Here is a 53,282-nt window from a genome sequence, read left to right on the forward strand (position 1 = left end):
TAGTCAATGCCTGGACATGGATACAAGAAACATTCAGTGCAGTAGCAGGCTGGTTTATCGAAAACGTCTGGACACCGCTAAGCGACACAGTCGTTACGGTAGCAACCACGATTTGGACAAGTCTAGTCAATGCCTGGACGTGGATACAAGAAACATTCAGTGCAGTAGCAGGCTGGTTTATCGAAAACGTCTGGACACCGCTAAGCAGCACAGTTGTTACAGTCGCTACTGGGATTTGGACAGCATTATCAAATGCGTGGAAAACCATTCAATCAATTTTTGGAGCAGTATCCTCTTGGTTTATGAACAATGTATGGAATCCGCTTGTAGAAACGGTTGGAACCATCAAAGATAGCATTGGTAAGAAGTTTGAAGAAGCGTATAAAGTGGTGACAGATATATGGAATGGATTATCCAAATGGTTTAAAGATAATATTCAGACACCGATCGTAAAAGTGGCTGGTGCCATAAGTGATGGTTTTTCTAAAGCATTTAACTGGGTTAAAAAGATTTTTGACAAAGCGGGCGATGGCATTAATTTTGTAGTAAAACATTTATTTGGAGATCCTGATAAAAAAGCCACAGGCGGCTATATCACCCAACCTACCTTATCATGGATTGGTGAAGCAGGTAACGAATTTGTCATTCCAACTCAAAATAACCGGGGACGCGGGAAGATGCTGCTTGCACAGGCTGCTTCTCATCTTGGAATGTCTGTTGTGCCAAGCAGCAGCGGAGCAGCAAGTCCAGTTTCTAGCTCTTCAGCTCCAATAACGCCTAATGCTCCAGCAGCTCCAAATACTTCTGCCGGTTCGATTGGTGGAACGGTTTCAATGAATGGAAACATCCAATCTGCCAGCATAGGCGAGCAATTTAATCATGATTTTGAACAAGGGCTGAATCAAAAGGTGGTTTCACTTGATCAATGGAAGCAAAAAAACATTCAGCAGCCATTTAATCAAATGACATCAGATTCAGGAAAGTACGGACAACAAACGGTATCGGCATTTGCTACTGGCCAGCAAATGACACCAACAGGAACTGACAGCTTTTTGCAAAGTCGTGTAAAAGCACCATACCAACAAGTGATGACAGCATCACCAACTTGGGGTTCTGGAACTGTTAGTGGCTTTGCAACAGGTCAAAATGCCACATCAATTGGCACAAGCCAATACGTAGACCAACACGTCAAACAACCATTCCTGCAAGCCAAACAAGAATCACCAGGATGGGGTTCAGGAATGATCGACGCCTTCAATAGCGGCATGCGTTCAAAAGCAAGTGAAGTCACACAAGCTGCCAAAGAAATGGCGAAGAAAGTGGAACAGGCGTTTAGAGAAGAACTAGACATTCATTCTCCTTCGCGTGTCATGATGAGTCTAGGGAAATTCGCATCGATCGGTGTCGTCAAAGGGCTCGATTCAGTTGATGTGAAAAAGTTTGCTGAAAATCAAGCGGGTTCATTAATCGGAGCGTTCAGCGGTATGGGTGCTTCAGGTCTTAGTGTTCAGCAATGGCTCATGGCAGCTCTGATGGCGACTGGCACATCGATGAGTTGGCTTCCAGGTCTTATGACAATCGCTCAGCACGAATCAAATGGTAACCCGAAAGCCATCAACTTGTGGGATTCCAACGCCAAGAAGGGAACGCCTTCTAAAGGGTTAATGCAAACCATTGGGCCGACCTTCCATTCCAATAAAGGCAAGGGCATGAATGATATTTGGAACCCAATTCATAATGCCGTAGCAGCCATTAACTACATTAAGGGCAGATATGGAACAGTCTTCAATACACCGGGATTACGGAGTATGAGAAGAGGCGGTCCTTATAAAGGCTACGCCAATGGCGGTCTGATTACTCAGGAGCAGGTAGCTAGAGTCGGTGAAGGAAACAAACGCGAATGGATTATTCCAGAAGAAAGAGGCATTCGCGGGAGATATTTATTGACGCAGGCAGCAAAGGCACTTGGGATGCAAGTCTATGATCCATCAAATGCATCTGCTCCTTTACCAGAATCACAGATGCAGCAAGTCACCTCAGCACAGCCAGCTGGGACTGCAACAACGTCAGGCAATAAACAAATCACCATCCAGTTCAATGGTGATCAGCATTTCCATAATGGACAGGATCAGCAATCGCTTGTCGAAAAAATTAGACAAATGCTTGTAGACGAACTGGAAGTAGAGCTTCAGACAGGAACGAAAGGGGTCGTGATCGATGGGTAAATCAGTGTATCAATTGTGGATTTCCCAAGGCAAGGAGAAGTTGCGATTCCCTGTGCTTCCATCCGAACTTGAGATTACAAATAACGTACAAAATGAAACAGTGAAGGTCTCCTCCTTTGGAGAACTGACTTTTATTGATGTACCATCGGCTAAACAAGTATCATTCACCTCATTATTTCCTAAGAAATATTCGCCAATTGCTGAATATAAAAGCATTCCATCACCAGAGAATGCAATAGCGAAAATTGAACGAATGATGCGTTCAAAGAAGTCTGTGCGACTGATTGTGACAGGGACTAAAATCAACATGACGTGCAGCATTGAGAGCTTCACACACAAGGAAGGGTCTTATGACATAGGGGATCGTGAATTTACGATCGAGTTAAAGGAATATAAAACCGCATCGCCTAGGAAAATCAAACGAAAGAAAAAAGCGAAACAAACCAAAAAGAAAAGACCCTCAAAAACACCACCAAAATTGTACACTGTCAAAAAAGGAGATACTCTTTGGGCCATTTCAGGCCGTTTTTATGGCGATAGTACAAAATGGCGGCGTATTTGGAATGCCAATAAAGCAGCGATGATCAAACGAAGTAAACGCAATATTAAACAGCCGGGACATTGGATTTTTCCAGGGCAAAAATTGAAAATACCACAATAGGGGGGCTGACATTGATTGAGCTTTTTGCCATCAGAAGCGGCACGATGTATGAGCTTGTCACAGAGAGTGTGACACTTCAGGGGCAAAGGTATCAGGCCCCTCGCTCTATTCAGGCGAACATTATCACAAAGCAAGGCAGTCAAACATATTACCGTGTCTCAGAAGGAGACACGGTTCTTTTTAAATGGAAAGGAAAAGAGCTGTTCAGAGGCATCGTGTTTTCTAGGACGCCTGTTGAAGGAAAGCTGACCTTTACCGCATACGATATGCTCCAATATTTAGTGAAAAACCAAGATGTATATGTTTTTTCAAATCAACGGGCAGATCAAATTTTGAGGCGGATCGGGGCAGACTTTCAAATTCCTATGACATCCATCGCAAATACAGGACATGTCATGAAGTCTCTCGTTTTTAAAAATGACACGAGTTTATATGACATCATTTTAAAAGCATTGAAAGAAACGAAGCGGCAAACCGGTAGAAATTATCAAATTTATTCTGCTAAAGGCAAGATGGGACTGAGAGCTTGGCCCGATCCAGAGGACGTGTGGGTCATTGAATCAGGCGTCAACCTCATCGGTTATCAGTACAGCACCTCCATTGAAGAGACAGCAACACGTGTGAAGATGCGCACGTCTGTAGACGAACAGGGGAAGAATAAGAAAAAAGGTAGCAAATCAGATATTGTGGTGATCGAACAGGACAAAGCGGGTCAGAGTCAGTACGGCATTTTACAGCATGTGGAGACGGTCACAGGTCAAATCAACCAGCCGCAGCTTCAAAAAAGAGCGAAAGTACGCCTAGCTGAAAAAAAAGGCGTCAAACAAGAAGTGAAAAGTATACAAGCACTCGGAATCCCTGAACTGCAAAGCGGTCTGCCAATCTATTTGAAAATCCCTGAAATCAACATCAAAAAAACCTACTGGATCGATCAAGACAAACACGAATTCAATGGAGTGAAGCACACCATGACAATTGACGTCGTTGAGAAAAATTCCATGCCAAAGGGTGATCAAGCATGAGATTAAGTGAAGCAATTAAACGACTCGCTGTCAATGCAGTAGATGCAGCTTCTCCAATTGATCTGGTGATTGGAGAGGTCACAATGGCTTCGCCTCTTCACATCCGATTAAATGAGAACAGTAAGCTGATCATTCCAGAAGAACTGCTCATTTGGCCCAAACGCTTAAATAAGGGTGAGGATGATGAGTTGAAAAAGGGAGACAGCATTATGGTACTTGCAATGGCAGGAGGGCAGTCCTTTTACATCATCGACAAATTGTAAGGGAGGTGATGAATGTGGCACTTTCACCAGAGGAAGAAATCGAGGAAACAGAAGAAGACGAAGAGGTAGAAACCTCGACGACGTATCGCATAGATTTTGAAAATGGTAGGCTGACAAATGAAGCCATTACAGGCATTGAAGCGATCCGTCAATTTATTTATATGACATTGCGAACAGAGCGCTATGCACATCCCATTTACAGTCACGACATTGGCACTGAAATTCAGGAGCTATTGACCGATACAGAAGCAACAGATGAATACAAAGAAATGGAGATTCCAAGATTGCTAGAAGAAGCATTGGTCGTTGATGAGCGGATTGATCATATTGAAGAGATAGAAGTCACGAAGCAAAATGATGCCTTTCAAGTCAAACTAGCCATTGTCACAGATGAAGGCACATTAGAAATAGAGGAGGTGATGGAGGGAGATGTTTGAGGAGCAAACGTATGAGACGTTGATGGAAAGAATGCTGGACAGGTTGCCAGATGACATAGATAAAAGAGAAAACAGCGTCATTTGGAATGCCTTGGCACCTGCTGCTGCTGAACTAGCTCAGTCGTATATTTGGCTTGATCAAGTATTTGAGCTTGTCTTTGCTGATACAGCACAGGGGGAATTTTTAGATCGACGAGCAGCAGAAGTGGGGATTGAAAGAAAGCCAGCCACCAAAGCGGTCTGGTCCGTAACCATTCAACCAGAGAACGTAAATATTCCAGCAGGATCAAGATTCTTTATTGAAGATGTTTATTTTCAATTTTCAAAGGACGGTACACTAGAATGCGAGACAACAGGTACAGTCGGCAATGGGCAATTAACAGGTCAGCCGCTGCTATCGCTTGATACCATTCCGAGTCTAGAGTCGATGATCATGAAGGAATTGGTGATACCAGGGCAAGAGGAAGAAGATGATGCGTCATTATACGATCGGTATTTAATACGCGCAAGGCGAGAGGCTGTCAGTGCCAACAGAGCACATTACAAAAAGTGGGCCGAGGAAGTGGTTGGTGTCGGCAGAGCGAAAGTATTCCCGCTATGGAATGGAGAGGGAACGGTCAAAATTGTCATCACAGATGGCAATCTAGATGTAGCATCTGAGCTTCTTGTCAAAAGGGTCCAGGAGTATATCGATCCTGTACCGGGAGAAGGAGAAGGGCAAGCTCCTATTGGTTCAAAAGCAACCGTGGAAAGCGCCAAGTGGCTGGATATTGACGTAGAAGTGTCCGTCGAACTTCAGATGGACTGGACACTTGAGGGTGCGCAAAAAGAAATAGAAGAAAAGGTCAAAGCACTGTTAAAATCAATCGCATTTGAAAAAAGTACGATTCGAATGTCCGCCTTAAATGATATTTTGTACCATTCAGAGAGTGTGTCTGATTATGCAAACGTCTTATTGAATGGGGAGTCAAAAAACTTAGTATTACAGGACATTGAGATACCACGTCTGAGGCAGGTGAAGGTTATTGAGCAAACTTGATGAAATGAAAAACTACTTGCCGCCTTATTTCACAGAGATTTATGATGTGGATCATTTACTAAAAACAGAGGCACCAGAGTTTGAACAATTGGACGAATCCATTTTTGATGTAACGGATCAGTTCTTCCCCTTAACAGCGACGTGGGGATTGAATCGGTGGGAAAGAATGCTCAAGGTGCAGCGAGAGTCAGATGATTCGATTGAGCTGCGCAGAGCGCGATTACTTAATATGATGTCGAACATTCCACCAATTACGTATCTGTCATTAGAGAAATCTGTGAATCGATTTCTTAAAAATCCGAGTGCGATCATCCGACTTACAACCAATCGTTATCATTTTGCATTGCGTGTCAACCTGGATGACCTGCAAAACACAAGATATATCGTCGAAATACTCGAAACGTTAAAGCCAGCACATTTGGCGTATACGTTCACCGCCATTCATCATACCGATGTTCATGAAACAAATGATCATCACCAGCGGCTCACACTGCGAAGCAGAGTGGGCTTTTTCGATCATATTCCAATTTTACTCAATGGTGAATTCATATTAAATGGAACGTTCTATCTCAGCGGGATACGAGGTACTACGGAGGTCCCTGCTCGCTTTCGGCATTCATTAAAGATGAGAATGCCGCTTCAACAAGAGAAAGAGACAGCATATCGTCTGAATTATGTTATGACTGGAGCATCGCATGAAACGAAGCAAGCAGCTACGCTGACTTTGCGCGCAAAGAACCAGCTTTCACATCAAACGAAAAAGAGGATGACGTTCCGCTTACCAGTACATGTTCAAAATGAACAAGGCGGCAGTTTACTGATCAAGGAGCATTACTGGATTCTCGATGGATCCGTTCCACTTGATGGATCAAAAATGCTGGCAGCAACTTCTAAAAAAATAGACCTATAAGGAGGATCACAATGGCTGATCAATTAACCGTAACCACACTATATGCACGTCAACAAATGGCAAAGGCACGAGCAGAAGGAACAAAACTCACAAAAGTCGTCAAAATGGCATTCGGAAATGGAGGAACAAAGGATGGAAAACCGATCTCTCTTGACGGAACCGAACAAGCACTCAAAAAAGAACTGATTCAAAAAAATATTGACTCTTTTACCTTCATGGAACCGGCAAAAATCCGCTACAGCTGCACCATTGCTGAAGGAGAACTAGCAGGCGAAGTCATCAATGAACTAGCCCTTGTCGACGAAGCCGGCAAATTCACCGCCATCCGCACCATGACAGACAAACAAAAAGACGGCGACATCGAATTTGTTTTTGAGATTGATGATATTTATTAATGGAGGGGAAAAGAAGTGGACATAAAATCACCTTTACCGTTTGAAACCTCTGACAAAGCCCATGCCAACTTATTTAACCGGATGGTCAACACACTTGTAGAGAATGACAATGCGCTCAGTCAACAAATAGCAGGGATAACGAATGAAAGCTTGTTTATTTTAACAGGCGACCAAGCCATTCAAGATGCATCAGTCAGCGGTGAGGAATATCCAATTGGCATTACGTTGATGGCTATTACTGAATCGAATGATACTGGATACCCTACAAGATATGGTTTTGTGAAGAACGAAAAAATAAACGAGTATCGTTTTGTACAATATTATTATGGCAATGGTAATGAAGCAGGTAGTTATTTTACTAGTACAGGTATTTGGTTTAGACAGTGGTATATTGCCTCTGGTTGGACCGAGTGGCACAAAATATCTGGTTTTCTTCATACGAATATTGGTACAACTGGTAAGCAGCTGTTAACCAAGGGAGAGTACCAAAAAGTCCTTTTTAATCGAAAAATAAAAGATAGTCATAACAATTTTGATATCAATAATAATCGCTTCATCTGCCCTGAAAATGGAATGTATTTAGTAAATGCAGGTGTTTATATTGAAAGCTTTCAACGATACGCGAACTTTGAATTATCGATCTATTTGAATGGAAAAAGATATAAAAATATTGCACAACAAAGGCAAAGTCCGGTAAGCCCATCTGATACGTTGAGCTTTAGTATGGGACTTTATGGTGCTGCAAATGTACCGGCTAATAAGGGAGACTATTTAGAAATGTACCTATATGTAGGGTATGACGGAGACGTTAGTCGTTATGTATCTGATAATTCAGGTTGGTACAACTATTTCGATATTACGGAAATAGGCGGACGAAATTTCCCGAGAGTGTAGGAGGATTCTGATGATTTTATATGAAGCCATTAAGTATAAATACCCCGAAGCGGACCCCCAAAAAGATTTTGAACTAAGAAATGATGGTGACGGTTCGTATATAAACGAGTGGCATTTAAATGTGCCAAAGCCAACGGCAGAAGAATTGAAAAAATGGTGGGAGGAATCCCAAGCCAACCCGAGGTATCAACCACCTCTTCCACTAGATTATCTAGCACAAGAAGTAGCCAAAGAAAAGCTGATGAGAAAACAACTTGAGCACCAATGTGATCTTCTAACAAACGAACTAAAAGCGCTGAAAAATGAGATCCTCTTCATTAAAGGAGGGAGTGAAACATGAATTATTGGGTCATGGCATTATATTTTCAATGGGTGACACCTGAGTTGGTCAAACAAGCCATTGAATTAGGGGATTGTTCAATGGAAGAGATGAAAGAGGGATATCACCAGCACATACTGACTTTAGAGCAATTAAAAGAAATTGACCCAAACTTTCTAAAAGAAGGAGTAGATCGAAATGGAGATAAAAAAACCAAAGTCATTTGAAGTTAGCGACAAAGCCCATGCTGATTTATTCAATGACATGGTAAAGGTTTTACTTGAGAATGATCAGGGGCTACTTGAGCAACTTTTAACTCATAAAAGTGATGTCAATTTACATTCCTCAGATGTGGAAAAGAAAAAGTGGAATGAATCACAAATTTATAAAATAACAGCAGATAACGGTATGCAGCTTATCAATGTCTCTGCTGATTCAAAAATATTTGATGCGATTAAGGATAAAGGGACATGTACATTTTATGCAGCTTCTGGAGTCGAAGATTCTCCATCACCGTCAAATATATCACTAAGAGGTATGCAAATAGTTGGCCAAAATAATATAGGAGCAGGCTTTGCAGTAGACATAGCGGGGAATGCATATAGTTTTTACTACAATTCTGGTCACACTACGATTACGTGGACACCTCTACCAAATTTATCAGATTTAAATAAATGGAATGGCAGCCAATTAATTAAAATTACAAATGACACGGGTGGTGTACGTGTATCTGTAGGAACTACAGAGAGTTTACTCGATAAAATTACACAGGCGGGAAAAACATTTGGCACATTTTATTCTCCAGCTGGTGTACAGGACAATCCTTCAGCTTTATCTGCACGCGGTTTTTATCACTTTACATCTGCGGACAGTAATAACAAGGGGACGTTTGGATGGGTGATTGCTGTAGATTATCGTAATAACGTCTTTACGAACTATCTTGATTTAAATTTAGGCTGGCAGGGCTGGCGTAGATTACTGACTGCTGCGGATGAAGAGGTGAAGTGGAACAAGGTAGAACTTCCGCAGCTCGATAATGGTTGGAAAATATATAATTCTGTCGATGGTATTCCCCACACCGTGCAATATAGTAAAGATGCATTAGGTGTGGTTGAAATTATTGGGTCAATTACCGGTGGTAAGGTTGGTTTTGACTCTGTTGCTTTTACCTTAAAAGAAGGATTTAGACCAATGCAATCGACTCACTTTATTGGAGTAGCGTCAAGCATAGGTAAGAGTAGTACACCACAAATTCATAGGACAGCAATCGGGACAGATGGAAAAGTTTGTGTCCAATATTGTTCTAATGATCTGAATCCTAATGAATTTATCACGTTTGGTTTCCGATTTAGAACGAAGTGAACTAGTTGCTTTTATCATAATATCGCTTAATAATAAAGTATTTTTGGAAGGAGAAACCGTTATAAAAACACCTCAACCTTTTAAGACGAGTGATAAAGCTCATGCAGATCTCTTTAACGATTTAGTGAAAATTTTGATTGAAAATGATCAGGAACTACTAGAACAATTCAACCTTCATACGGGAGATCCAATTCCTCACGTATCTGGTTCGGAAAAGAAAAAATGGAACGAATCACAGCTATATAAACTGACAAATGATAACGGGTCCCAATTGATTAATATCCCTGCTGGTGGCAGTATCTATGAGGGAATTAAAGCGCTAGGAGCTTGCTCATTTTATGCGCCAGGTGGTTCTGGAGTAGTCGATTCTCCAGCTATAGGAAATGCTGCATTAAGAGGCTTTCAGCTAGTAGGTCAAAATAATATCGGTGTAGGAATCGCAATCGACACTTCAGGTAATGCATTTTGTTTTTACTATCATGTGAATGACATTGCGATCAATTGGCTGCAAATGCCTACTCAAAACGAAAAAAACAAATGGGATGCAGGACAATTATCTAAAATTACTGCTGACGATGGAAAAGCTTTTGAAAGAATTAATGCGGATGATCCTAGTATTTTAGATAAGCTGATAAAATTGCCGGGAGTTCATTCATGGTACATTCATGAAGCACATCCAGATCTTCCGACAAGAAGTTCCATGAGGGCTTTGTCTGTTTTTAGTGAAAATACCTATGGATGGGTCATCGGTGCAAACAATACAGGAGATGTTTATATTAACCGTTCAACAACTGATGTAACGGGTACACAACAAGAGTGGAGCGGTTGGAAACGTCTCAATGACCATAACCTATTAAATTCAAAGGGATTAAGACTTTCAATGTCAATAGGAACTGATATTTTAACGCTGCCATCCGGCTTTTACTTTGCTGTAGGATCTAATATTGTAAATATGCCTGTCGATAATGATTCTTCTTGGTTTAATATCGATATCTTAGAAACTGTAAATGGTAGAAAGACCATTCATGTCTGCAGAAGTTACGACAACACTCATTGGTTCGGAACAGTCCATACTGATGGTGTTTTTAAAGGGTGGAAAAAACTAGTGACTGATGCTGATTTTGAAAATGTTAAGTGGCTAAATGTAACCTTAGGTAATGGTTCTTCTATTGGAGAAAGACCAGTTGAATATACTAGATGGGGAAATTTATTATTGTTGAGAGGTCACCTAAAAGCAAATAGAGAAGTTATCTGTGGAAGTATTCCAATTACAGGCTTACCAGATAAAGGCCTAGTAGTATCAGTTCCCGTATCAGGTACAACGGGTCATAGTAAATTACTTATATACAAAACAGGAGAGCTAAAGCTAACTGGTTTATTATCAGCAAATGATAGTGCGGTAACTGGCTACTATTTAGACACGGTCATCCCATTAAATTAAGGAAGTGATAGTATGATACAAGTCTATGAATACAATCATCGATACGAATTGGTCAGACCTATAGAAGTGTCTCAGGTGGATGACGAAGGAAATTATGTAGTGCCAGATCAATGTACAACAATTGCTCCACCTAATAATCCATCCTTCTATAAAGCAGCATTTGATGTAAAAAAACAACAATGGTATGAATCAGCGACCCAAGAGTATATAGACAGCTTAAAACCGGCCCCACTCCCGCCAAGTGATATCGAACTTTTAAAGAAACAAAATGCTTTGTTATCAAAACAATTAACGCAGCTATTAGCTATGCAAAAAGTAGGTGCTTCAGAATGATGTTTCCAACTGTAGCGGATATCAAACAATTCTGGGACTGGCAGTGTTACGGCCCAGAGGACATTGCATTTTATGTAAGCATTGGCTGGATCTCGGCAGAAGACTATCAAAATATAACTGGAGAAATATACAAAGCCTAATGGCTTTATTTTTTTGCCGGAAAGAAGGTGATTCAAATGGAAGTAGATGTCGTTCAAAACTTAATGACACAAGGCCCATTCGCCGTTCTTTTTTGCTGGATTCTGTTTTATGTTCTCAACACTACAAAAGAACGAGAAAACAAACTCAATGAGCAAATCGAGGCGCAAAATGATGTGTTAGCAAAGTTTAGTGAGAAGTATGACGTCGTGATCGACAAGCTCGATAAAATTGAACGGAATTTAAAATAGGAGGGAAACATCATGAAAACATTCGACAAAGGCACTGTGATTCGCACAGTGCTTCTTTTTATTGCGCTTATCAACCAAACGCTTGTCATGTTTGGACAAACAGTGCTGCCGATTAGCGAGGAGCAAGTGCAAACCGCAGGAGAGGCACTATATGTGGCAGGTTCCACAATTTTCACTATGGTCACTGCCGTGATCGCTTGGTTTAAAAATAATTATGTGACCTATAAAGGTCAATTGCAAAAAGATGCCCTGAAACAAAGAGGGTTAACAAAATAATTTTTGAAGGAGAAACAATATGGTGAAGATCATTCAAGCACTCATCCCAAAACAAAATCGCAACAGACCAGGAAACAGGATGAAGCCGCTCTATATTACGGTGCATAATACATCGAACACTGGACGGGGGGCTGATGCGGCAAATCATGCAGCATTTGTTGCTCGGGCAAGTACCGGGGTTAGCTGGCACTACACGGTCGATGATCAGGTCATTTATCAGCATTTACCTTTAAACGAAAATGGCTGGCACGCAGGAGATGGCAGGGGAACCGGCAATATGAAATCAATTGGAATTGAAATTTGTGAAAATGCAGGCGGTAACTTTGAACAAGCCGTTGAAAACGCCCAATGGCTCATTCGAAAACTGATGGGGGATTTAGGAATTCCTTTATCAAACGTGGTGCCGCATAAGCATTGGAGCGGGAAAGAGTGTCCGCGTAAGCTGTTAAATCGGTGGGATGGCTTCAAAGCTGGTATTGCATCAGCATCAAGTCAAATGACAACAGCTAAACCTGTGAAAGAAACATCTATCAAAACCATATCAACGAGATCAACATCTAAAACCAACAAGGTCAAAAAAACATACAGTTTGCCTGCAGGTATTTTAAAAGTGACGAAGCCTCTTACAAAAGGGTCAGCTGTAAAAGCTGTACAACAAGCCTTAGCATCGATTTATTTTTATCCTGATAAGGGAGCGATCAATAATGGAATCGATGGGTACTACGGACCCAAGACTGCGAATGCAGTGTCTCGATTTCAAATGATGCATGGGTTAACCCCAGATGGCATATATGGTCCAAAGACCAAAGAAACATTAAGAAAGGTCATAGAAAGTTAACACATATGGAATGAATCAACCCTTATTTATTATAAAAAAAGTAAAATAAAACCATTTTTGGTTTTATTTGTTGTATAATGGTAAAAATGAATGGAGGGGTTGTATGAACCGGATATGTGTAATGATGTCTCTTTGTTTCATTGTTATGTTCCATTTTAATATGGAAAAGGTTGCAGCTAAGACCATTTATCGAGAAGTAGAAGTTGATTTCCTCATGACGGAACAGGAAAAATATCTGTGGGTACCAGGAGGTCAAAATAATCCTGAACAATATCCATCTACTCATGGCTACCAATTTTCTATACTAAATGCAGAGGGTTGTACTTTAGAGGTGACACTCTTCAGAACATCCTTATCAGGAACGGATTTTCCGTCATCAGTCAAAGAGTATACAGGTAACCAATATGATCTAAGTGCAACAGACCGAATTTTATCAAGTGGGCGCTACATTTATAGACCCCATGGTATTAAACTGACCAAAAAAGAAGGCTGTGGGGATGTTGAGATAAAAGGAGTCTTTGGTTATCAAATTCAAGAACCAGACAAATAAGCTTTTATGAGTAAAATCAAATGAAAAAGCCTATCCATCATTGGATAGGCTTTTGATAATGGAGCATAGCGGGATCGAACCGCTGACCTCTACGCTGCCAGCGTAGCGCTCTCCCAGCTGAGCTAATGCCCCGGGATGTTTCAACAAATATTATTATATTTAATTCCCCCTTAGAATACAAGGGGGAAGGCTATTTTTTTATTTTTGATGAGAAATTTCTCAAATTTGTATTATGCATTATTTTTAACCTTGGGGACGACTTGGGGACGGAAATTTCCTATCTCTGTTTTTGTGTTTCTCAGATGTTTAGGATCAAACTTATTAAAGTGATTCGCTGCACTCTTTTTCATTTCATCTGTTACATGGCCATATATATCAGATGTTGTTCTGGCGCTAGCATGTCCAGCACGTCTTTGAATAGCACTTATGCTTTCACCAGCTTCCATCAATAAAGCGACCATAGTGTGACGCAAATCATGTAAACGGATATTTTTTATTTTATATTTTTGCGTGATTCGCTTCCATTGGGTAGTTGGTGTTGTGTAATAATAGGGCTTTCCAAACCCACTATGAAAAATGTATTGATGATCTCCACCCTCCCAGGCATCATTTAGCTTTTCCTTTTCTCTTTTCCACATATGATAAAACAGAGACAATTCATTCATATACCAATCTGGCATTTGCACAAATCGTTTTGAACTTTTGGACTTAGGTTCTTTCACATGTGGTTTGCCATCAACTGTCTTTGAAAGTGAACGATTAATTTTAAATCCACCAGCATCCCAATCTACATCTAAATGCCATTCGAGTGCAAGACCTTCACCGCGTCTCAATCCTCCTATCATCGCTGCTAAGAAATAAAGTCTCCATTTGATATCAACTTCTTCATATAGAACCTTAATACATTGAGCAGCTTCATCAGCTTCAAAATAGTTCATTTCCTTCTTCTCGTTGACCGGCAAGGGCAATCCCTTCATTGGATCAACCTTGATAATCTTCCATTCTTCAGCTGCGGTTTTAAAAACCACTTGTAGTAATTTAAAAATATCTAATATTGATCTTTCTCCTAATCCTCCTGGCTTACCATCTTTTCTTGCACCATCCTTTGATAAATCATCTAAAAAGTCTACGATATGTAAACTCTTTATTCGTTCTATCCTCATATGTCCAAAAACGGGGAGAATGTGATTTTTTAAGAGACTCCAATAAACATCCGATGTTGTCAAAGAATAAGGTTTTCCACTCTTTTGGTGGAGCTTTTTTTCTTTCCACTTATAGATGAAGGATTCAAAGGTTAGTTTTTCTGGTTCGATATATTCTCCAGAATTCACTTCCATCTTGAACTGATAGAGTTGATCCGAAAGGTATTCCTGCAATTTTCTTTTTGTTTTTAACAGTTTATGATCTTCTATACGAATAGTTTTATATTTCCTTAACCTTTTACCATTAGCATCATATCCGATTTCAACAACTAATCTAAAAGAATTGCTACCTCTTTTTTCAATGCTAGCCATATAAAACGCTCCTTGTCTGAGAAAAAGTTTTTTGATAATAAAGATTTAAACGGTGATTCGCAAATTCAGGAGTAACATTGAAAATGTTAGAAATTTTCAAGACAGCTAGTTCATGTTCTTTGGGTAAATCCAAATCCATTAACATGAATGTTGGAACGCAAAAATGATAAGCAAAATAATTTGCTTGTCTTTCTTGATAGATATTCCATAAAGTTTTGGTCAAATGAAAATTTGAGAATTGACTGGATTGTCTAACAATATGACAAAGTTCATGGGCGAAATCTTGCCATTGTTCTTCTTTAGATAGGTTTTTATTTAGAAAAATAGTGTACAGGTTGTTAATCTCAACATAATGACTTGTGTCATTAACATAAAATATCCAAATATCTAGGTCATTAGCTATTTTGTATTTGTCTAATTGATAAGATTCATTTATGCCAATATTACTAAGGAATGACTCAATCCAATCTTCTAGATGACTATTTATATATCTCAATGTTATTTAGCCCCTTTCTACAATGAGAATACAATCGGATAGAAAAGAAACGTATGTTCTGTTTTTGGATAAAAATAAAAGCCCAAAAAGGGCATTTATTATTTAGTTTTAAAGAATAGTTTACCTGTAGTGGATATACTTTTATAAGCTATTAAAAAGTCATCTTCTTTTTCTACTTGGTTCACTATATAACCATCAAGAGAGCCGCCATTATAAACTTCTCCCTTAAAGTCCTTTGGTGCTATAAAGCCCAGCTCCTGTGTGTAAGGAGATCCATCACTAGAAAAAAAATCGAAGTTAAGAATTGGGCTGAATAGAAGAGGTTCATCATCAGTTTCAGAATCTGTCATTTTCACTTTGACCTTAACAAGTGCCCATTCAAATCCTTTTTTCGGTTTATCGACTGAGCTATTAGTGTCATATAAAACATCAAATGCTTTATCGCCCCGAATAACCTCTTCTACGTTCATTTTTAATTCAGCAGTATATTCATTATCTGAAGTACTTATGTAATCTTCGAAATAAATTGGCTCTTTAATAGGTATTGGAGCGGTTCGTGTTCCATCTGCTTCTTTTTTAGTTTTCTTCTTAGCAGATGAATCTTTATTTGGTTCTTCCTGTTTATCGCTCTTTTCATTTGATTCATTTACTTTAGTACTTTGTGCACTACAAGCAGCTAAAGAAGTTGTTATTAACAAAATAAGTAAGTAAAAAAAAGTCTTTTTCAAAAAAGCGCCCCCTTTTAAGAAATAACATGAAGTGAAAGTAATTAAAGTGTCTTTATTTAATCACCATTGAAGTCATTTTGTTTATCCCCTGGTTTACGACCTTCCTGGAGTCTTAGTGCTCTTTCAATTCTTTCAATTCTCTTTTCTATATCTGTATCTCCATCACTTGCAGCAGTAGACGCGTTGCCTGATCTCAGAAGTTGTTCTGCCTCAAACCTATAATCTTTTCCGGTTAGTAAATAATCTGTTGATACTCCAAAAACCTCAGCGATTTTCACAATTTCAATATCAGTTAAAGGACGCGTTCCTTTTTCTATTCTGTTCATTACACTGACATTCATATTGATTTTTTGAGCCAACTCTTTTTGATTCCATTGTTTTTGTTCTCTTAATTTTATTATTCTTTCGCCTACAGCCAGCATCATTAATCACCAACTTTCTATATTAGCAATATAAATCTTAACATTTTTCCAATGTAGAAAAAAATAAATTGCTAAATTAGAAATAAAACGGTTGAAATTTCTCTTTTAGAAATGTATTATTGAATCAACGACAAGATTTCTAAAACAGAAATCGAGAGGAGGGAAATATGTTAGATTTAAAATTTGTCAAATCAAGACGTAATGGCAAACAAATTAATTTGCAACAAATGGCCAAAGCTCTAGGATTCAAAAATGCCTCAACATATATGAAATATGAGACTGGAGAATATGCCTTTAAAGCAAATCATCTCCCAATCTTGGCAAAAGAATTAGACTGTGACATTAAGGATTTCTTTCAGAATTAAATTTCTTAAATAGAAATTAAATTAATGATTAGGAGAGATAAAAATATGCCGGAAAAATCAACTATGAACGTTCAAGAAACAGCTGATTTTCTTGGAGTCCATCATGACACGGTTTACACAATGGTGAAAGAGCGGCAAATACCATTCTTTAGAGTTAGAAAAAGAATTTTCTTTAAAAGAGAAGTGCTTGAAGAATGGCAAATGTCACAAATGGAATCCAACTTTCAGCCAGTGATTGATTAAGAACTTACCACCTTAGAATACAGCGGATATAAGAGATTTGCTGTTCCGAATTGGAACATGTTCCAGATAGGAACATTAAGGGGGTGAGGAAGTTGAGGTTGGGTGTGGTGCTTCGCAAAGCAAGATTGCAGGCAGGCATTTCCCAAGAGAAGCTTGCGGAAATGCTTAGCCGCTCTCGAAGCTGCATATCGAAGATCGAAAATGATCAGAAGGTACTTGATGTACCTACATATGTACGGTGGATGGAAGCCACAAACGCAAAAGAAGCAATGATTGCTACATTATGCGGTATTGACCCACTGGCAGTCACACAGCAAATAACGGCTATCATGGCCCTATTCGGAGGATGAGTATGAAGAAACGAAATTCAATCTTTAAAAGCATTGATAACGATGGAATAACAAGAGAAATGATTTGCATCGAGGTTTTACAAGAAAATTTAATGGATGCATTAAAAAACAAAAATACAGCACAAGCACTAGAGATTCACAAAGACATTGAAAAATCCATAAAGCAAATTCAGCAATATGAAAAACAATCAACGGTGAAATTGTTGATGGCAGCCGCTAAAATCACGCCTGTTGAATATCCAAAAACATTAAAAAACAAATTGAAAGGGTTGATTTAAATGAAATACATGTTCACTGCAAGCAAGTTGATGAAGGCTAAGGAAGTAAAGGAAATGTGTAAGTTACGTGATAACGAGGATGTGAAGATCTCTAATTTTCAAACTGAAACCCGTTTAAAGTCTCAACTAGGTTTAGGACAAAGAAAAAAGCAGCAAGCTCCTACACTCACTGCTTAAATCGAATATCGAAATGATCGAATTTATTATATCGCTCTTTAAAGAGCACGACAAGTTTTATTCTTGTCGTCCGGCTTGCGGATGGCCGATGCGCACACACCCATCCATTCCAATTAAACACCATCCGCAGTCGGACGATGCGAATAAGCATCAATAAATCATAGGAGGAAGAAGTAATGAGAGAAAAACCTGTTATTCAACCTTTTTCAGAAAGACGTGGCGATCAAGTCCGTTTAGCGAAAGTTGGAGGAACAATTGTAATGGGATTTCATGAGGAACTCGCTTTCTACTTCCCTAATAAAGAGGCTTTTGAGGAATATAAAAAGCTCACTGCTGATGCAATCAGAAGAAAGGTAGGGGTAACAGCATGAACATTGAACATCCAATGATCACGCAAATAAATGCTACTGGTTATCCAAAAGGAATTGAAGTGGTTGATGTTGTAGGAACTGACTACTTCGGGGATGAGGTCTTCTCTAATGATGAATACGTCATTGATGAGAATGTTGGAGAAATGATCCTCTTAGACAATTTGAACCGCTATTTGAAGGAGAAACTTGACTTCAAATTTGTGAATACAAATTAAAAAGGTTCACTCCCACAAGTGAACCAATTACAAAAAAAGAAAATAAAAGTGTCAACCCCTATTATAGCAGGTTGGCACTGTAAATCAATGGAGGCTTGTTCATGACCAAAAATATCAGGTTGGCAGAACTCCATCTATCAAATTTCAAGGGTGTTAAATCATTCACCCTTGAAACAGGTGGAGAAAGCGCAAAGGTCTATGGTGATAACGCTACAGGCAAAACAACGTTGTTTGATGCTTTTATGTGGCTACTCTTTGATAAAGACAGCCAAAACAAAAAAGATTTTGAGATCAAGACGCTCTCAAAAGATAACAAAACGGTAAGTGGCATTGATCACGAAGTATCAGCTGTCCTACTGATCGATGGAAAGTCGGTTGAATTGAAAAAGGTCTATTCAGAGAAATGGACCAAGAAACGGGGATTAGCAAAGCAAGTCTTTTCTGGCCATACCACCAATTATCATGTGAATGGTGTACCAGTTAAGAAAAAAGAGTTTGCTGAGAAGGTCAATGAGATCATCTCTGAGGATATTTTCAAATTGATAACTTCTCCGTCTTATTTCAATGAACAAATGAAGTGGCAGGATCGTTTGGGCGTACTCATGGAGATCGGCGGAGCTGTGACTGATGAGGACGTAATAAAAAAGAACAGTTCTTTATCCGCTCTCCCTTCAATTTTAGATGAAAGAAGTCTTGATGAACAAAAGAGCATCCTTGCTGAAAAACGTAAAAAGATCAATAAGCTCTTAGAGCAATATCCTGTCAGAATCGATGAAATCAATCGTTCTATTGAAGATGTAACTACTCTTAACCAAGAGCAATTGAAAGAAGACTTAAAAGCAATACAGGCATCAATTGATGATATGGAGAAAGAAGCTCGCTCTATCAAAGCGGATGCAGGAGCAGATCGTAAGAAGCGTATGCTTCAGCTCGAAGGCGATCTGCAACAAATAAAAAATGACCACGACACAGAAAGATTCCAGGTAGTGAATGAAAAAAAAGAAGCCTACTACAAAGCGAAAAACAGTCTTTCTCAAATCAAGCATAACCTTGCCAGTTTAAAAACTAAAAAGGATCACCTAACATCCTTTTTGTCTCAAACAGACAATGAGCGTGTTGAGCTGCGAGAAGAATGGTCTAAAAAAAATGAAGAAACGTTTGAGGATCATCAAACAGATTGTCCGACATGTGGACAGGCATTGCCAGAAGAAAAAATTCAAGCTGCTATTGAGAAATTCAATTTGCAAAAAAGCGTCTCCCTTGAGCGCATAGTCGATAAGGGAAAGCAATTAGGAATTGAATATGACAATAAGCAAAATGAGTTATATGAGGTTGATGAGAAGATTCAGCTTTTGATCTTGGAAGAGAAATTTACGACAGCAGCCGTTGAAAAACTGAAAGAAGATATGGAGCAAGCTGAAGCTTCAATTGCTCCAATTACCAACAATCCAACGTATCAAGCAAAGATTGAGGAGATCGAGAAAATTAAAAGCGAGATCCAGTCTGATGAGCAGGAGACAAGCGGAACTGTTCAATCGATTAATGAACAGATCAAGGAAAAACAGCAGGAAATGACCTTGATCCGCAATGATCTGTCTCGCATCGATCAAGCTCAAAAAGCGCTAAATCGCATCGAGGAGCTGAAGGAAGAAGAACGGAAAATGGCTGATGAGTATAACGAGGTAGAACAACAAACTTTTCTCATTGAGGAGTTTATACGCACCAAGATGAACCTTATGGAAGAACGGATAAACAGTAAATTTAAGTATGCCAACTTCAAACTTTTTGAAGAACAAGTCAACGGCGGTTTAACAGAAACTTGTGAAACGCTGTATGAAGGTGTGCCTTACTCCAAAGGCCTAAACAATGCGGCGCGAATCAATGTCGGTTTAGACATCATTAATACTCTAAATGAGCATTATGGTATTTCTGCGCCGATCTTCGTTGATAACAGCGAGGCGGTCACGAATCTAATCGATGTGAATGCTCAAGTTATCAGCTTGATAGTTTCCAAACAAGACAAGCAGCTGCGAGTTGAAACTGATGACAACTTGCTGACTGTAGATTGTGAGGTGATCGCATGAGTGAAGTGGTAGAGGTGAAAGTTCTTTCAGGTATAGGTTGGGAAGATTGCAAACGTGAAAAACTTCTGATTGATGGTAAACAGGTCATGGACGTTCGTCCGCTTTCTGAATGTCCTGAAGATGCAATCTTGGAAAGAGACTTAAAAGGTCCATCGGATTTTGCTGAAATGCTAAAGACCTTTCTAAGAGAGCATCATGGCAAAAAGGTCAGATTTATATATGAGGAGGATACGGATGAGTAATCAGAATCAATTGGCACATATACAAAAAAACATTACTGATGATGTGAACAATAGTCTAGGCAGATTACAAGATGAAGGGTTAGTCCTGCCATCAAACTATAATGCTAGCAATGCATTAAAGAGTGCATTTTTTAAACTTCAAGAAGTGAAGGATAAATCAGGGAGGCCTGCTTTAGAAGTCTGCACCAGAGAATCTATTGCCAATTCCTTGCTAGATATGGTCGTTCAAGGTTTAAGCCCTGCAAAAACTCAATGTTATTTCATTGTGTACGGGAATAAATTGCAGATGAACCGCTCGTATTTTGGCACACAAGCAGTGCTGAAACGTTTGACCAATGTCAAGGATATATGGTCAAACGTGATATATGAAGGGGATGTCTTTGAATATGAGATTGATGGAGGGCAAGAAAAACTCATTAAACATGAAACGAAGCTTGAAAACCGAGATAAAGACATCATTGGAGCTTATGCAGTTGTAAAAACCATTGATGACATTGAGTTACTAACCCCGATGACAAAGAAAGAAATCGAAACTGCTTGGAGTCAATCGAAAACAAGTGGTGCGGTTCAGAAAAAGTTTCCGCAGGAAATGGCTCAAAGAACAGTTATTAATCGTGCTGCCAAAAGATATATAAACACAAGCGATGACAGCGATCTACTTGTACAAGCTATTAATAACTCGACTGAAAATGAGTATGACAACGAGCGGGTGGATGTTACTCCGGCGGATGAAGTGAAAAAAGAAATTAGCGAGAATGCTAATTCAGAAATTATTGATGTTGGTTTCAATGAACCTGAAGAAGATTCAGAACGATATCAAGAAACACCTGAAATAAAGCAGAGTGAAGAACCTGAGCCACAACCATCAAATGAACATGGTGAAAAGCCGTCTGCATTAAATGAGGAACCACCATTTTGATTGAAATAAACGCTGTCTCATCAAGTAGTAAGGGGAATTGCTATCGGGTGACTGATGGTAAAACCCCACTCCTTTTGGAGTGTGGTATCACCTTTAAAGTGATGCAACGTGCTTTTGATTTCAATATGAGCTTCGCTGGTTGCCTCATCACTCATGAGCATGGTGATCATTGCAAGGCTTTAAAAGATGTCCTACATGCAGGAATCGATTGTTATATGTCTCATGGAACGGCAAAAGCTCTTGGATTGGAAAAGCACCATCATAGAATCAATATTGTAAAAGCCCGACAGGCGTTTAGGATCGGCACATGGCTTATTATGCCCTTTGATGTTCAACACGACGTATCAGAGCCATATGGCTTCCTATTGGCTAACGAGGACGGAGACAAGCTCCTCTTTGCCACTGACACCTATTACATCAAATATAAGTTTCCTGGACTCACGCACATCATGGTTGAGTGCAATTACTCTGAATCGATCTTGGATGCAAATATTGAGAGTGGGAGCATTCACAAAAGCATGCGTAATCGCCTCATACAGTCGCATTTCAGCCTTGAGAATGTAAAGACATTCCTAGCGGCAAACGACTTGTCAAAAGTGCAGGAAATATGGTTGTTGCACCTATCTGACACAAACAGTGATGAGCGGTTGTTTAAAGAAGAAATAGCAAAACAAACAGGAAAGGTTGTCTATGTTCCATTATGAGCGAGCTTTTTAAAACAGCTTATCCCTATTGTTTTATTACGTTGGCGATGTCAGCCGCTCCGCAGATGCGGAAAAAGGTATTGATTATGTATATCAGGACCTACATGGCCAAGGAGGAACCGCATCTCGAATTGATCGACATCAAAGGTCATTACGCTATTTGTAGGCTCAAAGACAAACGCAAATAGTTGGAAAGGAGGAAGTCATTTGCGAGGTTGGATCAAATTACATCGGAAATTAAGAGGTAATCCTGTATTCAATAATCCTAACTTACTTAGGCTTTGGCTCATCTGTCTTACTGAGGCGAGCCATAAATCAAGACAACAAATGATAGGTAATCAGGTGGTGGAATTAGAGCCTGGTCAATTTGTAACTGGTCGCTTTGATTTGTTTGACATGTTCAATGATGGTTTGACTAAATCCGATAAAGCAAAATCAGAAAGAACGGTTTATAGATGGTTAGAAAAATTAGAAGAAATGAATTTTTTGTCCATCAAAAAGACCACCAAATATTCTCTTGTAACCATTAATAAATGGGCACTTTACCAACAGGATGATAAGTTGATTGACCATTCTAGTGACCATCAAATGTCCAACGAATGTCCATCAAATGACCATCAAATGTCCACAAACAAGAATGTTAAGAATTTAAGAATTAAAGAAGAGGAAGAAGAGAGATCGCCAAGAGGAAATGATTCTCCTTTCCAACAAATCGAAGACAAGTATCTATCTCGAAGAGGTGGAGGGTTGATGATCACTCCTAATGATGCACAGGCCATTGAGAGGATCATTCAGGAGCACATACCCATTGAAGACATATTGGTGTGGATCGACGAGATATTCGATCAATACCGACCAAGACATAGAGCGGATGGCATCAAATCTTTTTCTTACCTGGAGAAGGGCATTCTTGATCGATGGCATGCCAAAAATCAACCTAGCAACATATCTGAATTTAAACCTAAGAAACAACAAGACAACTTATCAGCATTAGCTCAATACGCCAAAGAAAAAGGCATTAAGTTTGGAGGAGGATGATTAGCATGAATAGCATGACCGAAGAACAAGCGATGGCTATCTTAACAAGGATAGCTGCTGCCTATCCTAGATTTGAACTCTCTACAGATGCGATCGGAAAAGAAAGAATCAAGATTTGGTTAGAGCATTTAACTGCACTGCCGTATGAGGCAGTTTCAAAAAAAGTTGATCAACATATTGCTGAAAAACGTTTCCCTCCTGCTATTGCGGAGATACAAGTACATCAACAAGAACCGAACGACTTCATAGAAAAGCAGAAAGAGTGGGAAAAGAATGCAAAATTTGCGAAACGTAGAGGCTGAACAGTTTTTGCTCGGCTGTATCATCCTTGAAGGCGATCTAATCAAGGAAACAGCCTTAGAGCCTAAGCATTTTGCTGAAGAGCGTCACAAGCAAATTTTTGCCGTGATGAGGGATGTGGACAAGCTAGGTAAGCCTGTTGAATTGGCCACTATCGCTGCATCTATGGGTGACACTTTAAATGCAGTTGGTGGATTTGAATACTTGACCAACCTAGCGTGCGCTGTACCATCTACTCATTCATTTGAAACCTATGAAACATTAATTTACGAGGCTTTTAGACTTAGAGATGTGCAGAGTGCTGCTTTAGCATTTGCCAGTTCTCCTACTGATGAGGGCATCACCGAGCTTTATCAAAAAACAATTGAAGCTCAAGAGGTTGGTGTAAAAGAGACTCGCACGAAAATGGATGTATTAACCGAGATTTTCATGAGCATGGAAGAAGATCATGGTGATCTAACTGGAGTGGACACAGGTCTTGCAGATCTTAATGCCATGACAGGTGGTTGGCAAAAAAGCGATTTGATTATCGTAGCTGCTCGTCCATCGATGGGGAAAACAGCATTTGCTCTCAACCTTGGTTATAATAACGCGCAAAATGGTGGAGTAACCGACATATTTTCACTAGAAATGTCAGATACACAATTGACTCACCGTATGTTAAGCAGCGTAGGGAGTATTGAAGGGACAAAGTGGAGGAATCCAAGGAAATATTTTAGTGAGGATGATTACGAGAGAGCAAACAAAGCTATGGGTGAATACGAAAAATTAGATATTTATATTCATGATCACCCCACTCAAACCGTCGCAGACATTCGCTCTAAAATCCGTAAGACAAAGAAAGATCATCCTGATCAAGATCATTTAGTCATCATTGATTATCTTCAGCTTATCACGCCGATTGGTAAAGCTGAGAGCAAAAATCATGAGGTTGGTGAGATCACGAGAGAACTTAAAAATATGGCTAGAAGTTTCAACGTTCCGATCATCTTGTTATCACAGCTTTCACGCGGTGTAGAAGCGCGAAATGATAAACGACCTATGATGTCTGATTTGCGAGATTCAGGAAGCATTGAGCAAGATGCTGATATTGTGACCTTTCTTTATCGTGATGATTACTACAACAAACAAAGCGAAGCTAAAAACATTGTTGAAATCATTTTTGCAAAACAACGGAATGGATCAACAGGAACAATAAACGCAGTATTCGTGAAAGAGTACGGGAAGTTTGTAAATTTATCGCGGCAAATGGAAGCCGCAATGTGAAATGAGGAATGAACATGTCAATCAATAGCAAACAGCGTAAACAGTTTTTGCTCAAAGAATTAAAGCGCATTGGATATAAACCAAGTGAGAATGAAAATCTCGAAAAACTATCACTCTATGATCTCGAAATGCTAGTCATTTCAGTCAAGGGTGAGCGAGGGAACAACATTGAAACTTACAATGCCAGGATGGAAATCGAGGAGGAAGCAGAATGATTAAATTGCAAATCAAGAACAGCAATACGGGCAAAGAAGTGAATTTTGAAGCAGAGAATTACACAGCTGAAGAGTGTGGTCGAATGATCATTCAATTAACCACATACATGCATGGTGGGCCTTTAAATAAAAACGGAGTACAAAGGATTCCACGTGACGCTCCGTCTCCTGTTAGAAGGACAGAAGAAGCAATTCATACTGATATCGTGAAAGGAAAAGAACTATGAGATTTGTCGGCATTGATCCTTCAACAAAAACAGGGTTTGTAATTCAAGATGCAAATGGGAATGTGATTCTTGACAAAGAAATAACCTCAGCAGTAAAAGGAGATCCGCAACGCTTTATGGACTTGGCCAGCCAAATAATAAATTTAATAGAGCCGAATGACTTTGTGTGTATTGAAGGGTTTTCTTACGGTTCTAAAGGAGCGTCAGTAGACATTCAATACGGCATTGGTTGGTTAATAAGGGCGAGGCTTATAAACAAAAAAATAGATTATGTTGACGTTCCTCCAACCACTTTGAAAAAGTTCGCAACAGGAAAAGGAAACGTTAAAAAAGATCAAATACCTGTACCTGTTTATAAACGTTGGGGATTTGAACATAAAAGTGACAACGTGATAGACGCATTCGTCTTGGCTCAAATAGCACGTTCATTAAAAACAAAAGTAGATTTAACAAAATATCAACAAGAAGCTTTGAAAAAAATTTCTTAATTACTAGGAGGAACAAAATATGTCTTTTATAAATTTTGATGGATTCGTAAAAAAGGTGAATCACAAGCCTAAAGGTGTCACCGAATTGGTTCTTGAAATTTCGACCAAAGAGCTGGGGAACGGCATTCAAAACCTTGCTGAAATGATTGATAACGATGTGCGTGTTGAAATTGAGAGCGATATTGTCCGCTATAACGTGCAGATTAACGCAAACACTGAACGACCAATTGTAAATTATCAAGTGGATCAGAGCGGCGTGGTTCACATAGCTGATCCTGAGCCGGAACAGTTAGAGGCTGAACTTGGTTTGCCTGAAGAAAAACCAAAAATTGAAGAAAAACCGATGGAGATTAAGCGTGAAGTGGTGGATCAATTCATCATTGAAGGCATGGCTCCAGAACAGGAAGGTTTCCCAGAGAATATGGCTGACATTGCGAAACGGCGAATTGAGGGTGAATCATACCGCAAGTTGGCCACAGAACTTGAGATGTCCTCCGGTGCAATCGTTGATCTGATCAATGACTACCGAGCAGCAGTTGCTCCGCTCGCTGAAACATGGTGGGACTGGAAGCAGGATCAAGCCAACGAAGCTGAACCGATGCAAACCAAGAATGAAGAGGCAGCTGAAGACGAAAAGGGTTCAGATGATAGCGTTCCAGATGAATACGATCTTCCTAAAGATGATCAAAAAGATGAGGAAGACGGGGCTGCATAAGGTGGCACGCAAACGCTCAAAACGGTGGTTCTTGCTTTATCGCGAAGAGGATGGACAGCGCGTCCACCTCTATGAACCACTTAAAAAATATGAACTGCAAAGTCGGATTAGGAAAGGATGGAGGATAGTCAGATGATTAATAAAATCAAATTCTTCTTCAAACACAAGCACTTCTTTTGCTTTAAATGTAGAAATATAGTTTCGATTGAGCGAGGCTATGAGTTGGAATTTTGCACGCGGGTTTTCAATGGTCCTTACTGCTCGAAATGCGGAAGGAGCTTCAGGAAATGAAACAGATCGTAAAAGGCGATTGGGTAGAAGTTGTAGGTCAAGATGATCGTGAAGGATTGTACGTTCTTGGGTATGTTCTTGAGACTACTGGAGGAAATCTCTTAATAAAGTCACGTTTCGGACGAATGGGTGTCTATCCTGAAGATTGGGCTAAAAACATGGATATAACGGTCACTGAAGCTGGCTTAAAGGATCTTATTAACTTGTCCTTAGACATAAAGGACAAACATCTATTTGAAATGTATACGCGTGATTTACAAGCTTTACAGAGCAAATAAAAAGAACCAAAGCACAAGGCTCCGGCTCTAATGAATCTCGACAATTCATTATAACATGGGAGGCCTTGTGCGCATGAATAATCCTTACAAACATATAGACTCTAACATCTCCATTGATAACTTTATGACCAAAGGAGAAGTGAAAGTCATTATCCTAGATGGCCATTCCGATGAAGTGTTCTTGGTGGAAGCACCTATTTACGGGAAAACGGAAATCACTACACGTGACGGCCAATTCACCAATTTGAATTACAGCAGTTCACACAAAATAAAATAGCAGGAGCTTCCTCCTGCAGGGAGGCAGTCAAAATGAAAGAAATCTGGTATTCAAAATCACCATTCGCTGAATTTTGTATCGTCAATACAGCGAGCGGATATGTTGCCTATTGGCGTTCTGATCTATTAACAGATGCAAAATGGAGCGAGTATGACACATATCAATCCTATCCAGCAGCACGTCGGAACCTTGGTAAAGTCGGTTGCGCCGGAAGTATGAAAAAGGTTGAGCGGCTGCCATGGGAAAGCGTGGCATGAGCTTACACAGAATATGTCTTACTGTTCTAGGAGGATCATATGGAGTTTAAACCATCTGAAAACATGTCATATGAAGGGCTTTGGAGGGCGCTAGATGACATCAAATGGCGGATAGGTGATGCGGTACTGTCTGGTGATCGTATCAACAGCCCTTATATCAAAACACAAAAGAAAAAAGCTGAAACAATTAAAGATGAGCTGCAGCGCCGATTTGATCAACAGGCCAAGCAAGCAGAATGAAAAAAGAGAGGATGATCATTATGGAACTGAGAAAAATTTTTTATTTAAACGTACAAGGCATAAGACTTTTGGGAGGGTGGGATCACTACCCTAGTGAGGACGAAATGCGAAACGCATTAATTAATATGTATGGCTCTTATACTCACTTAGGAGAACGGCCAATTATTTTTGAAGTCATGAAGCAAAACACGTTTTATCAAGGCGATATACAAGATTTGCAGGAGGGCTTCTGATATGAAAACTGTGCCAGCGATTGTATTTAAAAATAAACATACTGAACGCTACCTAAGCTATGGACCTGATTTTATGGATTTAACCGATCCTAATGGAGATGTAAAAGAAATTACAGATGCGTTGTGTCTCATTAGAAAAGATCGTGAGAAGCCAAGTGATCAAGATTTAACCGATTTTTACAACATGGTGTCTCAATACAATGCTCCTCTTGATATTAACGATCTCAAAAACTGTTACGATCCTGCTCATGTTGATTATACAATCGAAGAATTTGAAAGGATCAAGGAAAGACATGAGGAGGAGTATTGATGGCGAAGCATGAGTCAAACGGGCCTGTCATCTTCACTCTGCTGGCTATCATTGCAATCATCATGGTCGTTGGATTGATGCAATAAAAAACATCACTAGAAAGGAAAAGGAGGAATATATCCTGTGGAAATTCGAATTGAAAAAAGAAAAGAATCTGGTTCTTGTAATTATTGTGACAGAGCCACAGTGAACGGAAAATGGGTGCAATATCCTTACGATGAAGTAATTCATGTTAAAGGAAATCAAATCAGCACTCGCTTCTGTAAGGACTGTCTCAAAAGATTATCTGAGTTTAACCAATACGTTAAGCAGGAGGAAACGGTATGAGTGAATACAAAGAATTTCAAATAACTTTACCATCAGGCGAAATCATCAGACGAAACAGTGAAGGGCTGTATGGATCAAATAATATTGTAGTGGACAAAGACTATGTGATAGATACTTTAGTCCAAAGTCATCAAGAACAAGGTAAAGAAGAAATGAAGTTTTATGAGACGCACGAGCCTTATTATGCATTAATCAAAGCACGAAACACCAAAAACGCCACAGAAATTTATAATGATACCGTTGCTGATGATGTAGAGGGAGAGCTTGCAGAGAACATCAAAGAAGTAACAGGACTATATGCAGCAATCAGATACAGCAGAACAGTTGGTGAGGACGGAAAAACCATACCGTTTGAAGAAGTCCTTCAAGATTTAACAAATGAAGAAGAAATGACGCTGCTCATTGACGGAAGCTTGATATAAGAAAGGGGAATGAAGATGAGAAATACATTAGGAGACTTGAACAACCATTTATTTGCGCAGCTGGAGCGGTTGAGTGATGAAGACTTAAACGGTGAGGAACTTCAAGAAGAAATTGAACGTTCCAAAGCTGTCACTGATGTGGCCAATCGCATAATTTCTAATGGAGCACTAGTATTACAAGCGCAAAAATTTCATACAGAATACAAATCAAAAGATCTTGAGAAACCGAAAATGCTGGAGGGATAAAGGTGAGGTTATTCACTGAAGAACAAGAATCCTTCATCCGTTCACATGCTGCAGGTTTACTCAATCAAGAACTAGCAGATTTGATCAATCAGAAATTTGGTTTAAATGTTACTAGGCAACAAGTGAAGACCTGGAAGCATAATCGTAAAATCTCCAGCGGTTTAACCAGCCATTTCCCCAAGGGGCATGTACCGCTCAATAAAGGGACAAAAGGGCTTTATAATGTTGGCGGAAATAAAACATCTTTTAAACCAGGACACAAGCCTTTAAATTATAAGCCGGTAGGTTATGAAAGAGTTGATCGAGACGGTTATATATTGATCAAAGTGTCAGATGATGGCCCTTGGCAAAAGCGATGGAAACATAAGCATAAGGTTCTTTGGGAAGAAGAAAACGGACCAATCCCAAGTGGCCATTGTTTAATATTTTTAGACGGGAACAAGCTCAATGTAAAACTAGACAATTTGCAACTCATCACCAGACAGCAATTAGTAAGGTTAAATCAAAACAAGTTAATTACTAATGATCCTGAAATCACTAAAACAGGCATAGTGATGGCAGCTATATATTCTAAAATTGGTGAATTGAAAAGGGAGAGTAAACAATGAAAAAACTACTAATCACACTATCTATCATTGTGGCTGCGGTGCTTTGTGCGCCGTCAGCCGCAGCTGTAACGAGCGGATATAAAACAGTGGGCGGACACACAATCAGCGTATCAACGGATGCTAATTCGTACACCCCACGTGCTAAAAGCATTGATGTCACAGCACGTAAAACAGGTTCTGAAAAAGTATACTACCGCTTCACGTTGCAAAAGAAGGTGAGCGGCAAATGGAAAGATCAGCGGTTTAGTCTAGTGGGATCATTCAAGACTGCCACGCCTGCAAAGGAATTTTACACGGTAAATCATACATCCGGCACACACCGGATCAAAATGACGATCTACAGAAACAAAAACTGGACAGGCGTAAAAGGCCATATTTATACGCCAGCTTTTGAGGTGAAAAAATGACCATCAAACTATCAAACCTACCTGACGATGCGAAAATAATCAACGAGAGCGGCTTTCTGCTCCAAACAGCCGCGGAAACAAAAGAAGACATTTTGGAGCGAGGAGAGCATCATCACGAAGATACATGGTTTCTCTTCTTGCATGAAGACGTTTTTGGAGACGAAGTGGAAATAGATATTTTTCCAGCCTGCTTTAATGGATTTATCAATTTTGATAGATCAGAACTTGATGCTATCAAGGACAACATTCTACACACAAAAATGCACGGCCATAACCTAACTGAAATCGAAAAAGGGATTCTTGATAAGATTGAATCAGCTTTTCAGCAATTAGAAGAATAAATCATACGACATAGATCGGTGCAAAATTGCCCTGGTCTATGTCTTTAATTGTTTATAGGAGGTTGAGGAAAATGGGAGCTGAACAATTGTGTTTACTGCCAGGTATCGATGAGAAACAAGTAAGAAATGCTCTGATCAAGGAGTTGAAGGTCTATAGGGCACTGAAGGTTCTTGAAGAAAACAGAAAGGAACAGGAGGCAAACGGTGCAACAGGGCTTTTTCCTTCTCTCAGGAACCAGGAAGTTTTAAATGAACTGAAGGTCCGGCAGATAGAAAGAGCGCTAGAAAACAGCCTAGATGAAATTGAGCAAGACATCATCCGTATGAAATACCTGACATCACGTGTGGTAAAGGATTTGGAGGTGTGTGAAGAACTGGGTCTGAAGAAAGACCGGTATTATAAATTGAAGAAGCAAGCAACGTTTAATCTTTCAACAGCACTCGGAATCATATGAGTGCTGTTTCTGTATATATAGTATTTTAGGATCATTTATAAATAGATACATATATTGTATATTGGATTTGTTGTAAATAAATTGGAAAAGGAGTATCAGAATGAAGAAATTAGCTTATTCGATTTTCTTTATGGTTTTTCTGTTGGCGGCATGGTTTTGGACAAGTGATGCTGAAGCTAGTCAATCAAAGAACGGTATCACAACATACAAAGAGACACATGTACTAGAAGTTGACGAAAATGGACATGCAAAAGAAATACAGAGTAAATCTGATATAATTGACCAAGCAAGACAACAATTTAAAAACCAACCTCATGATCCACCTCAAAGAAATATGCCACAGGGTGACACCGTAGTGCTGCAACCATCCACCAAGAATAAAAATACTAATAAGACTCCAGACGCTAATACTAAAGCCGCAAACACAATTGTCATTGATACATTGTTTAAGTTAGATCAATCGAAAAAGTCAATTACTCATAGTTCCACGATTCGTAGCATTATAGGCAAAGCGAAGCCGGTTATTGTAATTGTAGGTAGCACTCTATTTGTAGGAGATGATTATGCGGGGAAATATAACGCAATTTCAACTTATACAAAAGAATTTACGGGTTCTCAGATAAAAGTTGGTGCTACAAAATCTAAAACGTATAAGATGGTTAAAACGAAATTTGTGTACAAATCCGATATACTGACAGCCGGTTGGGTCGGAAGTGCCCCGGGTACTAAACAGAGTACAACTGCAACATATTTAGTTAATAAAAATGCTTATCAATATCCCCAAATTCATAATAGTCATAGTGGTAAATCATTGCCGGCACCAACAAAAGCAAATATGAAATGGTATAAGCCTGAAGATAGAGTTAAGAGAGATAAGGATATCCGTAATAAATATATCAGATGGTATATTGGTAAATACGGCGATCCTAAATGGAATTGGTCTGATTTAGACGTTCACCATGTTATTCCTTTAGAATATGGTGGAGATAATAAAATGGGTAATTTATATGGACTCACAAGAACGTTGCATCAACAAGAGGTTTCTCCTTGGTGGAGAGGATATAGATAGAAGGTGAAAGATTGAGTAGGATCGTGCAAATATTAGAAAAGCTTGAAAATCAATTAGATGAGAAGAACATCATCAAATTCTCGGTAGACGGTGAAGTCTATGAAAAGTGCTGTACCTTAAATGCCCCAGCCGATCAAGAAAATATAAAACAATTTGAAAAGAAACATCATGCATTGCCTGACGATCTCAAAGAGTTTTTATGTCTACATAATGGCGCAAGAATATTTGAAGACATAGTTTTTGGGAACAAGGTGGGTGGAGGATTACACGTTTTCAGTTTAGAAGAAATCGAATCCGAGTTGTCTAATGATTTTTTTGATCAGGTTGATGGAACAGCTATTGCCGCTCTTTTTGAAGGGTGCTACTTGATACTAAATAAGGAAAATCCCAACCTTTATCTATTTGAAGACGGTTTAGAGTATAGGCTGCTTGATGTAGATTTTGAAACTTTCCTTCAGAAGTATATTGATTCTGAAGGCGATGCGTTTTGGGAATAATAGAACCAAAGTGTCCATGTTTATGGGCACTTTTTTTATTTGCCTTGCCGAGAAAAAACCGAGAAAAAACCGAGAAAAAACCGAGAAAAAGGGGACCTTTTTTCCTAAGTGGATCATCGTATGATAGAGACAAGCAAAACGAACGTAAATATTTTGTCCAGAAGGAAGAACCTGCGGACGCTGATCATTGAGCACTCTAAGTGCCTTGATTGGTGTCCGCTTTTTTTATTGGGAGACGCACCTTTCCCGTATCAAGTGTGCACTCGGGTCACGCAGGTTTGACGGCCGTCAGCTTTACAGGAGGAGCGGCATTGTCAAGGCAGTATTGCGGCGGTGGCCACGGGGAGCGAACGGTGAAAATCCGTGTTGATTGTCGGTTATGTTTATGGCCGGTTCTTACTGATCTTTGCGTCCTCCTGAAGATCAGCATGAGCCACATTAATTATATTTAAGCGAATAGCGTAAGGCGGTGCTTATTCGGCAAGGAGAAATGAAAGATGAAATTGAGAGACATTTTATCAGCAGAAACGAAACAGCAGCTTGAAAAAGAGAAAAGCCCCTCAACAAAGGAAGCTGATCCTTCGACGAGGCAGGAATGGGAAGAAATCATGGGAACGAGACGCGAAACGTACCAACGACAAGGCGGCCGTATCCGAAGAAAACGATAAATTTTGGGAACAGTCGTCTTTGGGGTGTATGGCTGCAGGTGCTTTGGTGAGGGATAGGAGCGCAAAAATTTAAAAAGGGAGATGATGAGCATGTCATCAGGATTTGGCGTATCTGCGAATCCAACAAAAGCAAATCACAAAATCGGAGAGGATAAGGTCGTACGAATTGCGGTGCAAAACCACAACGACTTTAGTGCTGGTCCAAACCTTATTCCTCAACGAAAAGTAGAAGGGAAATGGGTTACAATCAAGACGAATTCACCTAACCCGCTTAATCCAGGCGAAAAACAGTACGATGAATTCGGTATCAAGGAATCACTTCAAAACAAAAAAGGTACTTATCGCTTTAAAGTTGATGTAGAACGTTACGATAAAAAGGGCAATCATGTTGCAACTCTTGGAACATTCTACACATCGGAATTTTACATCAAGTAAGCAGCTGATGCCGCCTTCAGGGCGGCATCATTTGTTTTTATAGGAGGAAACAGCGAATGAACATCAAAACAATTCCTGTACATAAAATCAACCCATCACCATATAACCCCCGAATTGATCTGCAACCAGGAGATCCAGAATACGACTCTCTGAAAAACTCAATAAAAAAATTCGGATACATTGATCCCTTAGTATGGAATGAACGGACAGGTCACCTTGTAGGCGGTCATCAACGATTCAAAGTATTGATGGAGGACAATCCAAGTGAAATTCTTGTTTCTGTTGTATCTCTTAATGAGCAAGATGAAAAAGCATTAAATATTGCCCTTAATAAGATAGATGGTGATTGGGATGAATACAAACTCACTGAACTAATTAAGGAACTAGAAGAAGCAGGATATGATTTGAGCGCAACAGGATTCAGCGATGCAGAATTAGAGGATATTTTAGATGAACTGGAACATACAGGACAAGGTGGAGCTGTATCAGAGAGTCATGAGATTGATCTTGAGGATTATAGCGATGACCAATTTGAACATACGTGTCCTAAGTGCGGATTCTCATTTAATGAGTAGGTGACAGCATGAACTACAGATGGAAATTGAGTGATCTTAAAAACATCCCTTCCAACGACTTGAAAGTGTTCAGCACATTCTCTTGTGGTGGCGGCTCATCAATGGGCTACAAATTAGCAGGGTTTGAATTGCTGGGAAACTGTGAGATCGATCCGCAAATGATGAAAATCTATAAAAAGAATCACAAGCCGAAATATCCTTATCTCATGGATATTCGAGAGTTTAACAAGATCCCACTCACCGATCTTCCTGAAGAACTCATGAATCTTGATGTATTCGATGGATCGCCACCATGCAGCGTATTTTCAACTGCCGGTAAAAGGGAAGAGGATTGGGGAAGAGAAAAGGCGTTCAGAGAGGGACAAGCTGTCCAAAAACTAGACGATCTGTTCTTTCATTACCTAGATGCTGTAGAACGATTGAAGCCGAAAACCTTTGTGGCTGAGAACGTAAGCGGCATGATCAAAGGAAAAGCAAAGGGGTATGTGAAGCTTGTCATTGAGCGAGCAAAAGAAATCGGGTATGACGTTCAGCTGTTCTTGCTGAACGCTGCCACAATGGGAGTCCCGCAAAGAAGAGAGCGGGTTTTTTTTATTGGCCGTAGAAAGGACCTGAATCTGCCACCGTTGAAATTGGCCTTCAATGAACCACCGGTCACATATGGAGAGTTTAGAAGTGGACATGGATCAAGGTTGAATGAATCAAGTAAAACATATAAAAGGTGGATTAAGCGGCGTCCGTCCGATGGCAACATTGGAGACATCACTAAACGAACAGAAGGTAAAGAGCGGAATTTCAATACAGTATTAGTTAAGAACAGTTTAGTTCCGCCAACACTAGCAAGCGGATCTGTCTTTATTAGATACGATGAACCTTATTATATCTCTGAAAGGGATATTATTCTGATGCAATCTTTCCCACTGGATTATGACTTTATTGACGCTTCAGTGCAGTATGTCTGCGGGATGAGTGTGCCTCCAGTGATGATGAAGCGGATCGCGGAACAGATACATTTGCAATGGTTTTTAAAATAAAGGGGGCGACCCCCCTTTATTTAGCAGGACCAATCTCCAGATTCATGCTCATAGGTAATATCATAATTAACTAATTTAAAAGTTTCTTCCGCTAAACAGCTTTTAAACTCTTGTATAAATAGAACCTTAGCTGACGGAATTGCTGGGGGTAATAAAGTTGGTTCTATACAACCAACTACGACAACAGCAGCGGCTTTAATAGCTGCTTTTTCAGCACACTTTTCAATAATCTTAACAGTATCTCCAGCTAAGTCTGAGGGATAGAAAACTTTCGCCTCTAACCAATGTTTCCCTTTTCTTGTACAGGTAACTGGATACGGAACATCAATGTGCCCGTCAAAAGGTACATCAACACGTCTATAACGAGTCTCTACCTTTACTTCTGGAACTCCACTTAAAGTGACAAGAGGGTATTTCCAAACTTTTTTAGCGGAAGTTTCTTCTTCTGTTGAGATGCCAGTCGGTTTTGACTCTATGGCATCACCAGCGGCACCACCATTTGAAGGTGAAGATAATACATCTGAAATCTCAAGTGTTTTTAATTCCAGATTATCCGATAAATATTTGACTTCCATTTAAAACTCTCCTTTTCATTGTGTTCGGGATTAATATGGATGGGAGTCAATGAACTTATTCATAAAATAAAAAAAGAGGGTGCTGACAACACCCTCCCTTCAAAGACAGAAAAAATCTCCCTGCCTAAGAGCGTGATCAAGACGCGGCCGCGTTTGTGGGAAAATATCACGCTCTCAAACCATATTGTAATGGAGGACAGGGAGTATGACAAGAGAAAATACAAACACACGTTCCCTTTCTGACGAAGAAAAGACGGAAATGCTTATGATCCTTCAAGCTGAACAGGCTGAAGGTATAGATAAATCAAAAGAGAACTATCGAAAAATTGCACAGGCTTGCATATCTCAATGGGTGAGAGATTTCAAAGAAGGTAACATTAAATTGTCTTCAGTAGAAGATCTGAAGAAGCTCATAGAACTCGACATCGATCTTCAGAAGCATGACGATATTTGAAAACAAACTCAAACTTAATTCAGCAGCTCGGAGGTGGGTGATATGTAATGGCTAGACCGAGAAATCCTAAAAGAGATCAGGCATTCCAATTGTGGAAGGCAAGCAATGGAACCCGCTTACTGAAAGACATTGCTGAAGAATTAGAGTGTTCTCAAACGCTTATCCGCAAATGGAAGAACCAAGACTCTTGGGATGAGAAATTGAATGGTAACGTTACTAAACTAACAGGGAAATCCAATGGTAACGTTACTAAACGTCCTGGTGCTCCGAAAGGGAGTAAAAACGCCAGAGGTAATAAAGGAGGTAAAGCGCCACCTGGCAACCAAAATGCTAAAGGCAATAGGGGTGGCGCAGCTCCTAAAGGGAACAAGAATTCATTCAAGACCGGTGAATATGAAACGATCATGTTTGAGTATATGGATGAAAAGGAGCAGAAGCTTTTTACTGAAGTTGATACTGATCCTCTGTACCAAATTGATCTATCAATACGATTATTGAGCGTGCGTGAAACAAGAATGATGCGCTTGATTACTAAATATGAGAATGGATTGACTGATAAGCAGCGGACAGTCTTGCAGCAAATGCGGAAAATGAAAGATGTTGTTCAGGCTCCAGATAAAAATGGTCTGATTAAAGCTGTTCCGATAACTAATGAACGTCTAGCAGTGGTCCAGATCGAGGAGACAGACTCACCGCTGCTGGAGAAGATATTGAGCATAGAAGACGCTCTGACACGTGTGACCGCACAACGTGATAAAGCCAATAGGCAGAAAGTCGACATAATGAAAACTATGTCTGAATATGAATTGAGGCTTCGTGGTCTCGATCTTGCAAACCGAACGAGAGAAGCAGAGCTTGAGAGGATCACCGCTCGACCTGTCGATGATTCGGTTCAAATTACTATAAAGAGAGCAAAGAAAAAAGGTGATGGCTGATGCAACTGATGGAGAAGGAAGTCAATCCACACTTTGAAGATTTTCTCTTTGATTGGGATCAGAAGTTTCAATTCTTGGTGGGCGGTTACGGCTCCTCCAAAAGCTATCATATTGCCCTGAAGCTCATTCTGAAACTACTAGATGAAAAGAGAACAGCTCTTGTGATTCGTGAAGTCTATGACACGCACAGGGATTCTACGTTTTCTTTATTTGAAGAGATCGTAAATGATCTTGGACTCGATCATGTCATCCAGTGTAGAACATCACCGCTCATGCTTAAATTCCATAACGGCAGCCGGATCATCTTCAAAGGGTTGGACAAGCCAGCCAAGCTGAAGTCGATCAACAACATCTCGATCATATGGATTGAGGAATGTTCAGAAGTGAAGTACGAGGGATTCAAGGAGCTGCTTGGTCGTTTGCGTCACCCGACTTTGGATTTGCACATGATACTATCAACAAACCCTGTCGGCCAGGATAACTGGACATACCGTCACTTCTTTAAGGATGATCAGAACAACCGATTTATCCTGGATGACGAGACTTTATACAAAGAACGCACCATCGCTATCAATGATACGTACTATCATCATTCTACAGCTGAAGACAACTTGTTCCTTCCGGTCAGCTATATTAAGCAGCTGGACGAACTAAAAGAATACGATCCCGACCTTTATCGAATTGCCCGAAAAGGTCATTTTGGCATTAACGGAATACGTGTGCTACCACAATTTGAGGTACAGTCACATGATGATGTCATGTTGGCCATCTCAAATATTAATCGGCCTTTACTTAGAGCAGGCATGGACTTTGGTTTCGTTGATTCATATAACGCTTTGATTCGACTAGCTGTAGATCACGAGAAGAAGTATCTATATATCTATTGGGAGTATTACGATCGTGGCAAGACTGATGATGTCACGGTTGAGGATTTGAAAGAATTCATAGAAACAAAAGAGCTGATCAAAGCAGACAATGAACAAAAGACAATCGCATATTTCCGCAAGATGGGATACAACATGGTGGCTGCTCATAAGTTCCAGGGATCACGCTTGCAGTACACCAAGAAGATCAAGCGGTTTAAGAAAATCATTTGTTCCGACTCATGCAAAAACACGATCTATGAGCTTCAGCCGCTCACGTACAAGACAGACAAGCGCGGCAATATCATAGAAGACGAGTTTAAGATTGATCCCCACACCTTATCGGCCATCTGGTATGCGCTAGATGATTATGAGGTCACCGATCTGAAAGAGAAACCAAAAGAGCGGACACGTCCGAACAGAGATAGGAGGTCGATGAGAAGGCTATGACAAAACATGTGAAAGCTACTGTGTTTAAAGCGGACATCTCTCAAACTACGAAACAAATTCATGATGATAGTTTTAACTATGAGGCTGATGGATTGATCGAGCCGCCTTACAATATCACAGAGCTCAAACAAATAGCTGAGTATTCTACTATTCTTCAACAATGCATCGATGCGTATAAAACAAACATTCTAGGTTTCGGCTTAGGGATTGAATATGTCTTTGATTTCAACGCTGAGGATGCACCAGAAGGAAAGAAAGGCGCTGCTGAAAAGGAATGGACGAGGCTTGAGGAGCTTGTGCGATACATGAATTATGATGAATCAGCCGAAGTGGTTCTAGGATATGTGATAGAAGATCGGGAGCGGACAGGGAATGGCTTTCTTGAAGTGTTACGTAATGGTACAGGGCAACCAGCTGGGATCGAGTATTTGGATGCTCAACACATGCGAATATGTAAGATAGGCGATCCTGTCGAAATTGACTTTAAATATACCGATCAGGGTCAAGTCAAATCTCTCAAAAGAATGAAGCGGTTCAGAAAGTATGTGCAGCATATAAACACTAAAAAAGTATTCTTCAAAGAGTACGGCGATCCAAGAACAATGAACGCTTCTACGGGAGAATACAGCGAAGACACTCCTTCTAATCTTGTAGCAAGCGAAGTCATACACTTTAAAATCGGCAGCGGTACATATGGTGTTCCCCGTTGGATTGGTAACATCGTCAATATGTACGGAGCGCGAAAAGCTGAAGAGCTGAACTATCTGTACTTTAAACAAGGTCGTCATGTGCCGGCTGCAATTACAGTGGAAAATGGCATGCTGTCTGAATCCTCGTATGAACAGCTGCAAGAGTACATGAACGGCATTGAAGGTTCAGACAATGCACATAAGTTTCTTTTGCTTGAAGTCGAAGGGATTCCTAAAAAGAAAAAAGACGAAGTAAGCAATGACGAAGACCCTGCACCTGTGAAAGTTGAAATAAAATCACTGGCCGAGATTCTCCAGGAGGATGCACTCTTTTTGGAATACGATGAGAAGACAAGAAACAAGATACGTTCCTCATTCCGTTTGCCGCCAATTTACACAGGTGAGTCTCAAGACTATAACAAGGCCACAGCTGACACCGCTCGTAAGACGACTGAGGAACAGGTATTTCAGCCGGAAAGAATGATCATCACTGGCAAGCTCAATACACTCTTTCTTCCTGATCTCGATCTCTGGCATGTTCGACTCATATTAAATGGTCCTGACTTTCGTGATCCGCTCGAAATTGCAAAGGTTCTTACACCGTTTATTCAAGCAGGAGCGGTTTCACCGAATGACCTGCGTGATCTAGCTGGTCGTATTCTTGGGAAAACATTAGAAGAATGGCCAGAGGAAGAATATCATCGACCAATTGAGGCGAAGCCAAAGGCATCAACTAGCTTTCTTGATACGGTTCTTCAAAAGTCTGCGGGTACTAACAATGAATTGGTATCTATCCTCAAAGACCTTAGGGATGAACTAGAGGAAATCCGCAAATGAGCAAGATTGATCAGCTGATAAAAAACATCAATACCTTTGTACAAAAAGCGGAGGCAGATGAGATCGAGGAACTCAAAGCGGCGGTGTCTGATTTCCCTGAACTGGAGGATATCCCTTCCTTGGTGGAGGATTATGAGAAAACCATCGCTAGATTGTTCAGATTGCAACGCAGGATGTTTTTAAATGCTCTGAATGGTTTTATATCCAAGGACGATTCGGAGACGTTAGAATCAATTCTAGCATTCTTTCAAAATGACTTGTTTGCAGCTGATGAATTTGCGGAGCTGTTTGGAAAAGAAACGGCCATATTCTTGACTTTGACTGTCACGCAGCTGGCTGAGAAGATCATGCATTCCATCGATGCAGATATTCCATTCAAGGTGCTTTCTGAGAAAACTGAACAGTGGATTGAATCATGGTCACAGGAATTGGCGCAGCTGATGCAGCTGAATACTCATACAGCCATTGAGCACACGCTGAAAGAGGGTATAAAAGAAGGCCGCTCTATCCAAGAGATTGAACTGGAGCTGAAGGACCTTCCTGAATTCAGCCGCAAGCGCGCACGTGTGACAGCTATCACAGAAGTGTTGACCGCTTCTTCTGTTGCTCAACATGAATCCTATGTCCAATCCCCGGCAGTAACGGGGAAGAAGTGGAAGCATAGCGGTGGAAAAAAGAATCAGTCGAGAGAAAGTCACGTGCAGCTGGACGGCACGATCATCCCTCTCGATGAAGAATTTGAGATACCAGGCAGCGGAGAGCGGTGCATGTTTCCAAGAGATACCACGCTTTCTCCTAAAGAGAGAGTAAATTGTCATTGTGCGGTTGGTCCTGTGGTTGATCCTGTTATTCTTGGTTTGTCAGCTGAGGAAAAAGAAGATTTAAGACAACAAGTAACTGAGAATTGATTTGATTTGTCTAAGTATAATTATTTTATTCTCTCCAAAGGATATTACTATCTGAAAAAAAGGAGAGGTATTTATGCCACCAGAAGAAACTGAAATTGATTGGAAGGGTTGGATAGTAGACATTGCTGTAAATTTTGCACTTCCAATGGCTGGAGATTATTTATCAGATCTAATTAAACAGCATTTTTCTCAAAATCAAAATAACATGGAAGTTATGTTTAAAAATGCCGTTGAAGAAGTGTGTTCAAGAGTAGCGGAGATTATAGACGAAGCATTTTTAAATCAATATTTGTCCGATTGTAGACATGTAAGTAATCAATTAAGAATTTATCAAGAGACTAATGATAGAGATGTAATTACAAATGCACAAATTGAATCTTCAAGACTGGCTAGTCGTTTATACGATATGGGATATAAAGCTACAGGGGGATTTTTTATTGCGGCAAACATGCATTTAGTTTCTTTAAGAGCTCTATCGGAGGTAGACTCCACATATAGAAACACTCTGCAGGAGTTTACCCAAGATTATATTGAAAAAGGCATTCATTTGAATTCAAGACTAAATGATATTACAAAAGGCTTTACTCCGAGTGAATGTATATGGTACCCAAGGAAAATTAAAATTTCTGATCCTTCCCTAAATGACCAGGAACGTGGGGCTCTCATAGAGAGATATAATAAATTAACAAATAAACCACAGATTCTCGAATATTATGATGTGGGGAACTATAGACTTGAATCCAATGGTCATTTTTATGGCTTTCCAGATATCATCCTTGATATTGTATTGGAAATAGACAGCGAAACGAGAGGGAATTATCTTAAAGAATGTAGAAGGATTAGACAAAATCACATTGATGAAAGGGTTATTCCGCTCAATACTATTACAAATAGTACAGAGAATGTGTTAAGTAATTGGAAAAATTGGAAGGTTGAATAGGTGACCAAAACTCAATCTTTAAATTTGAAAGGAGGTGAATGAATTGCCACGCGAATTGATTAATGCAAAAATCACACACGTTTCATATGTGGACAAGGCTGCTAATCAAAAGCAGTTCTTTTTTATGAAGTCAGAAAAAGAAAATGACTTTCAAAAGGAAATCAAGGTCATTGCGAAGGCTGATGATGCACAGCGTCTAGTGTACGGTATTGTATATGAGCCTCATGTCGAAGATGCGCATGGAGATTACATGACACCAGAAGAGATCGAAAAAGCGGCTCATGGGTTCCTGAAGGATGCACGTGAGATCGACAAGCAACATGATTTCCAAGGCGGTGTCGGGGAAGTCGTTGAATCGTACATTGCTCCGTCTGACTTTGAAATGGGCGGTGAAGTTATCAAGAAAGGATCGTGGGTCCTTGTGACAAAAGCATCTGATGAAATCTGGGAACAGATTCAAAAGGGCGAGATCACCGGATATTCAATGGCCGGAACAGCAGACATAGGAAAACAAGAGCGTGAGCCAGCTTCTGAAGAGAAGGGGCTTTTTTCTTTGCTCAAAAACTTCTTTTTATCAAAAGGAGAAGTAAAGAACAGATACGACAAAGGCCGCATGCGTCGTGAGTTTTGGGCGGCACAAGATGCGCTGAATTCCGTTTTGTATAAATGGGATTCTTACGACGATGAAGACTTAGAGACTGATCCTGAAAAGGTGAGGACAGCACTGCAAGATTTTGTTGAAATTACACAAGAGATTTTGCTTACTGATGACTTGGCTGGGATCCAAGCTGATCCACCTGAAGCTGTCGCAAAAGCAGGTCGGAAGTTTTCCGCTGCTAATCTGAATGAGCTAAAAAATGCAAGAGCCGCTATCGACAACCTGTTGAATCAAGCGGAAGAGAAGGAGGAAGAAGAAGTGAACAAAGAAGATCTGCAAAAGATGCTAGAAGACACAATTGCACCGGTTGTAAAACGACTTGAAGACCTTGAGAAGGGAGAAGGCGAAGGTCAGCCTGATCCGCAAGAAAAACAAATTGATGAAAAGGTCGCAAAAGAAATGGCCGCATCTGTAGAAAAGGCATTGGCTCCAGTTGTTGAAAGAGTCGAAGCGCTTGAAAAAGCACGTCCGCAAGGTAATGGTGTAGAGGATGCACAACAACAAGACTTACAAAAATCTGAAACGGTATGGGGCGGCTTGCTTTAAGCCGAGAAAAAGGAGGAACTAGAGTGAGAAATCAAGAGGTAATTAACAAAGCGGAAGTGACGCTTGGTACATTAAAGACAGGCGGTCTCATGAATCCGACCCAATCTAGCACATTTATTCGTATGGTGCAAAATGCACCAACACTGCTACAAGATGCACGTGTTATTCCAATGGATAGTGATGCACAAAAAATCGAAAAAATCGGTTTTGGTCAGCGGATTCTTCGTCCTGGTCAAGAAGGTGTAGGTTTAACTAATGAGCAAAAGACTGCGCCAACAACAAGCACTGTGGAGCTTAATGCAAAAGAAGTCATCGCTGAAGTAAATATAACATATGACACGCTTGAAAATAACATCGAGGGTGATAATTTACAAAATACTATCATGCAAATGCTTGCTGAGCGTGCAGCCGTTGATATTGAAGAATTGATTTTGAATGGTGATACGAAATCTAGTGATGCATATCTAGCGCAACTTGATGGTATTCGTAAGCAAGCAACATCTCATATCGTAGATGTAGCTGGTGAACCACTTACACGCCAAGTATTCAAGGAAGGTTACAAAGCTGTTCCGCCAAAATACTTGCGAGTTCCACAAGAATTCCGTTTCTACACTTCCCCAGGTCAAGAGGTCGAGTGGAAGGACAAAGTGGCAGATCGTCAAACGAATCTAGGGGATGCAGCTGTACAAGGGGGACTTTCTTCCGCATTCGGTGTTCCAGTCAAAGGTATTGCAAACATGCAGCCATATGGAATGGGAGAGGACGGCACAGATGTTTCGGACATTTTATTGACTCATCCGAAAAACATTATCCTTGGCTTCTCTCGTAACATCCGAATTGAAGTGGATAAGGATATCCGCAGACGTAAATTTATTATTGTCCTCACAGCGAAGCTCGACAGCAAATTTGAGGAAGAGGATGCTGTTGCTAAGATCATCAAGGTCAAGGAGTGATCAATATGTATACAGCTGAATTGATCAAGGGAAAGACATACTCTGTGATGGGGCATGTCTTTCTTTTAAATCAGGAGAAAGAGATTGAGAAAAAGGTATTTCAATATCTCAATGGTAATGAGTTCTTTGATTGTAAGCAGCTTGATGTTCCTGTTGATGATCCGAAAACGGATGGTCAACCAAAAGAAGATGATAAGTCTGTGAAAGAGGAAGAAGAACCAAAAGAGGCTGAAGAAGAACCGCAACAAGAACAAAAAATCTACACTGAAACTGAATTGAAGGATATGAAGAAAGATGGACAAGAAGCCGTTATTGTTGATCTTGGCGGCGATCCGTCTGAGTTCAAAAATGAAGGTGAAAGAATTGCCTTCATCCTTGAAAACCAAGAGCAACAAGAAAAAACAGGAGAGTAAGGCTGATGCTGATCTCTCCTGAAGATGTTAGGGCATATACCGTATTCGAGAGCGTGAAAAACCGCTCAGATGAATTATTGGAAAGTGACATCATTGAGGCTGAAGCTGAGGTATTTCAGATCGTAGGTCACGATTTCTCAAGCGAAAAATATCAGCCGCTTCCTGAAAAGGCAAAGATCGCATTGATTAAAATGGCACAGTTTTTCGCATTGATCAACGGCGATGAATCAATCATCAAAGGGTACAAGTCTGAAAAGATTGGTGACTACTCTTATACACTGGCAGACGGGAACGCCGTTTCAAAGCCAGATGTGTATAACCTGTTGATAGATTTCATTGAGCCAATTGATCCACCGGAAGATCCGGCAAGTGTAAGAATGAGGTTGAGATCGCTATGAGCTATCAATCATTATTAACGGATCGATGCGATATTTTCCACTTACAGAATGAGCAGCTGTCAAAAGATCGTTTTGGTGTGCCGGTTCAGGATGCGCAGCCGGTCTTTTCATATCCTGATGAGCCTGATCAAGTTGCGCAGCCATGTTACTTCACAGAGAGAAATCAAAACATCACACAGCAGGAGCCAAACGCAACCATTCATCAATCGTACCTTGTTCATTTTCCTATTACCGCTGATGTCCGAGTAAATGACAAAGTGTTATGGGAAGGCGTGACATTGAAACTCCAAAAGCCCAGACAGATCAAAAATCACCACATTGAGGTGGTAGCGATGAGGAGTGAAAGCCTTTGAGGATTGATGGTTTAGATCAGTTCATTGAGGATTTGAATGCAGCTGTTAATGGCGGCTTGCAAGCAGAATATGAAGAGTGGCTTGAAGGAATGGGCTATGAGTTCCTTGATATTGTTCAGGATGAAGTCATCCGTACAAAAACAGTGGATGCTCGCCGTTTGCTCAACTCATTCCAAAAGGGAGACCAAGAAAACGTCTTTTCAATGAGCAGTGGAGGTCTAACGTTGGATGTTGGGACCAACTTAGAATACGCATCATACACAAACGATGGCCACTTTACCATTGATCCCTCCAAGAATCAGGACAGACGTTGGGTTCCTGGCAGATGGGTTGGTGACCGGTTTGAATACGATCCAAACGCTGAAACAGGAATGCTTCTAAAGTTCCAGTGGGTTGAGGGCAGCGGCTATTGGGATAATGCTCTAAGCATCTTCGGGCAGATGTTTGAACAATCACTAGATCGCAAGTTGCAGCAATGGATCGATGAACAATTTGGGCGGTGATTAGATGAATCAAGAAGTCGGCGCCATCATGAATTATTGTTACAAGCAGTTTCCGGTGAAGGTTTACGAAAAGAAAATTCCTGAACAATTTCAGGTCCCATCCATGTACTTTCCAGCAGCATGGGTCAATACAAGAAACGATACTGTTTCAACGTTCCTTAAAACCTATACGCTGCATATTAAAGTGTTTCATAAAGATTCCGGACAGGCTCATGATGCGGCAGAAACAATCGTTGATGCCCTATCAGCTGATCGAAACATCATTCAAATGGTCAGTGTAGAAGGTGAACCGCTCGATCAATATGTTCGCATTAAGAGGGCAGAAACTAGGAATGGTGATCAAGGCGTGGCAACAATTGTCCTCACATGGGATAGTGCCTATTGGTACAACCGAGATGAGCAGCCAAGCCTTGACGACATAAATTTTTCAGACGGGGTGATCAAACGTGAGCAAGACTAAAAATGAATCACAGGTGAAAGAAGAAAAAGCCGCTCCGGTTCTTCCTAAAGAAGCAGCATTTTCATTTGAAGCCTTGAAAGAGCACAGCAAGGAATTGTTTGGCGTGAAGCCTGAAATCCTTGAGGGTGCTCTTTTTTATATCAAAGATCAACCAATTACAAAAACAGAAGCAAAGAAGCAGATTGATGCTTTTTTGTCTAAGGAGGTTTAAGCATGAATGGAGGTACTTTTACACCAGGTACAGAGAAAAAGCGTCCTGGTATCTACTTCAATTTCAAAACCACAGCACAGCAGCGTATCACGTTAGGTGATCGCGGCACCGTTGCACTCCCAATCACTATGAGTTGGGGAGAGCCTAAGACGTTCATCTCTATCTCAGGCATCGAGGACTTAAATAAAAAAGTCGGATTAAACATCGATGACAAGTCGCTTCTTCTTTTCCGAGAAGCGAAGAAAAAAGCACAGACGATTCTTTTATATCGCTTGAATGAGGGTGAACCTGCAAAGGCTCAGATCAGCGAGAATTTCAACGTTCTTGCTAATTATGGTGGACAGAAAGGGAATGAGGTCACGATCCAAGTCACTGAAAACGTATTGGATAGCTCCAAGCGTGATGTGGTGACTTACGTTGGTACAGACATTGTTGATAAGCAGGTTGTCACTGATGTCAAAGAGCTGAAGCAGAACAAATATGTTTCGTTCTCTGGTGAAGGTGAAGTGACAATCACCGCTGGTGTCACACTAAGCGGTGGGAAAAATGGTGTTCCAAGCGTGGCAGATTACACAGCATTCCTGGAAGCGGCTGAAACAGAATACTTTGACGTGATCGCGCTGCCTAATAACACTAGCGAGCAGTTAAAAGCGACATTTGTGGCTTTCATCAAGCGGCTGCGTGATGATCAAGGGCGTAAGGTGCAAGGAGTTTTGGCAAACTATCCGGCTGATCATGAAGGAATTATCAATGTCACAAGCGGTGTGTTGCTAGAAGACGGCACAGAGATCACACCAGCCAAAGCAACTGCATGGGTGGCCGGTGCATCTGCAGGAGCAAACTTCAATCAGTCACTGACATTCGTTGAATATGAAGGGGCTGTTGATACGTTAGAGCGTCTTGATAATGATCAAGTGGAATATCGCTTATCACAAGGCGAATTCTTGTTCACGTTTGATGCGAGAGATCGCACAGTAAGCGTTGAGAAGGACATCAACTCCTTAACGACTTACACAACCGAGAAGAACAAGACATTTGCTAAAAACAAGATCATTCGTGTGCTCGATGCGATCAACAACGATCTAACACGTGAATTGAAGGATTTAATTAAGTTACGCAAAGCAAATGGAAATGACATTCCTGCATCTGATGATGGGCTGCAGCTGGTGAAAACACTCATCACGCAATATCTAACGCAGCTCCAAGATGGATCTGGAATCACTGGCTTTGACTCTGAAACAGATATTACGATCGCTTTGAATGAAGATCGTGACGGTTTCTTGATTGATCTAGCTGTTCAACCTGTTGATGCAGCTGAAAAATTCTATTTCAATGTAGAGGTGAAATAAGATGGCTTTTAAAGCGCAGAATACCATTTCAGGTAAGGAAGGACGCTTATTCCTCGATGGTGAGGAATTGGCGTTTATCAAAACGTTTGAAGCGAACGTGGAGAAGAATAAATCAGAAGTTAACGTTATGGGTCGTCGTATGACCGGTCACAAGACAACCGGTGCGAATGGTACTGGTACAGCGACTTTCTATAAGGTTACATCACGTTTCGTTCAGTTGATGCTGAACTATGTAAAAAAAGGACAAGATCCGTACTTCACCATTCAAGCTGTGCTTGATGATAAGTCATCTGGCCGCGGTACAGAGCGTGTCACATTGTTTGATGTGAACTTTGATTCTGCAAAGATCGCAGGGCTTGATGTGGATTCAGAAGCACTGGAAGAAGAGGTTCCTTTCACGTTTGAGGACTTTGATCTTCCTGAGAAGCTGAAAGATTCCTTTTAAAATTTAATCACCATAGAAAATGTAACAAAAGAACTGACTAGTGAGTGTTTTTAAATAAGGTATTTTCACTTTTTTGTACAAATATGATATACTTTTGATAAATGGGATAGATGGGATAATAGTGAACCCACCCTTCACCATTCGAGAAAAAACTTGTTTACATGCAAAGTGATTTGCATACAATAAAAAGAAGCCAGGATGCGTCAACATCCCGGCAATGTACAATGAGGCCCTTCAAGGGGCTGGCTTAAATCAGGTGAAGCAACAAGGATAGGCAATCCCTACGAACTTACCAGGCTCAAGGGAGGCCTATTTTTTGTTTATATACGTCAACAGGGCAAGGATAAACATCCCAAATAAAAGCATGAGCGAAATCGCTTGAAACGTTGACATAAGCATCACCCCCTTTCTTACGGGGATGAGCCAGACCACCCTTGAGTAAGCCGTTCAATTGTACGAGTTATATTATACATGAAAAGATTGAAAAGCACATTCAAAAAATGGATGTGCTTTTTTGTATTCAAAAAAACAAATCAAAGGGAGTTTTTAAACATGAGCGAAAAACAAACAAACAACGTATATGATCTTTCATTCTTTATGCCAGGACAAACAGCTGAGACAGAAGAAATCAAATCAATCATTTCAAAGCGCTTTGTTGATAAAAAGGGTGAAGTGATTCCATTCGTATTCAAAGCCATCACAACTGAACGTATTGATGAACTGGAGAAAGAAAACACAACTTACAAGAATGTCAAAGGTCGCGGACGTGTGAAAGACTTGGATTCCCAACGTTTCTATGCACGTATTGCGGTTGAATCAACTATTTACCCTGATTTCAAATCAAAAGAACTGCGTGAAGCATACAGCACACAAGATCCAGTCGAAGTGGCAAAACGGGTCCTGTCAGTCGGCGGTGAATATGCAAACTGGTTAAACAAAGCCATTGAGGTCAACGGTTTTGAAGATGAAATTGAGGACCTTGAAACAGAAGCAAAAAACTAATAAAAGACGGGAACAAAGAGGCTGTGTATCTGTATTACTGCATGCATGAGCTTCATTACTCCCCGTCTGAACTCTTAGAGGTCTATGAAGCGTCAAGGCCATTCAAGGCCTTTTTGTTTGGGTTAATAGCCCACAAACTTGAAGTGTTAGAAAAAGAATCAAAGAAAGGGGGATAAGACATGGCTCGTTTGACAGCACGGTTTGATTTACAAGACCGGATCACGCGTAAATTGCGTTTGATCAGAGGGGACTTAGAACGACTTGATAGATTGCGCCGCAGATCAGAGCGGCCAATCACTCTAAGAATCAGGGACAATGCCACAATTGCATTAAGACGTGTGCAGCGATTCATATTACGTGATCTTGCTAGAACCTATCAGCTGACACTGGAAGTAAATGATCTGGCCACAAAAGCATTGAGAAAGTTCAATGGCTTCTTACAACGCAAGATGCCGCGTACTCATAGCGTGTTGATGCGCATTAAGGATCAGGCAACACCAGGTCTTGTCAGGCTGCGTCGTTACATCGATCGTAAATTTGGCAAAGTAGAGCGGTTTGCCATAACGGTTTATGATCGGGCAACGGCAGGAATCAAACGTATTGCTTCATATGCAGCGCGTCAACTTGGCCGAGGCTACAGCTATACCATTAGAGCTGTTGATATGGTCCGGCGCACGGTAAGCCGTATAGCGTCTTATACTCGGAATACCCTCGGTACTGAATACAGGGTGGCGATTAATGCGATTGATCGTTTCACCGCTCCAGTCCGTGGGGCTGTCTCATTTGCGAATACCCATTTGGGACGGACTTACACAACCACAATCAAGGTTCTTGATCTTATCACAAAGCCATTGAGAGGGATCGTGTCAGCTGTCACCAGTACACTCGGTTTGCTTGGAGTCGGTGCCGGTGCAACAGGGGGTATTGTTGTGCCGCTCAAAATGGTGGCGGATCGACAGAACATGACCACGGCTTTTGAAACACTGCTCGGCAGCAGAGGGAAAGCAGATGCACGACTGGACGAGCTGACAGCCTTTGCTGGTCAAACGCCATTTACTCGTGACGAGATATTTGAGTCAAGTCGTGTCCTCCAAGTATTTACGGGCAATGCCCTTTCTACGACTGAAGGAATGAAGCTAGTCGGGGACGTTGCTGCAGGTGTTCAACGACCGTTTTCCGAAGTTGCGCTATGGATGGGGCGTTTATATGACGGCATTAAATCGGGGCGTCCTATCGGTGACGCAACGGCAGCGCTTCAGGAAATGGGGGCTATCTCTGGTGATGCCAGAGGTAAGCTCGAAAAACTTGCAAAGAGCGGAAAAGATATAAATAAAACTTGGCCAGAAGTAACGAAGGAATTTGGCAAATACAACGACATGATGATCAAAATGTCGGACAACTTGGCCAACTTATTCCTTGGTGTAAAATCATTCATCAACAACTCTATTTTGATGCCTTGGGGTAAAGGGCTTGCAGCTGCGTTCCAACCCGCTCTTGAAGCGTTTAGAACATGGCGTGGGGAATACTCCTTTGTACTGACCGATCTTTCCAATAAAGCTGAAAAGGCGGGCAAGAAATTCGCTAACAGCTTCCTTGATCCGACGAAGAATGTTTTCGGATTTATTGGTGATCAGTTCAAAATTCTGTTTCCTGGAGAAAAACTCTCCAAGAAGCAAATGAAAGAACTGAAGGTCAAATTTAAGGATAACCCCAAATTGCAGAAGCACTTTAAACAGCTTGAAAAGTATAGAAACATGGACTTTGAAACTCGGTGGGAGCTTGTCCTTGATAATACGAAAGACGTTTTTGGCCAATGGTGGGAAAAGACAGGGAAACCAGGTCTTTTTAAGATGGCTGAAAATGTTGGGAAGACTTACGGCGGCATCATAAACGGTGTTATCAACGGTCTACTGGGTATTGATGACAAGCAGTCTGAAGATAGCTTTACTGATGCAGGAGCCAAAGCAGGAAGGATATTCATCGAATCATTTTTAGAAGCTCTTGATCCAGCGCAATTGGGAATTCGTATCACCAAGAAGATCGGTGAGATCAACTGGAATGCTCTTACTGGAGAAGGATCAATTGCTGGTGCTTTGATTGCCAATGCGTTTGCGCTTGCGTTCTTAGGAAAAGTGGCCACTTTATTAAAGCCGCTGAAATCCATTCTTTCTGGCGCTTTTGCTGTCTATAAATGGGGTAAAGGTTTAAGAGGCGGGATGGGAGCAGGAACGAGCGGTGGTGTAATCGGCGGAGCTGGAGGAGCAGGGCGACCGCCAAGGAACCCAAGACCTCCTGAATATCGTCAGCCATGGATCAATAGAGGTGAGCCGGTACGACCAACAACGCCAAACCAAGGGCGTGGCGGTGGATTGTTAGGTAATATCGGTAAAGGTGCAAAGAGCATCGGAAAACGTATTCCTATTCTAGGCACTCTTATTGCAGCAACAGAACTTATCGGTATGAATAATGACAACAAAGGCGAGAAGATCGGTGGGTTTGCTGGTAATCTGGGCGGCGGAATCGGTGGAGCGGCAATCGGAACAATGATCGCCCCTGGTATCGGAACAGCTATCGGTGGAGTATTAGGCAGCATCTTTGGTGGTGATCTCGGTAACTGGATCGGCAAGATGTTCGATGACGGGACCATCAGGAAGAAATGGGATGAGCTTGTCAAAGGTGCAGAAAATGCAGTCCAATGGATTAAAGAAACATGGTCCACCGTTTCCGGTTGGTTCAATGATAATGTTTTAACACCTATTACAACGTTCTTCAGCGACACATGGACATGGATCACAGAGAAATGGGGTCAGCTTTCTTCATGGTTTATGAATAACGTATGGCTACCGATTTATAACTTTGCCGTTCCAATCATCAACTTTGTAGTTGGTGTTTTTGTCGTTGCGTGGGAAGTGATTAGTACCGTATGGGGAGCTGCTTCAACTTGGTTTATGGACAACGTATGGACTCCGTATGGACAAGTTGCGGTTGCTGCGATCACTCTGGTATGGAACAAGATCACCGAATTATGGAACTGGATACAAATCACCTGGTCCGTTTTCTCGGCATGGTTTATGACTTATGTCTGGGAACCGTTTGGATCAGTGGCGATCGAAGCCATTGTCTGGGTGTGGACTAAGTTGACGGAGTTCTGGAATTGGATTCAATTCGTATGGGGCACATTTGCGGTATGGTTTGATACCTTCGTATGGCAGCCTTTCATCAATGTTGGATTGCCAGCTATCATGTTTATTTGGAACCTGTTTAAAAGCACGTGGAATTGGATTAAAACCACTTGGATTATACTTGCCAAATGGTTTGATGAGTATGTGTGGCAACCATATAAAAAGTATGCAGAGCCAGCGATTACCTTTGTGTGGGAAAAATTTGATGAAGCTTGGAAAACGATCAAAGGTATTTGGAAAACAGTAAGTAGCTGGTTTGAGAAGTATGTTTTTAACCCACTAAAAGATCATGCAGAAAGGTTAAGAAAAACATGGGAAGGCATCTTTGGCGTTATAGGAAATGTAGTAGGTAAAGTTAAAGAGGTTAGCGGGAATGTTGCTAATATCTTTATTAAAAAAGGTGAAGAAAAGACAAAGCTGAAAAAGAAAGAGAAGACAGCAAATAACGCCACCGGTGGTTATATCACCCAGCCAACC

General features: G+C 40.6%; 80 protein-coding genes and 1 tRNA gene (1 of these 81 cut by a window edge). 74 read left to right on the forward strand and 7 right to left on the reverse strand.

What is annotated here, in order from left to right; all coding sequences use genetic code 11:
- The 19 genes from ACTJJD_RS12265 to ACTJJD_RS12355 all read left to right on the forward strand — a co-directional run.
- Positions 1-2,225: transglycosylase SLT domain-containing protein (locus ACTJJD_RS12265; RefSeq protein WP_440608436.1), on the forward strand; the 2,225-nt coding region annotated here is incomplete at its 5' end.
- Positions 2,218-2,886 carry a LysM peptidoglycan-binding domain-containing protein gene (locus tag ACTJJD_RS12270; protein ID WP_007500584.1) on the forward strand — a complete coding sequence of 223 codons (669 nt, stop codon included), beginning with the start codon at positions 2,218-2,220 and terminating at the stop codon, positions 2,884-2,886. The genes ACTJJD_RS12265 and ACTJJD_RS12270, both read left to right, overlap by 8 nt.
- A gap of 11 nt (positions 2,887-2,897) precedes the next feature.
- The gene (locus tag ACTJJD_RS12275) at positions 2,898-3,908 is read left to right on the forward strand and encodes an XkdQ/YqbQ family protein (protein ID WP_017367933.1); all 1,011 of its coding nucleotides are present in this window, start codon (positions 2,898-2,900) and stop codon (positions 3,906-3,908) included.
- A complete protein-coding gene (locus tag ACTJJD_RS12280; RefSeq protein WP_039169977.1) occupies positions 3,905-4,171 on the forward strand; it encodes a DUF2577 family protein in 267 nt (88 codons plus the stop codon). Before ACTJJD_RS12275 ends, ACTJJD_RS12280 begins: the two co-directional genes overlap by 4 nt.
- 14 nt (positions 4,172-4,185) lie before the next feature.
- A complete protein-coding gene (locus ACTJJD_RS12285; RefSeq protein WP_024719684.1) occupies positions 4,186-4,608 on the forward strand; it encodes a DUF2634 domain-containing protein in 423 nt (140 codons plus the stop codon).
- Positions 4,601-5,647, forward strand: coding sequence for a baseplate J/gp47 family protein (locus tag ACTJJD_RS12290; RefSeq protein WP_440608437.1), 1,047 nt, complete (start codon positions 4,601-4,603; stop codon positions 5,645-5,647). Before ACTJJD_RS12285 ends, ACTJJD_RS12290 begins: the two co-directional genes overlap by 8 nt.
- Positions 5,634-6,557, forward strand: coding sequence for a YmfQ family protein (locus tag ACTJJD_RS12295; RefSeq protein WP_440608438.1), 924 nt, complete (start codon positions 5,634-5,636; stop codon positions 6,555-6,557). The genes ACTJJD_RS12290 and ACTJJD_RS12295 overlap by 14 nt, the downstream gene beginning before the upstream one ends.
- 11 nt (positions 6,558-6,568) lie before the next feature.
- Complete coding sequence (locus ACTJJD_RS12300; protein WP_025207867.1) at positions 6,569-6,952, forward strand: phage tail-collar fiber domain-containing protein; 384 nt, start codon at positions 6,569-6,571, stop codon at positions 6,950-6,952.
- Between the two features lie 15 nt (positions 6,953-6,967).
- Positions 6,968-7,846 (forward strand): hypothetical protein, encoded by an 879-nt coding sequence (locus ACTJJD_RS12305; protein ID WP_160758056.1) that lies wholly within the window; start codon positions 6,968-6,970, stop codon positions 7,844-7,846.
- 10 nt (positions 7,847-7,856) lie between these two features.
- Positions 7,857-8,186, forward strand: coding sequence for an XkdW family protein (locus ACTJJD_RS12310; RefSeq protein ID WP_335364744.1), 330 nt, complete (start codon positions 7,857-7,859; stop codon positions 8,184-8,186).
- A complete protein-coding gene (locus ACTJJD_RS12315; RefSeq protein WP_072368326.1) occupies positions 8,183-8,392 on the forward strand; it encodes a phage portal protein in 210 nt (69 codons plus the stop codon). Before ACTJJD_RS12310 ends, ACTJJD_RS12315 begins: the two co-directional genes overlap by 4 nt.
- Complete coding sequence (locus ACTJJD_RS12320) at positions 8,364-9,527, forward strand: hypothetical protein (protein ID WP_342473507.1); 1,164 nt, start codon at positions 8,364-8,366, stop codon at positions 9,525-9,527. The genes ACTJJD_RS12315 and ACTJJD_RS12320 overlap by 29 nt, the downstream gene beginning before the upstream one ends.
- Positions 9,487-10,968 (forward strand): hypothetical protein, encoded by a 1,482-nt coding sequence (locus ACTJJD_RS12325; RefSeq protein ID WP_256734168.1) that lies wholly within the window; start codon positions 9,487-9,489, stop codon positions 10,966-10,968. Before ACTJJD_RS12320 ends, ACTJJD_RS12325 begins: the two co-directional genes overlap by 41 nt.
- 12 nt (positions 10,969-10,980) lie before the next feature.
- Positions 10,981-11,301, forward strand: coding sequence for a hypothetical protein (locus ACTJJD_RS12330; protein WP_045034524.1), 321 nt, complete (start codon positions 10,981-10,983; stop codon positions 11,299-11,301).
- On the forward strand, positions 11,298-11,441 hold the full coding sequence (locus ACTJJD_RS12335; RefSeq protein WP_178897252.1) for an XkdX family protein: 144 nt from the start codon (positions 11,298-11,300) through the stop codon (positions 11,439-11,441). The genes ACTJJD_RS12330 and ACTJJD_RS12335 overlap by 4 nt, the downstream gene beginning before the upstream one ends.
- A 36-nt stretch (positions 11,442-11,477) precedes the next feature.
- Positions 11,478-11,690, forward strand: a complete 213-nt coding sequence (locus ACTJJD_RS12340; protein WP_017367922.1) for a BhlA/UviB family holin-like peptide — start codon at positions 11,478-11,480, stop codon at positions 11,688-11,690.
- Positions 11,691-11,702: 12 nt separating this feature from the next.
- Positions 11,703-11,966 (forward strand): phage holin, encoded by a 264-nt coding sequence (locus tag ACTJJD_RS12345; protein WP_019743388.1) that lies wholly within the window; start codon positions 11,703-11,705, stop codon positions 11,964-11,966.
- Positions 11,967-11,985: 19 nt separating this feature from the next.
- The gene (locus ACTJJD_RS12350; RefSeq protein WP_045034522.1) at positions 11,986-12,804 is read left to right on the forward strand and encodes a peptidoglycan recognition protein family protein; all 819 of its coding nucleotides are present in this window, start codon (positions 11,986-11,988) and stop codon (positions 12,802-12,804) included.
- A gap of 103 nt (positions 12,805-12,907) precedes the next feature.
- The gene (locus tag ACTJJD_RS12355) at positions 12,908-13,354 is read left to right on the forward strand and encodes a biofilm-forming protein (RefSeq protein ID WP_440608439.1); all 447 of its coding nucleotides are present in this window, start codon (positions 12,908-12,910) and stop codon (positions 13,352-13,354) included.
- Positions 13,355-13,413: 59 nt separating this feature from the next.
- Here the strand turns inward: ACTJJD_RS12355 and ACTJJD_RS12360 are convergent.
- From ACTJJD_RS12360 to ACTJJD_RS12380, 5 genes are all read right to left on the reverse strand, one after another.
- Positions 13,414-13,486: transfer RNA gene (locus ACTJJD_RS12360), tRNA-Ala, on the reverse strand.
- Between the two features lie 98 nt (positions 13,487-13,584).
- Positions 13,585-14,868 (reverse strand): tyrosine-type recombinase/integrase, encoded by a 1,284-nt coding sequence (locus tag ACTJJD_RS12365; protein WP_440608440.1) that lies wholly within the window; start codon positions 14,866-14,868, stop codon positions 13,585-13,587.
- A complete protein-coding gene (locus ACTJJD_RS12370; RefSeq protein WP_252056570.1) occupies positions 14,861-15,364 on the reverse strand; it encodes an ImmA/IrrE family metallo-endopeptidase in 504 nt (167 codons plus the stop codon). Before ACTJJD_RS12370 ends, ACTJJD_RS12365 begins: the two co-directional genes overlap by 8 nt.
- A 98-nt stretch (positions 15,365-15,462) precedes the next feature.
- Positions 15,463-16,092: a DUF4352 domain-containing protein gene (locus ACTJJD_RS12375; protein WP_440608441.1), complete on the reverse strand. Its 630-nt coding sequence runs from the start codon at positions 16,090-16,092 to the stop codon at positions 15,463-15,465.
- Between the two features lie 56 nt (positions 16,093-16,148).
- Positions 16,149-16,514, reverse strand: a complete 366-nt coding sequence (locus tag ACTJJD_RS12380) for a helix-turn-helix domain-containing protein (RefSeq protein WP_252056568.1) — start codon at positions 16,512-16,514, stop codon at positions 16,149-16,151.
- A 167-nt stretch (positions 16,515-16,681) separates the two neighbouring features.
- Here ACTJJD_RS12380 and ACTJJD_RS12385 point away from each other — a divergent pair, with 167 nt between their 5' ends.
- The 36 genes from ACTJJD_RS12385 to ACTJJD_RS12560 all read left to right on the forward strand — a co-directional run bounded on the left by ACTJJD_RS12385 (position 16,682) and on the right by ACTJJD_RS12560 (position 35,681).
- Positions 16,682-16,879 (forward strand): helix-turn-helix domain-containing protein, encoded by a 198-nt coding sequence (locus ACTJJD_RS12385; protein ID WP_410559855.1) that lies wholly within the window; start codon positions 16,682-16,684, stop codon positions 16,877-16,879.
- A 45-nt stretch (positions 16,880-16,924) separates the two neighbouring features.
- Positions 16,925-17,122: a helix-turn-helix domain-containing protein gene (locus tag ACTJJD_RS12390; RefSeq protein WP_041085482.1), complete on the forward strand. Its 198-nt coding sequence runs from the start codon at positions 16,925-16,927 to the stop codon at positions 17,120-17,122.
- A gap of 92 nt (positions 17,123-17,214) precedes the next feature.
- A complete protein-coding gene (locus tag ACTJJD_RS12395) occupies positions 17,215-17,472 on the forward strand; it encodes a helix-turn-helix domain-containing protein (protein WP_242730345.1) in 258 nt (85 codons plus the stop codon).
- A gap of 2 nt (positions 17,473-17,474) precedes the next feature.
- Complete coding sequence (locus ACTJJD_RS12400; protein WP_148960609.1) at positions 17,475-17,750, forward strand: hypothetical protein; 276 nt, start codon at positions 17,475-17,477, stop codon at positions 17,748-17,750.
- Between the two features lie 353 nt (positions 17,751-18,103).
- A complete protein-coding gene (locus ACTJJD_RS12405; RefSeq protein ID WP_041085490.1) occupies positions 18,104-18,298 on the forward strand; it encodes a hypothetical protein in 195 nt (64 codons plus the stop codon).
- Positions 18,295-18,513, forward strand: a complete 219-nt coding sequence (locus ACTJJD_RS12410) for a YqaI family protein (protein ID WP_041085492.1) — start codon at positions 18,295-18,297, stop codon at positions 18,511-18,513. The genes ACTJJD_RS12405 and ACTJJD_RS12410 overlap by 4 nt, the downstream gene beginning before the upstream one ends.
- A 101-nt stretch (positions 18,514-18,614) precedes the next feature.
- On the forward strand, positions 18,615-20,597 hold the full coding sequence (locus tag ACTJJD_RS12415; RefSeq protein WP_440608442.1) for a hypothetical protein: 1,983 nt from the start codon (positions 18,615-18,617) through the stop codon (positions 20,595-20,597).
- On the forward strand, positions 20,594-20,839 hold the full coding sequence (locus ACTJJD_RS12420) for a hypothetical protein (RefSeq protein WP_440608443.1): 246 nt from the start codon (positions 20,594-20,596) through the stop codon (positions 20,837-20,839). The genes ACTJJD_RS12415 and ACTJJD_RS12420 overlap by 4 nt, the downstream gene beginning before the upstream one ends.
- Complete coding sequence (locus ACTJJD_RS12425; protein WP_440608444.1) at positions 20,832-21,758, forward strand: recombinase RecT; 927 nt, start codon at positions 20,832-20,834, stop codon at positions 21,756-21,758. Before ACTJJD_RS12420 ends, ACTJJD_RS12425 begins: the two co-directional genes overlap by 8 nt.
- Positions 21,755-22,462 (forward strand): MBL fold metallo-hydrolase, encoded by a 708-nt coding sequence (locus ACTJJD_RS12430; protein ID WP_440608445.1) that lies wholly within the window; start codon positions 21,755-21,757, stop codon positions 22,460-22,462. The genes ACTJJD_RS12425 and ACTJJD_RS12430 overlap by 4 nt, the downstream gene beginning before the upstream one ends.
- Before the next feature lie 207 nt (positions 22,463-22,669).
- A complete protein-coding gene (locus ACTJJD_RS12435) occupies positions 22,670-23,500 on the forward strand; it encodes a hypothetical protein (RefSeq protein ID WP_440608446.1) in 831 nt (276 codons plus the stop codon).
- Positions 23,501-23,505: 5 nt separating this feature from the next.
- Positions 23,506-23,802, forward strand: a complete 297-nt coding sequence (locus ACTJJD_RS12440) for a replicative helicase loader/inhibitor (protein ID WP_406845804.1) — start codon at positions 23,506-23,508, stop codon at positions 23,800-23,802.
- A complete protein-coding gene (gene dnaB, locus ACTJJD_RS12445; RefSeq protein WP_440608447.1) occupies positions 23,774-25,066 on the forward strand; it encodes a replicative DNA helicase in 1,293 nt (430 codons plus the stop codon). The genes ACTJJD_RS12440 and dnaB overlap by 29 nt, the downstream gene beginning before the upstream one ends.
- A 14-nt stretch (positions 25,067-25,080) precedes the next feature.
- Complete coding sequence (locus ACTJJD_RS12450; protein ID WP_440608448.1) at positions 25,081-25,281, forward strand: hypothetical protein; 201 nt, start codon at positions 25,081-25,083, stop codon at positions 25,279-25,281.
- Positions 25,278-25,508, forward strand: a complete 231-nt coding sequence (locus tag ACTJJD_RS12455) for a hypothetical protein (protein WP_440608449.1) — start codon at positions 25,278-25,280, stop codon at positions 25,506-25,508. The genes ACTJJD_RS12450 and ACTJJD_RS12455 overlap by 4 nt, the downstream gene beginning before the upstream one ends.
- A complete protein-coding gene (locus ACTJJD_RS12460; RefSeq protein ID WP_440608450.1) occupies positions 25,505-25,996 on the forward strand; it encodes a hypothetical protein in 492 nt (163 codons plus the stop codon). Before ACTJJD_RS12455 ends, ACTJJD_RS12460 begins: the two co-directional genes overlap by 4 nt.
- 19 nt (positions 25,997-26,015) lie before the next feature.
- Positions 26,016-26,711, forward strand: a complete 696-nt coding sequence (locus ACTJJD_RS12465; protein WP_440608451.1) for a hypothetical protein — start codon at positions 26,016-26,018, stop codon at positions 26,709-26,711.
- Between the two features lie 287 nt (positions 26,712-26,998).
- A complete protein-coding gene (locus ACTJJD_RS12470; RefSeq protein ID WP_041085511.1) occupies positions 26,999-27,280 on the forward strand; it encodes a hypothetical protein in 282 nt (93 codons plus the stop codon).
- 73 nt (positions 27,281-27,353) lie between these two features.
- Positions 27,354-27,557 carry an XtrA/YqaO family protein gene (locus tag ACTJJD_RS12475; RefSeq protein ID WP_138277977.1) on the forward strand — a complete coding sequence of 68 codons (204 nt, stop codon included), beginning with the start codon at positions 27,354-27,356 and terminating at the stop codon, positions 27,555-27,557.
- Between the two features lie 32 nt (positions 27,558-27,589).
- Positions 27,590-27,814 (forward strand): hypothetical protein, encoded by a 225-nt coding sequence (locus tag ACTJJD_RS12480; protein WP_440608452.1) that lies wholly within the window; start codon positions 27,590-27,592, stop codon positions 27,812-27,814.
- Positions 27,815-27,853: 39 nt separating this feature from the next.
- A complete protein-coding gene (locus ACTJJD_RS12485; RefSeq protein ID WP_440608453.1) occupies positions 27,854-28,054 on the forward strand; it encodes a DUF6877 family protein in 201 nt (66 codons plus the stop codon).
- Between the two features lie 20 nt (positions 28,055-28,074).
- On the forward strand, positions 28,075-28,287 hold the full coding sequence (locus ACTJJD_RS12490) for a hypothetical protein (protein WP_440608454.1): 213 nt from the start codon (positions 28,075-28,077) through the stop codon (positions 28,285-28,287).
- Between the two features lies 1 nt (position 28,288).
- Positions 28,289-28,597 (forward strand): hypothetical protein, encoded by a 309-nt coding sequence (locus tag ACTJJD_RS12495; RefSeq protein WP_440608455.1) that lies wholly within the window; start codon positions 28,289-28,291, stop codon positions 28,595-28,597.
- A 123-nt stretch (positions 28,598-28,720) separates the two neighbouring features.
- On the forward strand, positions 28,721-28,924 hold the full coding sequence (locus ACTJJD_RS12500; RefSeq protein WP_440608456.1) for a hypothetical protein: 204 nt from the start codon (positions 28,721-28,723) through the stop codon (positions 28,922-28,924).
- On the forward strand, positions 28,921-29,346 hold the full coding sequence (locus tag ACTJJD_RS12505) for a hypothetical protein (protein ID WP_440608457.1): 426 nt from the start codon (positions 28,921-28,923) through the stop codon (positions 29,344-29,346). The genes ACTJJD_RS12500 and ACTJJD_RS12505 overlap by 4 nt, the downstream gene beginning before the upstream one ends.
- 15 nt (positions 29,347-29,361) lie before the next feature.
- Positions 29,362-29,592, forward strand: coding sequence for a hypothetical protein (locus ACTJJD_RS12510; RefSeq protein WP_283924341.1), 231 nt, complete (start codon positions 29,362-29,364; stop codon positions 29,590-29,592).
- Between the two features lie 2 nt (positions 29,593-29,594).
- Complete coding sequence (locus tag ACTJJD_RS12515) at positions 29,595-30,200, forward strand: HNH endonuclease signature motif containing protein (RefSeq protein WP_330545935.1); 606 nt, start codon at positions 29,595-29,597, stop codon at positions 30,198-30,200.
- On the forward strand, positions 30,197-30,607 hold the full coding sequence (locus ACTJJD_RS12520; protein WP_440608458.1) for a hypothetical protein: 411 nt from the start codon (positions 30,197-30,199) through the stop codon (positions 30,605-30,607). The genes ACTJJD_RS12515 and ACTJJD_RS12520 overlap by 4 nt, the downstream gene beginning before the upstream one ends.
- Positions 30,604-30,948: a hypothetical protein gene (locus ACTJJD_RS12525; protein WP_440608459.1), complete on the forward strand. Its 345-nt coding sequence runs from the start codon at positions 30,604-30,606 to the stop codon at positions 30,946-30,948. Before ACTJJD_RS12520 ends, ACTJJD_RS12525 begins: the two co-directional genes overlap by 4 nt.
- Before the next feature lie 71 nt (positions 30,949-31,019).
- Positions 31,020-31,403: an ArpU family phage packaging/lysis transcriptional regulator gene (locus tag ACTJJD_RS12530; RefSeq protein ID WP_440608460.1), complete on the forward strand. Its 384-nt coding sequence runs from the start codon at positions 31,020-31,022 to the stop codon at positions 31,401-31,403.
- 100 nt (positions 31,404-31,503) lie between these two features.
- A complete protein-coding gene (locus ACTJJD_RS12535; RefSeq protein WP_440608461.1) occupies positions 31,504-32,472 on the forward strand; it encodes an HNH endonuclease signature motif containing protein in 969 nt (322 codons plus the stop codon).
- An 11-nt stretch (positions 32,473-32,483) separates the two neighbouring features.
- Positions 32,484-32,969, forward strand: coding sequence for an SMI1/KNR4 family protein (locus tag ACTJJD_RS12540; protein WP_440163752.1), 486 nt, complete (start codon positions 32,484-32,486; stop codon positions 32,967-32,969).
- A gap of 497 nt (positions 32,970-33,466) precedes the next feature.
- Positions 33,467-33,637 carry a hypothetical protein gene (locus ACTJJD_RS12545; protein ID WP_440608462.1) on the forward strand — a complete coding sequence of 57 codons (171 nt, stop codon included), beginning with the start codon at positions 33,467-33,469 and terminating at the stop codon, positions 33,635-33,637.
- A 90-nt stretch (positions 33,638-33,727) separates the two neighbouring features.
- Positions 33,728-34,072 (forward strand): structural protein, encoded by a 345-nt coding sequence (locus ACTJJD_RS12550; RefSeq protein ID WP_440608463.1) that lies wholly within the window; start codon positions 33,728-33,730, stop codon positions 34,070-34,072.
- 56 nt (positions 34,073-34,128) lie between these two features.
- Positions 34,129-34,647 carry a ParB N-terminal domain-containing protein gene (locus ACTJJD_RS12555; protein WP_440608464.1) on the forward strand — a complete coding sequence of 173 codons (519 nt, stop codon included), beginning with the start codon at positions 34,129-34,131 and terminating at the stop codon, positions 34,645-34,647.
- A gap of 8 nt (positions 34,648-34,655) precedes the next feature.
- Entirely contained in the window at positions 34,656-35,681 is a 1,026-nt protein-coding gene (locus ACTJJD_RS12560) for a DNA cytosine methyltransferase (RefSeq protein ID WP_440608465.1), read from the forward strand.
- A gap of 20 nt (positions 35,682-35,701) precedes the next feature.
- Here ACTJJD_RS12560 and ACTJJD_RS12565 read toward each other — a convergent pair whose 3' ends face one another.
- A complete protein-coding gene (locus ACTJJD_RS12565; RefSeq protein ID WP_440608466.1) occupies positions 35,702-36,256 on the reverse strand; it encodes a hypothetical protein in 555 nt (184 codons plus the stop codon).
- Positions 36,257-36,461: 205 nt separating this feature from the next.
- Here ACTJJD_RS12565 and ACTJJD_RS12570 point away from each other — a divergent pair, with 205 nt between their 5' ends.
- From ACTJJD_RS12570 to ACTJJD_RS12645, 16 genes are all read left to right on the forward strand, one after another.
- Positions 36,462-36,710: a hypothetical protein gene (locus tag ACTJJD_RS12570; protein WP_440608467.1), complete on the forward strand. Its 249-nt coding sequence runs from the start codon at positions 36,462-36,464 to the stop codon at positions 36,708-36,710.
- A 47-nt stretch (positions 36,711-36,757) separates the two neighbouring features.
- Positions 36,758-37,645, forward strand: a complete 888-nt coding sequence (terS, locus tag ACTJJD_RS12575) for a phage terminase small subunit (RefSeq protein ID WP_440608468.1) — start codon at positions 36,758-36,760, stop codon at positions 37,643-37,645.
- Positions 37,646-37,653: 8 nt separating this feature from the next.
- Entirely contained in the window at positions 37,654-38,958 is a 1,305-nt protein-coding gene (locus ACTJJD_RS12580) for a PBSX family phage terminase large subunit (protein ID WP_440608495.1), read from the forward strand.
- Entirely contained in the window at positions 38,955-40,484 is a 1,530-nt protein-coding gene (locus tag ACTJJD_RS12585) for a phage portal protein (protein ID WP_440608469.1), read from the forward strand. Before ACTJJD_RS12580 ends, ACTJJD_RS12585 begins: the two co-directional genes overlap by 4 nt.
- On the forward strand, positions 40,481-41,392 hold the full coding sequence (locus tag ACTJJD_RS12590) for a phage minor head protein (protein WP_440608470.1): 912 nt from the start codon (positions 40,481-40,483) through the stop codon (positions 41,390-41,392). Before ACTJJD_RS12585 ends, ACTJJD_RS12590 begins: the two co-directional genes overlap by 4 nt.
- A 73-nt stretch (positions 41,393-41,465) precedes the next feature.
- A complete protein-coding gene (locus tag ACTJJD_RS12595; protein WP_440608471.1) occupies positions 41,466-42,332 on the forward strand; it encodes a hypothetical protein in 867 nt (288 codons plus the stop codon).
- A gap of 43 nt (positions 42,333-42,375) precedes the next feature.
- The gene (locus ACTJJD_RS12600; protein WP_440608472.1) at positions 42,376-43,536 is read left to right on the forward strand and encodes an XkdF-like putative serine protease domain-containing protein; all 1,161 of its coding nucleotides are present in this window, start codon (positions 42,376-42,378) and stop codon (positions 43,534-43,536) included.
- 23 nt (positions 43,537-43,559) lie between these two features.
- Positions 43,560-44,489, forward strand: a complete 930-nt coding sequence (locus tag ACTJJD_RS12605) for a phage major capsid protein (protein WP_440608473.1) — start codon at positions 43,560-43,562, stop codon at positions 44,487-44,489.
- 5 nt (positions 44,490-44,494) lie between these two features.
- Complete coding sequence (locus ACTJJD_RS12610; RefSeq protein ID WP_440608474.1) at positions 44,495-44,902, forward strand: YqbF domain-containing protein; 408 nt, start codon at positions 44,495-44,497, stop codon at positions 44,900-44,902.
- Positions 44,903-44,907: 5 nt separating this feature from the next.
- The gene (gene yqbG, locus ACTJJD_RS12615; RefSeq protein ID WP_440608475.1) at positions 44,908-45,300 is read left to right on the forward strand and encodes a protein YqbG; all 393 of its coding nucleotides are present in this window, start codon (positions 44,908-44,910) and stop codon (positions 45,298-45,300) included.
- Positions 45,297-45,653: a DUF3599 family protein gene (locus tag ACTJJD_RS12620; protein WP_440608476.1), complete on the forward strand. Its 357-nt coding sequence runs from the start codon at positions 45,297-45,299 to the stop codon at positions 45,651-45,653. Before yqbG ends, ACTJJD_RS12620 begins: the two co-directional genes overlap by 4 nt.
- Positions 45,650-46,156, forward strand: coding sequence for an HK97 gp10 family phage protein (locus ACTJJD_RS12625; protein WP_144469008.1), 507 nt, complete (start codon positions 45,650-45,652; stop codon positions 46,154-46,156). Before ACTJJD_RS12620 ends, ACTJJD_RS12625 begins: the two co-directional genes overlap by 4 nt.
- A gap of 4 nt (positions 46,157-46,160) precedes the next feature.
- Complete coding sequence (locus tag ACTJJD_RS12630; protein WP_144491115.1) at positions 46,161-46,616, forward strand: phage tail terminator family protein; 456 nt, start codon at positions 46,161-46,163, stop codon at positions 46,614-46,616.
- The gene (locus ACTJJD_RS12635) at positions 46,603-46,827 is read left to right on the forward strand and encodes a hypothetical protein (RefSeq protein ID WP_065098989.1); all 225 of its coding nucleotides are present in this window, start codon (positions 46,603-46,605) and stop codon (positions 46,825-46,827) included. The genes ACTJJD_RS12630 and ACTJJD_RS12635 overlap by 14 nt, the downstream gene beginning before the upstream one ends.
- A gap of 2 nt (positions 46,828-46,829) precedes the next feature.
- Positions 46,830-48,176: a phage tail sheath family protein gene (locus tag ACTJJD_RS12640; protein ID WP_440608477.1), complete on the forward strand. Its 1,347-nt coding sequence runs from the start codon at positions 46,830-46,832 to the stop codon at positions 48,174-48,176.
- A gap of 1 nt (position 48,177) precedes the next feature.
- A complete protein-coding gene (locus tag ACTJJD_RS12645; protein WP_034282378.1) occupies positions 48,178-48,621 on the forward strand; it encodes a phage tail tube protein in 444 nt (147 codons plus the stop codon).
- 309 nt (positions 48,622-48,930) lie between these two features.
- Here ACTJJD_RS12645 and ACTJJD_RS12650 read toward each other — a convergent pair whose 3' ends face one another.
- Positions 48,931-49,020, reverse strand: a complete 90-nt coding sequence (locus tag ACTJJD_RS12650; RefSeq protein ID WP_074041930.1) for a putative holin-like toxin — start codon at positions 49,018-49,020, stop codon at positions 48,931-48,933.
- A gap of 153 nt (positions 49,021-49,173) precedes the next feature.
- Here ACTJJD_RS12650 and ACTJJD_RS12655 point away from each other — a divergent pair, with 153 nt between their 5' ends.
- The 3 genes in view from ACTJJD_RS12655 to ACTJJD_RS12665 are tightly spaced (at most 23 nt apart) and all read left to right on the forward strand, a layout consistent with a single transcriptional unit that may run on beyond the window.
- Positions 49,174-49,623, forward strand: coding sequence for a phage tail assembly chaperone (locus tag ACTJJD_RS12655; protein WP_095285430.1), 450 nt, complete (start codon positions 49,174-49,176; stop codon positions 49,621-49,623).
- Between the two features lie 23 nt (positions 49,624-49,646).
- Positions 49,647-49,799, forward strand: a complete 153-nt coding sequence (locus ACTJJD_RS12660; RefSeq protein WP_440608478.1) for a hypothetical protein — start codon at positions 49,647-49,649, stop codon at positions 49,797-49,799.
- A 3-nt stretch (positions 49,800-49,802) separates the two neighbouring features.
- Positions 49,803-53,282, forward strand: the 5' portion of a protein-coding gene (locus tag ACTJJD_RS12665; RefSeq protein WP_440608479.1) for a transglycosylase SLT domain-containing protein. It continues 1,485 nt past the right edge of the window; 3,480 of the gene's 4,965 nt are visible here — the first part of the coding sequence; its start codon is at positions 49,803-49,805; the stop codon falls past the right edge of the window.

The sequence above is a fragment of the Bacillus sp. 22446 genome, from assembly GCF_052044955.1.
Lineage (GTDB): Bacteria > Bacillota > Bacilli > Bacillales > Bacillaceae > Bacillus > Bacillus altitudinis.

What these genes read in the sequence shown, in the direction of transcription:
- ACTJJD_RS12620 (WP_440608476.1), top strand. Translation starts at nt 45,297, where the DNA reads ATGAGCTATCAATCATTATTAACGGATCGATGCGATATTTTCCACTTA.
- ACTJJD_RS12555 (WP_440608464.1), top strand. Translation starts at nt 34,129, where the DNA reads ATGAACATCAAAACAATTCCTGTACATAAAATCAACCCATCACCATAT.
- ACTJJD_RS12650 (WP_074041930.1), bottom strand. Translation starts at nt 49,020, where the DNA reads ATGCTTATGTCAACGTTTCAAGCGATTTCGCTCATGCTTTTATTTGGG.
- ACTJJD_RS12595 (WP_440608471.1), top strand. Translation starts at nt 41,466, where the DNA reads ATGCCACCAGAAGAAACTGAAATTGATTGGAAGGGTTGGATAGTAGAC.
- ACTJJD_RS12490 (WP_440608454.1), top strand. Translation starts at nt 28,075, where the DNA reads ATGGAACTGAGAAAAATTTTTTATTTAAACGTACAAGGCATAAGACTT.
- ACTJJD_RS12350 (WP_045034522.1), top strand. Translation starts at nt 11,986, where the DNA reads ATGGTGAAGATCATTCAAGCACTCATCCCAAAACAAAATCGCAACAGA.
- ACTJJD_RS12510 (WP_283924341.1), top strand. Translation starts at nt 29,362, where the DNA reads ATGAGAAATACATTAGGAGACTTGAACAACCATTTATTTGCGCAGCTG.
- ACTJJD_RS12420 (WP_440608443.1), top strand. Translation starts at nt 20,594, where the DNA reads ATGAGTGAAGTGGTAGAGGTGAAAGTTCTTTCAGGTATAGGTTGGGAA.
- ACTJJD_RS12270 (WP_007500584.1), top strand. Translation starts at nt 2,218, where the DNA reads ATGGGTAAATCAGTGTATCAATTGTGGATTTCCCAAGGCAAGGAGAAG.
- ACTJJD_RS12640 (WP_440608477.1), top strand. Translation starts at nt 46,830, where the DNA reads ATGAATGGAGGTACTTTTACACCAGGTACAGAGAAAAAGCGTCCTGGT.
- ACTJJD_RS12520 (WP_440608458.1), top strand. Translation starts at nt 30,197, where the DNA reads ATGAAAAAACTACTAATCACACTATCTATCATTGTGGCTGCGGTGCTT.
- ACTJJD_RS12340 (WP_017367922.1), top strand. Translation starts at nt 11,478, where the DNA reads ATGGAAGTAGATGTCGTTCAAAACTTAATGACACAAGGCCCATTCGCC.
- ACTJJD_RS12470 (WP_041085511.1), top strand. Translation starts at nt 26,999, where the DNA reads ATGAAACAGATCGTAAAAGGCGATTGGGTAGAAGTTGTAGGTCAAGAT.
- ACTJJD_RS12495 (WP_440608455.1), top strand. Translation starts at nt 28,289, where the DNA reads ATGAAAACTGTGCCAGCGATTGTATTTAAAAATAAACATACTGAACGC.
- ACTJJD_RS12290 (WP_440608437.1), top strand. Translation starts at nt 4,601, where the DNA reads ATGTTTGAGGAGCAAACGTATGAGACGTTGATGGAAAGAATGCTGGAC.
- yqbG (WP_440608475.1), top strand. Translation starts at nt 44,908, where the DNA reads ATGCTGATCTCTCCTGAAGATGTTAGGGCATATACCGTATTCGAGAGC.
- ACTJJD_RS12425 (WP_440608444.1), top strand. Translation starts at nt 20,832, where the DNA reads ATGAGTAATCAGAATCAATTGGCACATATACAAAAAAACATTACTGAT.
- ACTJJD_RS12525 (WP_440608459.1), top strand. Translation starts at nt 30,604, where the DNA reads ATGACCATCAAACTATCAAACCTACCTGACGATGCGAAAATAATCAAC.
- dnaB (WP_440608447.1), top strand. Translation starts at nt 23,774, where the DNA reads ATGCAAAATTTGCGAAACGTAGAGGCTGAACAGTTTTTGCTCGGCTGT.
- ACTJJD_RS12630 (WP_144491115.1), top strand. Translation starts at nt 46,161, where the DNA reads ATGAATCAAGAAGTCGGCGCCATCATGAATTATTGTTACAAGCAGTTT.
- ACTJJD_RS12405 (WP_041085490.1), top strand. Translation starts at nt 18,104, where the DNA reads ATGAGAGAAAAACCTGTTATTCAACCTTTTTCAGAAAGACGTGGCGAT.
- ACTJJD_RS12335 (WP_178897252.1), top strand. Translation starts at nt 11,298, where the DNA reads ATGATGTTTCCAACTGTAGCGGATATCAAACAATTCTGGGACTGGCAG.
- ACTJJD_RS12415 (WP_440608442.1), top strand. Translation starts at nt 18,615, where the DNA reads ATGACCAAAAATATCAGGTTGGCAGAACTCCATCTATCAAATTTCAAG.
- ACTJJD_RS12565 (WP_440608466.1), bottom strand. Translation starts at nt 36,256, where the DNA reads ATGGAAGTCAAATATTTATCGGATAATCTGGAATTAAAAACACTTGAG.
- ACTJJD_RS12365 (WP_440608440.1), bottom strand. Translation starts at nt 14,868, where the DNA reads ATGGCTAGCATTGAAAAAAGAGGTAGCAATTCTTTTAGATTAGTTGTT.
- ACTJJD_RS12380 (WP_252056568.1), bottom strand. Translation starts at nt 16,514, where the DNA reads ATGCTGGCTGTAGGCGAAAGAATAATAAAATTAAGAGAACAAAAACAA.
- ACTJJD_RS12460 (WP_440608450.1), top strand. Translation starts at nt 25,505, where the DNA reads ATGAGATTTGTCGGCATTGATCCTTCAACAAAAACAGGGTTTGTAATT.
- ACTJJD_RS12385 (WP_410559855.1), top strand. Translation starts at nt 16,682, where the DNA reads ATGTTAGATTTAAAATTTGTCAAATCAAGACGTAATGGCAAACAAATT.
- ACTJJD_RS12480 (WP_440608452.1), top strand. Translation starts at nt 27,590, where the DNA reads ATGAAAGAAATCTGGTATTCAAAATCACCATTCGCTGAATTTTGTATC.
- ACTJJD_RS12330 (WP_045034524.1), top strand. Translation starts at nt 10,981, where the DNA reads ATGATACAAGTCTATGAATACAATCATCGATACGAATTGGTCAGACCT.
- ACTJJD_RS12390 (WP_041085482.1), top strand. Translation starts at nt 16,925, where the DNA reads ATGCCGGAAAAATCAACTATGAACGTTCAAGAAACAGCTGATTTTCTT.
- ACTJJD_RS12345 (WP_019743388.1), top strand. Translation starts at nt 11,703, where the DNA reads ATGAAAACATTCGACAAAGGCACTGTGATTCGCACAGTGCTTCTTTTT.
- ACTJJD_RS12450 (WP_440608448.1), top strand. Translation starts at nt 25,081, where the DNA reads ATGTCAATCAATAGCAAACAGCGTAAACAGTTTTTGCTCAAAGAATTA.
- terS (WP_440608468.1), top strand. Translation starts at nt 36,758, where the DNA reads ATGGCTAGACCGAGAAATCCTAAAAGAGATCAGGCATTCCAATTGTGG.
- ACTJJD_RS12570 (WP_440608467.1), top strand. Translation starts at nt 36,462, where the DNA reads ATGACAAGAGAAAATACAAACACACGTTCCCTTTCTGACGAAGAAAAG.
- ACTJJD_RS12355 (WP_440608439.1), top strand. Translation starts at nt 12,908, where the DNA reads ATGAACCGGATATGTGTAATGATGTCTCTTTGTTTCATTGTTATGTTC.
- ACTJJD_RS12310 (WP_335364744.1), top strand. Translation starts at nt 7,857, where the DNA reads ATGATTTTATATGAAGCCATTAAGTATAAATACCCCGAAGCGGACCCC.
- ACTJJD_RS12655 (WP_095285430.1), top strand. Translation starts at nt 49,174, where the DNA reads ATGAGCGAAAAACAAACAAACAACGTATATGATCTTTCATTCTTTATG.
- ACTJJD_RS12610 (WP_440608474.1), top strand. Translation starts at nt 44,495, where the DNA reads ATGTATACAGCTGAATTGATCAAGGGAAAGACATACTCTGTGATGGGG.
- ACTJJD_RS12485 (WP_440608453.1), top strand. Translation starts at nt 27,854, where the DNA reads ATGGAGTTTAAACCATCTGAAAACATGTCATATGAAGGGCTTTGGAGG.
- ACTJJD_RS12560 (WP_440608465.1), top strand. Translation starts at nt 34,656, where the DNA reads ATGAACTACAGATGGAAATTGAGTGATCTTAAAAACATCCCTTCCAAC.
- ACTJJD_RS12300 (WP_025207867.1), top strand. Translation starts at nt 6,569, where the DNA reads ATGGCTGATCAATTAACCGTAACCACACTATATGCACGTCAACAAATG.
- ACTJJD_RS12320 (WP_342473507.1), top strand. Translation starts at nt 8,364, where the DNA reads ATGGAGATAAAAAAACCAAAGTCATTTGAAGTTAGCGACAAAGCCCAT.
- ACTJJD_RS12585 (WP_440608469.1), top strand. Translation starts at nt 38,955, where the DNA reads ATGACAAAACATGTGAAAGCTACTGTGTTTAAAGCGGACATCTCTCAA.
- ACTJJD_RS12410 (WP_041085492.1), top strand. Translation starts at nt 18,295, where the DNA reads ATGAACATTGAACATCCAATGATCACGCAAATAAATGCTACTGGTTAT.
- ACTJJD_RS12590 (WP_440608470.1), top strand. Translation starts at nt 40,481, where the DNA reads ATGAGCAAGATTGATCAGCTGATAAAAAACATCAATACCTTTGTACAA.
- ACTJJD_RS12440 (WP_406845804.1), top strand. Translation starts at nt 23,506, where the DNA reads ATGAATAGCATGACCGAAGAACAAGCGATGGCTATCTTAACAAGGATA.
- ACTJJD_RS12455 (WP_440608449.1), top strand. Translation starts at nt 25,278, where the DNA reads ATGATTAAATTGCAAATCAAGAACAGCAATACGGGCAAAGAAGTGAAT.
- ACTJJD_RS12465 (WP_440608451.1), top strand. Translation starts at nt 26,016, where the DNA reads ATGTCTTTTATAAATTTTGATGGATTCGTAAAAAAGGTGAATCACAAG.
- ACTJJD_RS12645 (WP_034282378.1), top strand. Translation starts at nt 48,178, where the DNA reads ATGGCTTTTAAAGCGCAGAATACCATTTCAGGTAAGGAAGGACGCTTA.
- ACTJJD_RS12535 (WP_440608461.1), top strand. Translation starts at nt 31,504, where the DNA reads ATGAAGAAATTAGCTTATTCGATTTTCTTTATGGTTTTTCTGTTGGCG.
- ACTJJD_RS12475 (WP_138277977.1), top strand. Translation starts at nt 27,354, where the DNA reads ATGAATAATCCTTACAAACATATAGACTCTAACATCTCCATTGATAAC.
- ACTJJD_RS12580 (WP_440608495.1), top strand. Translation starts at nt 37,654, where the DNA reads ATGGAGAAGGAAGTCAATCCACACTTTGAAGATTTTCTCTTTGATTGG.
- ACTJJD_RS12545 (WP_440608462.1), top strand. Translation starts at nt 33,467, where the DNA reads ATGAAATTGAGAGACATTTTATCAGCAGAAACGAAACAGCAGCTTGAA.
- ACTJJD_RS12530 (WP_440608460.1), top strand. Translation starts at nt 31,020, where the DNA reads ATGGGAGCTGAACAATTGTGTTTACTGCCAGGTATCGATGAGAAACAA.
- ACTJJD_RS12505 (WP_440608457.1), top strand. Translation starts at nt 28,921, where the DNA reads ATGAGTGAATACAAAGAATTTCAAATAACTTTACCATCAGGCGAAATC.
- ACTJJD_RS12400 (WP_148960609.1), top strand. Translation starts at nt 17,475, where the DNA reads ATGAAGAAACGAAATTCAATCTTTAAAAGCATTGATAACGATGGAATA.
- ACTJJD_RS12315 (WP_072368326.1), top strand. Translation starts at nt 8,183, where the DNA reads ATGAATTATTGGGTCATGGCATTATATTTTCAATGGGTGACACCTGAG.
- ACTJJD_RS12325 (WP_256734168.1), top strand. Translation starts at nt 9,487, where the DNA reads ATGAATTTATCACGTTTGGTTTCCGATTTAGAACGAAGTGAACTAGTT.
- ACTJJD_RS12280 (WP_039169977.1), top strand. Translation starts at nt 3,905, where the DNA reads ATGAGATTAAGTGAAGCAATTAAACGACTCGCTGTCAATGCAGTAGAT.
- ACTJJD_RS12550 (WP_440608463.1), top strand. Translation starts at nt 33,728, where the DNA reads ATGTCATCAGGATTTGGCGTATCTGCGAATCCAACAAAAGCAAATCAC.